The 50,078-nt window shown below is 33.0% G+C and carries 48 protein-coding genes, 6 tRNA genes and 1 pseudogene; 10 read left to right on the forward strand and 45 right to left on the reverse strand.

What is annotated here, in order from left to right:
* From ACHAJD_RS04630 to ACHAJD_RS04660, 7 genes are all read right to left on the reverse strand, one after another.
* Nucleotides 1-302: PadR family transcriptional regulator (locus tag ACHAJD_RS04630; protein ID WP_435584703.1), on the reverse strand; the 302-nt coding region annotated here is incomplete at its 3' end.
* Nucleotides 303-430: 128 nt separating this feature from the next.
* Entirely contained in the window at nt 431-1,858 is a 1,428-nt protein-coding gene (gene pyk / locus ACHAJD_RS04635; RefSeq protein WP_435584704.1) for a pyruvate kinase, read from the reverse strand.
* A gap of 11 nt (nt 1,859-1,869) precedes the next feature.
* Entirely contained in the window at nt 1,870-2,832 is a 963-nt protein-coding gene (gene pfkA, locus ACHAJD_RS04640) for a 6-phosphofructokinase (protein WP_435584750.1), read from the reverse strand.
* Nucleotides 2,833-2,850: 18 nt separating this feature from the next.
* Nucleotides 2,851-5,859 carry a DNA polymerase III subunit alpha gene (locus ACHAJD_RS04645; protein WP_435584705.1) on the reverse strand — a complete coding sequence of 1,003 codons (3,009 nt, stop codon included), beginning with the start codon at nt 5,857-5,859 and terminating at the stop codon, nt 2,851-2,853.
* Between the two features lie 100 nt (nt 5,860-5,959).
* The gene (locus tag ACHAJD_RS04650) at nt 5,960-7,258 is read right to left on the reverse strand and encodes a hypothetical protein (protein WP_435584706.1); all 1,299 of its coding nucleotides are present in this window, start codon (nt 7,256-7,258) and stop codon (nt 5,960-5,962) included.
* A gap of 59 nt (nt 7,259-7,317) precedes the next feature.
* Entirely contained in the window at nt 7,318-8,505 is a 1,188-nt protein-coding gene (locus ACHAJD_RS04655; protein WP_435584707.1) for an acetate kinase, read from the reverse strand.
* Nucleotides 8,502-9,449 (reverse strand): class I SAM-dependent methyltransferase, encoded by a 948-nt coding sequence (locus ACHAJD_RS04660; protein WP_435584708.1) that lies wholly within the window; start codon nt 9,447-9,449, stop codon nt 8,502-8,504. Before ACHAJD_RS04660 ends, ACHAJD_RS04655 begins: the two co-directional genes overlap by 4 nt.
* Nucleotides 9,450-9,675: 226 nt before the next feature.
* Between ACHAJD_RS04660 and yidD the strand changes: the two genes are divergently transcribed.
* The 7 genes from yidD to speB all read left to right on the forward strand — a co-directional run bounded on the left by yidD (nt 9,676) and on the right by speB (nt 15,654).
* Nucleotides 9,676-9,912 carry a membrane protein insertion efficiency factor YidD gene (gene yidD, locus ACHAJD_RS04665; protein ID WP_435584709.1) on the forward strand — a complete coding sequence of 79 codons (237 nt, stop codon included), beginning with the start codon at nt 9,676-9,678 and terminating at the stop codon, nt 9,910-9,912.
* The gene (locus tag ACHAJD_RS04670) at nt 9,912-10,349 is read left to right on the forward strand and encodes a peroxiredoxin (protein ID WP_435584710.1); all 438 of its coding nucleotides are present in this window, start codon (nt 9,912-9,914) and stop codon (nt 10,347-10,349) included. The genes yidD and ACHAJD_RS04670 overlap by 1 nt, the downstream gene beginning before the upstream one ends.
* A 157-nt stretch (nt 10,350-10,506) precedes the next feature.
* Nucleotides 10,507-11,682, forward strand: a complete 1,176-nt coding sequence (metK, locus tag ACHAJD_RS04675; protein ID WP_435584711.1) for a methionine adenosyltransferase — start codon at nt 10,507-10,509, stop codon at nt 11,680-11,682.
* Entirely contained in the window at nt 11,682-12,488 is an 807-nt protein-coding gene (gene speD, locus ACHAJD_RS04680; RefSeq protein WP_435584712.1) for an adenosylmethionine decarboxylase, read from the forward strand. The genes metK and speD overlap by 1 nt, the downstream gene beginning before the upstream one ends.
* Nucleotides 12,478-13,941, forward strand: a complete 1,464-nt coding sequence (locus ACHAJD_RS04685) for an aminotransferase class I/II-fold pyridoxal phosphate-dependent enzyme (RefSeq protein ID WP_435584713.1) — start codon at nt 12,478-12,480, stop codon at nt 13,939-13,941. Before speD ends, ACHAJD_RS04685 begins: the two co-directional genes overlap by 11 nt.
* A gap of 14 nt (nt 13,942-13,955) precedes the next feature.
* The gene (speE, locus tag ACHAJD_RS04690) at nt 13,956-14,816 is read left to right on the forward strand and encodes a polyamine aminopropyltransferase (RefSeq protein WP_435584714.1); all 861 of its coding nucleotides are present in this window, start codon (nt 13,956-13,958) and stop codon (nt 14,814-14,816) included.
* Nucleotides 14,809-15,654: an agmatinase gene (speB, locus tag ACHAJD_RS04695; protein WP_435584715.1), complete on the forward strand. Its 846-nt coding sequence runs from the start codon at nt 14,809-14,811 to the stop codon at nt 15,652-15,654. Before speE ends, speB begins: the two co-directional genes overlap by 8 nt.
* Before the next feature lie 43 nt (nt 15,655-15,697).
* Here speB and ACHAJD_RS04700 read toward each other — a convergent pair whose 3' ends face one another.
* From ACHAJD_RS04700 to ACHAJD_RS04725, 6 genes are all read right to left on the reverse strand, one after another.
* On the reverse strand, nt 15,698-16,537 hold the full coding sequence (locus ACHAJD_RS04700; RefSeq protein ID WP_435584716.1) for a DUF2785 domain-containing protein: 840 nt from the start codon (nt 16,535-16,537) through the stop codon (nt 15,698-15,700).
* A 21-nt stretch (nt 16,538-16,558) separates the two neighbouring features.
* Nucleotides 16,559-17,866, reverse strand: a complete 1,308-nt coding sequence (locus tag ACHAJD_RS04705) for a cation:proton antiporter (RefSeq protein ID WP_435584717.1) — start codon at nt 17,864-17,866, stop codon at nt 16,559-16,561.
* Between the two features lie 127 nt (nt 17,867-17,993).
* Nucleotides 17,994-19,520 (reverse strand): CotH kinase family protein, encoded by a 1,527-nt coding sequence (locus ACHAJD_RS04710; protein ID WP_435584718.1) that lies wholly within the window; start codon nt 19,518-19,520, stop codon nt 17,994-17,996.
* Between the two features lie 136 nt (nt 19,521-19,656).
* A tRNA-Leu gene (locus ACHAJD_RS04715) sits at nt 19,657-19,739 on the reverse strand.
* A 7-nt stretch (nt 19,740-19,746) separates the two neighbouring features.
* Nucleotides 19,747-19,821: transfer RNA gene (locus ACHAJD_RS04720), tRNA-Gln, on the reverse strand.
* A gap of 8 nt (nt 19,822-19,829) precedes the next feature.
* Nucleotides 19,830-19,905, reverse strand: a tRNA-His gene (locus ACHAJD_RS04725).
* Nucleotides 19,906-20,142: 237 nt separating this feature from the next.
* Between ACHAJD_RS04725 and ACHAJD_RS04730 the strand changes: the two genes are divergently transcribed.
* The gene (locus ACHAJD_RS04730) at nt 20,143-22,089 is read left to right on the forward strand and encodes an LTA synthase family protein (protein WP_435584719.1); all 1,947 of its coding nucleotides are present in this window, start codon (nt 20,143-20,145) and stop codon (nt 22,087-22,089) included.
* A gap of 31 nt (nt 22,090-22,120) precedes the next feature.
* On the opposite strand, the gene ACHAJD_RS04735 is transcribed toward ACHAJD_RS04730, so the two are convergent.
* From ACHAJD_RS04735 to ACHAJD_RS04790, 12 genes are all read right to left on the reverse strand, one after another.
* Nucleotides 22,121-22,822, reverse strand: a complete 702-nt coding sequence (locus tag ACHAJD_RS04735; protein WP_435584720.1) for a TMEM164 family acyltransferase — start codon at nt 22,820-22,822, stop codon at nt 22,121-22,123.
* A gap of 61 nt (nt 22,823-22,883) precedes the next feature.
* Entirely contained in the window at nt 22,884-23,738 is an 855-nt protein-coding gene (locus ACHAJD_RS04740; protein ID WP_435584721.1) for a DegV family protein, read from the reverse strand.
* Nucleotides 23,739-23,748: 10 nt separating this feature from the next.
* Complete coding sequence (gene trhA / locus ACHAJD_RS04745; RefSeq protein WP_435584722.1) at nt 23,749-24,369, reverse strand: PAQR family membrane homeostasis protein TrhA; 621 nt, start codon at nt 24,367-24,369, stop codon at nt 23,749-23,751.
* 88 nt (nt 24,370-24,457) lie between these two features.
* Nucleotides 24,458-25,474: a glycosyltransferase family protein gene (locus ACHAJD_RS04750; protein WP_435584723.1), complete on the reverse strand. Its 1,017-nt coding sequence runs from the start codon at nt 25,472-25,474 to the stop codon at nt 24,458-24,460.
* Nucleotides 25,475-25,496: 22 nt separating this feature from the next.
* Nucleotides 25,497-26,147: a cyclodeaminase/cyclohydrolase family protein gene (locus ACHAJD_RS04755; protein ID WP_435584724.1), complete on the reverse strand. Its 651-nt coding sequence runs from the start codon at nt 26,145-26,147 to the stop codon at nt 25,497-25,499.
* Nucleotides 26,144-27,415, reverse strand: a complete 1,272-nt coding sequence (hutI, locus tag ACHAJD_RS04760) for an imidazolonepropionase (protein ID WP_435584725.1) — start codon at nt 27,413-27,415, stop codon at nt 26,144-26,146. Before hutI ends, ACHAJD_RS04755 begins: the two co-directional genes overlap by 4 nt.
* 4 nt (nt 27,416-27,419) lie before the next feature.
* Nucleotides 27,420-28,385, reverse strand: a complete 966-nt coding sequence (gene ftcD, locus ACHAJD_RS04765) for a glutamate formimidoyltransferase (RefSeq protein WP_435584726.1) — start codon at nt 28,383-28,385, stop codon at nt 27,420-27,422.
* Between the two features lies 1 nt (nt 28,386).
* On the reverse strand, nt 28,387-30,423 hold the full coding sequence (gene hutU, locus ACHAJD_RS04770; RefSeq protein ID WP_435584727.1) for a urocanate hydratase: 2,037 nt from the start codon (nt 30,421-30,423) through the stop codon (nt 28,387-28,389).
* The gene (gene hutH / locus ACHAJD_RS04775; protein WP_435584728.1) at nt 30,405-31,925 is read right to left on the reverse strand and encodes a histidine ammonia-lyase; all 1,521 of its coding nucleotides are present in this window, start codon (nt 31,923-31,925) and stop codon (nt 30,405-30,407) included. Before hutH ends, hutU begins: the two co-directional genes overlap by 19 nt.
* A 161-nt stretch (nt 31,926-32,086) precedes the next feature.
* A tRNA-Trp gene (locus ACHAJD_RS04780) sits at nt 32,087-32,161 on the reverse strand.
* Nucleotides 32,162-32,166: 5 nt separating this feature from the next.
* Nucleotides 32,167-32,250, reverse strand: a tRNA-Tyr gene (locus ACHAJD_RS04785).
* A gap of 106 nt (nt 32,251-32,356) precedes the next feature.
* A complete protein-coding gene (locus ACHAJD_RS04790) occupies nt 32,357-32,545 on the reverse strand; it encodes a heavy-metal-associated domain-containing protein (protein ID WP_435584729.1) in 189 nt (62 codons plus the stop codon).
* Between the two features lie 138 nt (nt 32,546-32,683).
* Here ACHAJD_RS04790 and ACHAJD_RS04795 point away from each other — a divergent pair, with 138 nt between their 5' ends.
* Nucleotides 32,684-32,998, forward strand: coding sequence for a thioredoxin family protein (locus tag ACHAJD_RS04795; RefSeq protein WP_435584730.1), 315 nt, complete (start codon nt 32,684-32,686; stop codon nt 32,996-32,998).
* A 17-nt stretch (nt 32,999-33,015) separates the two neighbouring features.
* Here the strand turns inward: ACHAJD_RS04795 and ACHAJD_RS04800 are convergent, their stop codons facing one another.
* Nucleotides 33,016-33,732, reverse strand: a complete 717-nt coding sequence (locus ACHAJD_RS04800; protein ID WP_435584731.1) for an acyl-[acyl-carrier-protein] thioesterase — start codon at nt 33,730-33,732, stop codon at nt 33,016-33,018.
* An 81-nt stretch (nt 33,733-33,813) separates the two neighbouring features.
* Between ACHAJD_RS04800 and mgsA the strand changes: the two genes are divergently transcribed.
* Nucleotides 33,814-34,185: a methylglyoxal synthase gene (gene mgsA, locus ACHAJD_RS04805; protein WP_435584732.1), complete on the forward strand. Its 372-nt coding sequence runs from the start codon at nt 33,814-33,816 to the stop codon at nt 34,183-34,185.
* A gap of 26 nt (nt 34,186-34,211) precedes the next feature.
* Here mgsA and ACHAJD_RS04810 read toward each other — a convergent pair whose 3' ends face one another.
* The 19 genes and pseudogenes from ACHAJD_RS04810 to ACHAJD_RS04900 form a co-directional block, all read right to left on the reverse strand.
* Nucleotides 34,212-34,976: an ABC transporter permease gene (locus tag ACHAJD_RS04810; RefSeq protein WP_435584733.1), complete on the reverse strand. Its 765-nt coding sequence runs from the start codon at nt 34,974-34,976 to the stop codon at nt 34,212-34,214.
* Nucleotides 34,960-35,883: an ABC transporter ATP-binding protein gene (locus ACHAJD_RS04815; protein ID WP_435584734.1), complete on the reverse strand. Its 924-nt coding sequence runs from the start codon at nt 35,881-35,883 to the stop codon at nt 34,960-34,962. Before ACHAJD_RS04815 ends, ACHAJD_RS04810 begins: the two co-directional genes overlap by 17 nt.
* Entirely contained in the window at nt 35,880-36,074 is a 195-nt protein-coding gene (locus tag ACHAJD_RS04820) for a PLDc N-terminal domain-containing protein (protein WP_435584735.1), read from the reverse strand. Before ACHAJD_RS04820 ends, ACHAJD_RS04815 begins: the two co-directional genes overlap by 4 nt.
* Nucleotides 36,075-36,512 carry a hypothetical protein gene (locus tag ACHAJD_RS04825; protein ID WP_435584736.1) on the reverse strand — a complete coding sequence of 146 codons (438 nt, stop codon included), beginning with the start codon at nt 36,510-36,512 and terminating at the stop codon, nt 36,075-36,077.
* A 170-nt stretch (nt 36,513-36,682) separates the two neighbouring features.
* Nucleotides 36,683-37,462, reverse strand: a complete 780-nt coding sequence (gene pflA / locus ACHAJD_RS04830) for a pyruvate formate-lyase-activating protein (protein ID WP_435584737.1) — start codon at nt 37,460-37,462, stop codon at nt 36,683-36,685.
* Nucleotides 37,449-39,707 (reverse strand): annotated as a pseudogene (gene pflB, locus ACHAJD_RS04835) (formate C-acetyltransferase). Before pflB ends, pflA begins: the two are co-directional and overlap by 14 nt.
* A gap of 306 nt (nt 39,708-40,013) precedes the next feature.
* Nucleotides 40,014-40,253 (reverse strand): CDGSH iron-sulfur domain-containing protein, encoded by a 240-nt coding sequence (locus ACHAJD_RS04840; protein WP_435584738.1) that lies wholly within the window; start codon nt 40,251-40,253, stop codon nt 40,014-40,016.
* Between the two features lie 66 nt (nt 40,254-40,319).
* A tRNA-Val gene (locus ACHAJD_RS04845) sits at nt 40,320-40,395 on the reverse strand.
* A gap of 56 nt (nt 40,396-40,451) precedes the next feature.
* Nucleotides 40,452-41,615 carry a PrsW family glutamic-type intramembrane protease gene (locus ACHAJD_RS04850; protein WP_435584739.1) on the reverse strand — a complete coding sequence of 388 codons (1,164 nt, stop codon included), beginning with the start codon at nt 41,613-41,615 and terminating at the stop codon, nt 40,452-40,454.
* 90 nt (nt 41,616-41,705) lie between these two features.
* Nucleotides 41,706-42,518, reverse strand: a complete 813-nt coding sequence (locus ACHAJD_RS04855; RefSeq protein WP_435584740.1) for a histidinol-phosphatase HisJ family protein — start codon at nt 42,516-42,518, stop codon at nt 41,706-41,708.
* Between the two features lies 1 nt (nt 42,519).
* The gene (gene hisIE, locus ACHAJD_RS04860; protein ID WP_435584741.1) at nt 42,520-43,140 is read right to left on the reverse strand and encodes a bifunctional phosphoribosyl-AMP cyclohydrolase/phosphoribosyl-ATP diphosphatase HisIE; all 621 of its coding nucleotides are present in this window, start codon (nt 43,138-43,140) and stop codon (nt 42,520-42,522) included.
* Between the two features lie 12 nt (nt 43,141-43,152).
* Nucleotides 43,153-43,911, reverse strand: a complete 759-nt coding sequence (gene hisF / locus ACHAJD_RS04865) for an imidazole glycerol phosphate synthase subunit HisF (RefSeq protein ID WP_435584742.1) — start codon at nt 43,909-43,911, stop codon at nt 43,153-43,155.
* Complete coding sequence (gene hisA / locus ACHAJD_RS04870; protein ID WP_435584743.1) at nt 43,881-44,612, reverse strand: 1-(5-phosphoribosyl)-5-[(5-phosphoribosylamino)methylideneamino]imidazole-4-carboxamide isomerase; 732 nt, start codon at nt 44,610-44,612, stop codon at nt 43,881-43,883. Before hisA ends, hisF begins: the two co-directional genes overlap by 31 nt.
* A complete protein-coding gene (hisH, locus tag ACHAJD_RS04875; protein ID WP_435584744.1) occupies nt 44,609-45,214 on the reverse strand; it encodes an imidazole glycerol phosphate synthase subunit HisH in 606 nt (201 codons plus the stop codon). The genes hisA and hisH overlap by 4 nt, the downstream gene beginning before the upstream one ends.
* 2 nt (nt 45,215-45,216) lie before the next feature.
* Nucleotides 45,217-45,798 (reverse strand): imidazoleglycerol-phosphate dehydratase HisB, encoded by a 582-nt coding sequence (hisB, locus tag ACHAJD_RS04880; RefSeq protein WP_435584745.1) that lies wholly within the window; start codon nt 45,796-45,798, stop codon nt 45,217-45,219.
* Nucleotides 45,791-46,822 carry a histidinol-phosphate transaminase gene (hisC, locus tag ACHAJD_RS04885; protein ID WP_435584746.1) on the reverse strand — a complete coding sequence of 344 codons (1,032 nt, stop codon included), beginning with the start codon at nt 46,820-46,822 and terminating at the stop codon, nt 45,791-45,793. The genes hisB and hisC overlap by 8 nt, the downstream gene beginning before the upstream one ends.
* A gap of 9 nt (nt 46,823-46,831) precedes the next feature.
* Nucleotides 46,832-48,109, reverse strand: coding sequence for a histidinol dehydrogenase (hisD, locus tag ACHAJD_RS04890; RefSeq protein WP_435584747.1), 1,278 nt, complete (start codon nt 48,107-48,109; stop codon nt 46,832-46,834).
* Nucleotides 48,066-48,749, reverse strand: coding sequence for an ATP phosphoribosyltransferase (gene hisG, locus ACHAJD_RS04895; RefSeq protein ID WP_435584748.1), 684 nt, complete (start codon nt 48,747-48,749; stop codon nt 48,066-48,068). Before hisG ends, hisD begins: the two co-directional genes overlap by 44 nt.
* Nucleotides 48,742-49,698: an ATP phosphoribosyltransferase regulatory subunit gene (locus tag ACHAJD_RS04900; RefSeq protein WP_435584749.1), complete on the reverse strand. Its 957-nt coding sequence runs from the start codon at nt 49,696-49,698 to the stop codon at nt 48,742-48,744. Before ACHAJD_RS04900 ends, hisG begins: the two co-directional genes overlap by 8 nt.
* Nucleotides 49,699-50,078 lie beyond the last annotated feature (380 nt).

Here is a 50,078-nt window from a genome sequence, read left to right on the forward strand (position 1 = left end):
ACTACTAACTGTTCAACACGTCTTACAAAGCCATCCCATTCGTCTGTAAGATCGTCCAGTCTTTTTCTTCCTTTTCTAGTTATACTAAAATATTTTCTTGCTGGTCCATCAGGAGATTCTTTTAAATAAGTATCTAAATATCCCTCGTGAACCATTTTTCTTAATATTGGATATATTGTGCTTTCACTGATTCCTAAGACTTTATCTATAAATTGATAGATGTCATATCCATAGGTATCATTATGTTTTAGTCGACTTAAAACACATAAATCTAATACACCCTTTTTAAGTTGTACACTCATGGCTTCACCTCACTACTCTACATAAGTCAGTACTATATAATGTATAGTAGCATACACTGTATAGTCTTGTAAAGAGAAAAAATAAAAAATGTTGAAATTTTTTTAATTTCAACATTTTATCTTAGTATTTAGTCAATTTCAAGGATTCTAAATGAGTTAGTTTTAGTCCCTATTGGGAACCCACCAGTAATAACCACACGGTCACCAGAGCGGACAAACTTATTCTTGATGGCGTATTCTATACTTAATGCAACAAGGGCTTCGGTATCAGTTGGTAAATCAAACGGAATAGGATGAACACAACTATTTAGTGCTAAACTTCTTGCTTTTTTCTTAGTTGGGACTAGTGCTAATATTTTAGTATTCGGTCTAAATTTAGATAAAATTCTTGCTGTATTGCCACTTACTGTAGGGGCAATAATCAAATCAACATGTCCTTGCAATACTGAATAAGCAACACTCATTGCAATATTAGTTGGAATATCTTTTTGTGAAGTTCTTGAAGCGCGATCTACGATTTTTTTACGATCTATTTCTACTTCTAGACGCTTCGCAATACTTTGCATTACGTTAACACTTTCAACTGGATATTTTCCAATAGCACTTTCACCGCTTAACATTATTGCATCTGTACCGTCTAATATCGCATTAGCAACATCACTCACTTCCGCTCGTGTAGGGCGTGGGTGTTCTTGCATGCTTTCAAGCATTTGTGTTGCAGTAATACTAATTTTATTTTTAGCATGACACATATTTATAATGTGTTTTTGTATAACAGGGACTTCCTCAGGTGGGACTTCAACTCCTAAGTCTCCACGTGCAATCATAACCCCATCGGCTACGTCTGTAATTTCGTTTAGATTGTTAACGCCTTCTTGGTTTTCTATTTTAGCAATAATTTGAATATCGCATTTATCTTGAGATTCCAAGATTTCACGAATTGCTAAAACGTCTTCTTTTCGTCTTACAAAAGACGCAGCAATAAAATCAACATCATGCTTACAACCCCACAAAATATCTTCTTTATCTTTTGCGGAAATATAATCTAGATTAAGTTTCATGCCAGGGACATTGATACCACGACGGTCTTTTATTGTATGGGTATTAAATGACTCGGTGATAATAATGCGGTTTTTAACATCGATATCAATAATCTTTAAGGATAAATATCCATCATCAACAACAATGGTTCCACCGATATTTGTATCTAAATATAGGTTTGGATAAGTTACACTAAACTGTGTTTCATCTCCTAATATTTCTTCCATAAATATCTTTACAGTTGAACCTATTGTAATTGTCGCTACGCCGTCTTTAAATTTATGCGTTCTAATTTCAGGCCCTTTTGTATCTAAAAGTGACGCAACATTTGTGCCTAATTCTTCATTTAATTTTTTCATAATATTTAAACGCTCTTCATGTTCTTCATAAAATGAATGTGAAAAGTTTAAACGCATTGTATCCATACCAGCTAATATAAGTTTTTTCATCATTTCATACGATTCAGTCGCTGGTCCGATGGTACAAATTATTTTTGTTTGATTAAAGGGAATCATTGTTTCATCTCCTATTTAACGAGTTTTCCGACTAACCCGTAACGTTTGTTTGTGTTTGGTTTCACCATTTTTAATGCTTCTTCAATATCGTAATCAACAACTTCAAGACCACGTTGTCCAATTACTTTTGCGCTAATATCTTTACTTAATAATTCAACTGCGTATTCAGCCATTTCTGTAGCCATTACTCTATCAAACGCTGACGGTGTGCCACCACGTTGAACGTGTCCTAAGACGGTCGCTCTTGTTTCATAACCCGTATATGCCTCAATGTCTTTTGCAAGTTCAAACACATTTAGCATTTTTTCTGTAACAACAATGATTGCATGGCGCTTATTTCTTAGGTATGAACTTTTTACAGCATCGAGTGTAATTTGTTTATCAAAGCCTGTTTCTGGGGTGATAATAAACTCACTACCAACAGCGATGCCTGCATATAAGGCTAAATCTCCGCAATGTCTTCCCATAACCTCAACGACACTACAACGTCTGTGTGAAAATGATGTATCACGTAATTTATCAATGGATTCAACCGCTGTATTAAGTGCGGTGAAAAATCCAATGGTGTAATCTGTAGATGGAATATCATTATCAATGGTTCCTGGTAGACCAATCACTTTGATACCAAGTTTATGTAGGGCAAGCCCACCCATAAAAGTTCCGTCACCGCCAATGACGACTAATCCATGAATATTTTTATCAAGTAAATTTTTAACGGCAATTTTTTGGTATTTTTCTTCAATAAATTCCGGAAAACGCGCACTCCCTAATATGGTTCCACCACGATTTAAAATACGCGAGACAGTTTCTCTGGTCATTTTTTTAATTTCACCTTTTACAAGTCCTTTATATCCATTATAAACCCCATAGACATTGAACCCGTAGTGAAAGCCACTGCGTACAACTGCTCTAATAGCAGTATTCATTCCCGGTGCATCGCCTCCAGATGTTAGTACTGCAATGTTTTTCATAATTACACCTTCTTTAAATAATTACTTTTTTTCTAACTCTAATTTTTTTGCTTTTTCGATAGTAAATTGTCTTTCACTATTTTTCAGTTTTACCTTTCCTTCAAATAATAACACATCATACTTATCTAGGAAAGCCTTCACTTCAATGTAAGCGTTTGGGAAACAAACTGCATCAATTTGTGTTAATTGATCTTCTAAAGTTAAAAAAGCCATCATGTCATTTTTTTTCGTTTTAATTTCTTTGATGCGCGCCACACTAGCTAGTAAATAGACTGACTTATCAAGTGGTAAATTTTGTAAATCGGAAGGTCTTTTAACTTTATATTTTTCTACTAAGTACATATAGGCTTTTAACTTATTTTGACTTAAGTTAAACCCTAAAGCATCTTTTTCATAACGTTTGATTAATACATCTTCAAACTCTGGTTTTTCGTTATATTGAAATTCATCAGTGCCAATACTGCCTTGATAGCTAATAAAGTGTTGAATGGCATCTAGATTTTCTATCATGGTTTGCTTGTTGATTCCAAATGAATCACATGCACCTGCATAAATTAAGTATTGATAATTCCTTTTATTTAATACGCTTTGTGTTTTCGCTACAAAATCAACAAATGAAGAAAAAGGTTTATCTCTAGCTTCTAGTATTCCAGATACAACGCTTTTGCCTATGTTTTTGATTCCGATTAGAGGATAATACATGGTTTTTTCATTAAAAACAAAGTGTTCACGACTTAAGTTCACATCTGGTTTTTTCACTTCTATGCCTAAAGCAAGTGCTTCTTGCATATATTCACGCATTAAAGATTCATTTTGTAAGGCACTTTGCATTAAGATTGCAATAAAATGTGCTGGATAATTAGCTTTTAAGTAAGCCATCCAATATGAAATCATCGCATAAGCAACTGAATGCGATTTGTTAAATCCGTAATTCGCAAAAGTTACAATATAGTCATAAATTTTATTAGCTAAAGTTTCATCTTTACCTAATGCCATGGCTTTACTTACAAATCGTTCACGCTCAGCTTGTAAAATGGCATCACTTTTTTTACTAACTGCTCGTCTTAACAAATCCGCCTCATTCATTGAATACCCAGCATACTTTGAGGCAATCGCCATGATTTGTTCTTGGTAAAGTAAAATACCTTCAGTAGATGATAGGATATTTTTTAAATCTTCATCTAAGTAAGTCGTAGGTAGTTTTTTAAAGCGACGTTTTAAATACGTATCAATACTTTGCATGGGACCTGGTCTAAATAGTGCTAAAATGGCCACAATATCTTCGAAAGCATTGATTTTCATGTCTTTAATTAACTTTCGCATACCACCAGATTCTAACTGGAATATACCTGTTGTAGAGCGTTCTTTTAATAAATCAAATGTTGCTTGATCATTTAACGGAATATGATTAACATTAACGGTTTTACCTTCATTGCGTTTAATTGATTCTAAAATGTCTTCTATCATCGTAAGATTTCTTAATCCTAAAAAGTCCATTTTTAAAAGACCCATTGATTCTAAATCTTCTTGAGCATATTGGGTTTGGTACTGCCCGTGTAATCCTTCTTGAATTGCAGTAAATTCTGTTATCGGAGCGTGCGATAATATGATTCCTGCCGCATGAGTTGACACGTGTTTTGGTAAGCCTTCAATGTTTGAAGCGACTACTAACCATTCATTTAAGTGCGGGTAATAGTCCATACGGTTTAAAATGTCATTATCGTTTTCAATCATAGTGTTAATTGATTCATATTTATCTGCTTTACGGACGATTTCATCAATATATTTTTTTTCTACATTAAATATACGTGCTGTATCTCTTAGCGCACTTTTCTTTAAAAACGTTCCAAAGGTACATATATAGCTGACATATTCTTGGCCGTAACGTGTTTTAGTATATTGGATGATATCTTCACGAACTCTGTCTGGAAAATCGATATCAATATCTGGCATGGTCAAACGCGCTTTATTTAAAAAGCGCTCAAATAATAAATCAAACTGTAATGGATCTATATCTGTAATCCCTAAACTATAAGCTACTAAACTTCCTGGTGCACTTCCGCGTCCTGGACCTACTAGTATACCTTTTTGTTTAGCGTATTTAATGACATCCCAAACAATTAAAAAATAATCATCATAACCCATCTCATGAATCGTTGTGAGTTCTTTTTCAAGACGCAACAAATATTGGTCGGTTGAACCGGATTTATCTTTTAAACGTTTTTGTAGGCCTTTATGTGCTAAAGCTTCTAAATAGTCTTTAGAGCTTAAGTTAAACTCATTTTTATATATAGGAAGTTGCGCTTCTTTTGTCTTTAGGGTTAAGGTATGGTTTTTAATAAACTGATCTAGCTTTTTTAATTGTTCTTTTGATAAGTGATCAAAAGCTTTTTTATGTTTAAACGTGCCATCAACGATTTGAGTAAAGTCTTGTTCTGCTGGTTTTTGAAATATCGACTTAAGACTATCAAAAACAGCATGATCATGATGTTCAAAATAGCGTACATAATCAACGTATACACGATTTAAATTCCCTGTATAATTTACATCGAAATGTTCGTTTTCTGCTAAATAAAGATGTTTCGTGAGTTGTTTTAGTTCATGAAACAATGTTTTCAAACTCGCTTCGGATGCTTTTGATTGGTAGATTTCACCGTCATGACAAAGAATGAGCAATGATACTGAATCTAAATATTTTTTTGTTAGTTCAAAAGGTAACACTTTATTAAAACTTTGCAAACTTGAAAGCTTTAGTAAATTCTGGTAGCCTTCTTCATTTTGCGCATAGGCTATCACATGAATCATATCGCCACTTAAAATCGGTTCTAAAAAGAGTTGAACTCCAATGACACAGTTCAACTGCTCCTTTTGTGTCTTTTGATAAAATTGGTAGACTGCATGCATCTTTGTGTCTGTCAAAACAAGCGAAGAATATTCGTACTCTTTCGCTTTTTCTATGAGTTTATTTAGCGTAATATTCGATCCATTAAAACTAAAGGCAGTTTCTAAATATAAGCTCGCAATTTCCATGTAATCACCTTTTCTTTTATGGTATTATTGTACCACGAAAAACATAGAAAACGACTAAACAACTTTTTATTTACTGGAAAAAAAGCTTCTTAGAAATCCTCTAAGAAGCTTTGATTTTTTTATAAATATGTTTTTTAAAAATAAAGATAAACGTCAGGCTTACTGCTAAACTTATTAATGTAATTTCTAAATACATTAAAGATTGTTTAATATTGTTTTGTTGTTGCTGTGATAAATCAAGTTGAAAGTGATGCGCCTCGGTGTAACCATTTTCTCCGTATATGGTTAAAGTATAGTGTCCTGATTCAGTTATTTGATAGCCGCTTTCAATGAATCTATTGTTTAAATACCCAACACCGTTAAACGTAATGGTCTTTTCTTCAAAATATACTTGTTCATTATAGATTCCTTTGAGATTGGATGCTATAGTAAATGGAATAATTTGATGATAACCATTAAAGCCTTCGACAATGAGTTCGTAATGACCGGCTTGTGTAATAAGTGTCCCTGATATATAAACGTCATTGTTTAAATAACTGTGTCCCCTATTTATATCAATAGCAACTGAATCATTTGTGATTTGATTTGCAGAAATACCACTTATAATTGGATGAATGGTAAACGTAACTATTTGATTTTTATAAAGTATTTGATAGTAACCTGGATAATCAAGTGTTTTTTGGTGAGTAATTTTCTCTTGATTAACAATGCCTCCATTTAACAACGTGATGGTTACTTCACCGTAATATACACCATAATTTACAACACCATAAACAATCCCGTCATAAAGAATTTCTAAATTATTATTAAAGCCTGCATGATAATCACCGTGAAATTTATCACTGACATAAATGATTTGATGATCTTTTTGGATTCTTAATATTTCTTCTTTAAACTTAATTGATTCATAACTTTGATATTCTTCATCAAATACTATAAAGTAATCAAAATCATGGTGATAGTAAGCATACTCATCCTCATATAAACTTCTAACATGAAAAATAGGTTTACCCTCAAGTAAAATCATTGTTTTAACTTCTTCTAAATTGCCTAAGTTTAAATGTGTTTCATGGAGGATTTCACCGGTTCTACTAACGATTAAAATATAAGCATCATAATAGTCTGGTCCTTGATATGATGTATCGGCAACATACCCATAAATAATGTAGTTTTCTAAATCGGTATCAATCCCATTTACATTATATTGATAATGCTCATCTCCTAAAATGATATCAAAGGGATTGTCATTTAAAAATGCGATTTGAATTTTCCTATCTGGCAGTTTTACTACCTCTATTTTCGTTTCTAAAACGGTGTACGTATCTTTGCTGCTTGCATGAATGATTTGGCTTTGAATAAACAGTAATGTGATAAAAATAAAAAAAGCAATGCGTTTCATATTATACCTCCTTCTTAACCGTATAATACGTTTGGCATTGCTTTTTACTTTTTTATTTTTTATTTCATTAATCTAACAGTATCACGTGCAATCATAACTTCTTCATTTGTAGGGACTAACAGTAAATGAACTTTAGAATTTTTACTAGATATAATGGTTTCAACCCCACGTGCTTCGTTTGCTTTTAAATCAAGTTCAGCCCCTAGTGCTGTACTGATGCGTTCAACGATCATTTCACGTGTGTTTGGGGCGTTTTCACCAACACCTGCAGTGAAAGCAATCGCATCTACACCACCCATACTAATAAAGTATGAACCAATATAATCAGCAATTTGTTTTGCTTGTTTACGGATTGCTAGCAAACTTTTTTCGTCACCTTTATAAGCAGCATCCCATAGATCACGAGAATCACTGGATACACGGCTTATCCCTAAATATCCTGAAGCTTTATTTAAATCGTTCATAACTTGTTGAACGGTTTTGTTTTCCTTGGTTGTAATAAACTCAATAATAGCAGGGTCAATGTCGCCACTGCGTGTGCCCATTGAAATACCAGCAAGTGGTGTAAAGCCCATTGATGTATCTACACTAATACCGCCATCAACTGCGCATAAACTTGCACCATTACCAATGTGTAAGACGATTGTTTTTAGTTCTTTAACATCTTTATTTAACATCGCTGCAACGCGTTGAGAAACATACTTGTGACTTGTTCCGTGGAATCCATATTTTCTTACTCGGTATTTTTCATACCACTCATAAGGGGTAGAATACATGTATGCATCTTCTTGCATAGTTTGATGGAATGCTGTATCAAATACGGCAACTTGTGGTGCGTTTGGCAATGCTTTTTTAAATGCAATAATCCCCGTTAAATTTGCCGGATTATGTAACGGTGCCAAATCACTAACTTCATCAATAGCATCAAGGACTTCATCGGATATTAGAACAGAATCACTAAATTTTTCTCCGCCATGCACTACTCTATGTCCAACACCTAATATATCTTCATATGATTCAACAATATTAAGTGAAACGAGCTTTTTTAATAACATTTTTACTGCAACAGTGTGATCTTGTATATCGAGTGTTTCTGAAATTTTATCTCCGTTTACTTTAATTGAAAATACGGCATTAGGTAATCCGATTCTTTCTACTACGCCGCTTGTTACTACAGTTTCTGCTGGCATTTCTAAAAGTTGAAATTTTAACGATGAACTTCCTGCATTTACAGCCATTATTTTCATTGTACATCTACCTCTTTCTTTTTGAACCACTGATCCATTTTATTTATTGCTTTATTAAAAGCTTCCAAATCAGAAAAACTTGGTAAATCGACAATTAAGAAATCATTAAGTTTTTCAGACTCTTTTGTTTTTTTCTTTAATATAAGGATACTTTTTGGGTGGGTTTTAAACAACCCTTCATCTAGTTTAATTAATCCATATAAATGTGCTTTTTTATCTAATAATTCTTTAAACAGTGCTTGTTGTTTTTGTTCAAAGAAATCATTTTCTATAATAGCGATTAAATAATGTTCTTCTTTTAAATGTTCTAAGTGATGAATAATTGTATGATAGGGTAAATAAATATCCTTATCATCCTTCTTATGTGGGGGGAAATCCGTTACGATTAAATCATATTTACCCGCTAAATAAGTTAACGTGTCTTGTAAAAATACTTGGTGGTCTATGTGCAAACTATCTAAGATGTTTCTAGCTAAGTCACACATGAGTGGGTCATCATCAATCCCGTGAACTTCAAATGGTGATTCATAATGATTATAAAGCGTTGCAACTAAATTTGAGGTTCCTATTAATGGATCAAAGATTAAATTAATCGTTTGTGATTTATATAATTTTTTGACCAAATAACTTAAAAAAATGCCGATGGTGTCAGGCGTCATCTGGGCATTTGTTATGCGTGCGTGTTTAAAACCTTTAAGTAGAGCTAACTGAATCGCCTTACGAATATTCTCATTTGAAAAACTTATTTCAACTATTTTCGCTTTTTCTTCTTGAAAATATGCGATAATATCATCAGATAGTTCTTTTGTTGTGGTATTATCTAATAAAAAGTTAAGTGCTTCTTTTATGCCTTCTAAATACAGTGATTTATCCACTGCATAAAGTTTCATTGCTATGGCATCAATATAATCATAGAAGATTTCAATATCACTTGTTTTGGACATAGTATCACCAAAGCAATAATAACATAATTCACTTTTTTTGTCTATGGTAAAACGGCAATTTTTAGCCATAAAATAAGTGAATACCCACAAAATATGAATGGTTATTCACCTATTTAGCCGTTTTAATTACTATATTAATAATTGTTATTTTTATTAAATATGACTAAAGGTATCTAAGTTGAAGAAATGTGCGTATTTTGATATGATATCCTTAAGGAGGGACGGCATGAGAAAACTTGTCATTAAATTGATTGAAGGCTACCAAAAGTTAACAAAAAATACAAATCCTACATGTCGATATACTCCTACTTGCAGTTCATATGCTAAAGAGGCTTTTCAAACTAGAAATTTCTTTGTGGCTTTATGGCTAAGCATATGGCGAATATTAAGGTGTAATCCCTTTTCTAAAGGCGGTTTTGATCCTGTTCCTAAAAAGAAAACGCACCATAAGGAGGACCATTAATGCATTATCTTGAAATCACATTACTGGGTAGTGATCATAAAACACATGCTCTAAAAGATTTTTCTGGTAAGAAATTACTTTTGTACTTTTATCCTAAAGATAATACTAGCGGCTGTACTATCCAAGCAAAAGATTTTACTGCTTATAGAAGTGACTTTGAAGCTAAAGGTTATAAAGTCATTGGTGTAAGCAGAGACTCTATTAGGTCTCATGAAAATTTTATTCAGAAACAAGATTTAGATTTACTGCTTTTAAGTGATCCTGATGAGGTATTAATAAAAGCCTTTGATGTCTTAAAAGAAAAACAAATGTATGGTAAAAAGTATCTTGGAATCGAACGCAGTACTTTCCTCATAGATGAACAAGGAAAAATAGTAAAAGCGTACCGTGGTGTTTCTGCAAAAGGACATGCAGAACAATTATTAAGTGAGCTCTAAAAAGGTGTAAAATGCATGTTTTATGCCTTTTTTAATTTTAATAACAAAAGTTTAGTAATACTATACTAAATAAATAGAAAAACTAAAAAAAATACTTGCATTTAGATACGGTTTTGATACAATAGTATCGACTCTAATTTGAAAGGAATGATTTTTAATGAAAAATCGTAAATTATTTACTTCGGAATCGGTGACAGAAGGGCATCCAGACAAGATCTGTGATCAAATTTCAGACGCGATTTTAGACAAAATTCTTGAAGATGACCCAGAAGCGCGTGTGGCGTGTGAAACAGCTGTTACTACAGGGTTAGTCTTAGTTATGGGTGAAATTACCACCACTACATATGTTGATATTCAAAAAATAGTACGTGAAACTGTTCGTGAAATCGGTTATGACCGTGGAAAATATGGTTTCGATGCTGAAACTATGGGTGTATTAGTGGCAATTGACCCACAATCACCTGATATCGCACAAGGTGTTGATGAAGGTAAAGGGGCTTATTTAGAACAAGGCGCTGGTGATCAAGGGCTTATGTTTGGTTACGCAACGAATGAAACACCTGAATACATGCCAATTACAGCGGTACTTGCTCAAAAATTAGCACGCCGTTTATCAGAAGTTCGTAAACAAGGTCCAATGACTTATTTACGTCCAGATGGAAAAACGCAAGTTACCATTGAATTTGATGAAAACAATCAACCAATTCGTATTGATGCAATCGTTGTATCAAGCCAACATGCACCAAATATTAAACAAGAACAAATTCATGCAGATGTAAAAGAATATGTTATTAAACCAATTATCCCTGTTGAATTAATTGATGAAGATACAAAATTCTTCATTAACCCAACTGGCAAATTTGTTATTGGTGGTCCACACGGAGATAGTGGTTTAACCGGTCGTAAAATCATTGTAGATACCTATGGTGGTTATGCACGTCATGGTGGTGGTGCTTTTAGTGGGAAAGATGCATCAAAAGTAGACCGTAGCGCTGCATATGCTGCGCGTTGGGTTGCTAAAAATGTCGTTGCAGCTGGATTAGCAGAACGTGCTGAAATTCAATTATCTTATGCAATTGGTGTTGCTAAACCAACAAGTATCCGTATAGATACTTTCGGTACAAACAGTGTTGATGAAGAAATTATTATTGAAGCGATTCATAAAGTATTCGATTTAAGACCTCGTGCAATCATTGAAACTTTAGGCCTCAAAAGACCTATATTTAAACAAACTGCAGCTTATGGACACTTCGGTAGAAATGATCTTGATTTACCTTGGGAACACTTAAACCGTGTTAACGAGTTAAAAGTTGCTGTGGAGCAATTATCCTAATGGCTGAAAAATTAGCCTTATATGGATTTAATAATCTCACAAAATCGTTATCATTTAATATCTATGATATTTGTGTAACTGAAACAAAAAAGGAACGCGAGGCCTATATTAAGTATATTGATGAAATGTATAACTCAAAACGCTTAACAGAAATACTAGAAGAAGTTACTGCACGAATTGGTGCTAATATCTTAAACATCTCCAAACAAGATTACGAACCCCAAGGTGCTAGTGTTACGATTTTAATTAGTGAAGAAGAAGTTCCTGTGCATGCCCTTGACGATTCATGTAATCTTGGTAAGTTAACACCTACTAATGATACTGTCGTTGCGCATTTAGATAAATCACATATTACTGTGCATTCCTATCCAGAATCTCATCCTGAAAAAGGTGTTTCAACGTTTAGAGTAGATATTGATGTATCTACGTGTGGTGAAATTTCACCTCTTAATGCACTTGATTACTTAATTTCAAGTTTTGATTCTGATATTATTACAGTTGATTATCGTGTGCGTGGGTTTACCCGATTAGCCAATGGTAAAAAAGTATTCATTGATCATGATATCGATACCATTCAAGATTATATTAAAGATGAGACTGTCGATCGATATACACTCATTGATGTTAACATTTATCAAGAAAATATCTTTCATACAAAGATGATGTTAAAAGAACTAGACTTGAATAACTATTTATTCGGTAAAACTAAAGAAGATATTACCGCTTCACGTCAAAGAAACTTATTAGACAGTTTACGTCGTGAAATGAAAGAAATTTTTTACGGGATGAATCTCTATGAAAAATAACCATCAAAAAGCACCGCTTTATGATGCGTTAATTCAGTATGGATTACACACACAAGTAACCCCATTTGATGTTCCAGGACATAAAATGGGGCGTGGAATCCCAAAACGTTTCATCGATGATGTGGGTGAGGCCATCTTCAAAATCGATGTCAATAGTATGAAAGAACTAGACAGTCTTTCAAATCCAATAGGTGTTATTAAAGAAGCAGAAATGTTAGCTGCTGATTTTTTCGGTGCTGATCATGCTTTTTTCTTAGTAAACGGTTCTACAAGTGGTGTACAAAATATGATTATTTCCACTTGTGGGGATAACGATAAAATAATCATGCCAAGAAACATGCATAAATCTGCTTATAACGCACTAATTTTATCTGGTGCAGAGCCTATTTATATTGACCCAACAATTGATGAAGATAGTGGAATCTCAATGGGTGTAACTTTAGAAGAAACTATAAAAACCATCGATAGACATCCGGATGCTAAAGCTATTTTGTTGCTTCATCCAAACTATTTTGGTTATACTTCAAATTTAAAAGAAATTATAGATTATGCTCATAGTAAAAACATGATAGTTTTGGCAGATCAATCTCATGGTTCCCATTTTTCACTTCATGAATCATTTCCTATCTCTGCTACAACTCTTGGAGCAGATTTAACCACAATTAGTATGCATAAAACAGGTGGTTCTTTGACTCAAAGTTCCATTTTATTACATAAAAACGGCTTAGTTCCATATAGTCGCGTGCGTTCTACGATTAATATTGCACAAACATCTAGTGCTAGTTACTTACTTTTAGCTTCATTAGACATCGCTAGACAACATCTTGCTTTAAATCAAGCAACATTGTTTGATGAAATGGTTGAATTATCGTTATATGCTAAGCATGAAATTAATAAAATACCAGGATTCAAAGTACTAAACAGTTCTATTTTAGATGGTGATGGTATTTATAGCCATGATTTAACTAAACTTACAGTAGATGTAAGTGCTTATGGCATGACAGGATTTAAAGTCTACGATTCGTTTAAATCGCTTTATAACATTCAATTAGAATTAGGTGAAACCCATGTGGTTTTAGCTGTGATTAGTGTTGGCGATACGGTGGCCTCAATTCAGACACTTATTGATGCTTTTAAATCTTTTAGCCAAACCTATCCATTAAAAGTTCGTAACGGTATTAGAAGCATTAGATTAAAAATTCCGCGTATGGTTTATACACCAAGACAAGCATTTTTTAAACCAAGTACATTAATGGAGTTGTCCAATAGCTTAGACTGTATAGCGGCTGATTCAATCATGGTATATCCACCAGGTATTCCGTTAGTTGTCCCCGGAGAACTCATTACTCAAGAAATTATCGATACTTATATTTATTTAACTGAACAAAACAACATCGTCATCGGTTCGCATCATAAAAATGATGGCATATATATAAAAGTTTTAATACCATAAAGGAGCGTGGACTTATGTCAACGAAAAAACGTTACACAGAAGCATGGGTTGAAGATACTCATTTTAGCATCGATTATGATGAACATTTATATCATGAAGTCACACCGTTTCAAACGATTGATTTTTATACTTCAAAAACTTTCGGAACGTTCTTTACTCTTGATGGTTTAATGATGGTAAATGAAAAAGATGAATTTATCTACCACGACATGATTTGTCATGTCCCAATGGCGGTAAATCCTTCGATTAAGCGTGTTTTAATCATCGGTGGTGGTGATGGTGGAACTGCAAGAGAAGTTTCAAGATACACGCATTTAGAAACCATTGATATGGTTGAAATTGATGAACGTGTTGTAAGATTAAGTGAAAAATATTTACCCCTAACTGCTAAAAGATTAAGTGAAGATGATCGCATCAACTTGTACTTTGAAGACGGGTTAGCATTTGTAAAGAATGCACCAAGTGGTTCATATGACTTAATTTTAGTGGATTCAACTGATCCTATCGGTCCAGGTGAGGGTTTATTTACTACGGACTTTTATCAAAACTGCTATCGTGCACTAAGTAAAGATGGGATTTTAATTAACCAACATGAATCCCCTTATTTTGAATCTTACCGTCACGAAATGACAAGAGCGCATAAAAAATTAAAATCAACTTTCGAAATTACTGCAGTTTATCAGTTCCATCAACCAACTTACCCATCAGGGCACTGGCTATTCGGATTCGCATCAAAAAAATACCACCCAATTAAAGATCATAAACCTGAAATTTGGGAACAATATAACTTATATACAAAATATTATAATTCTGATTTGCACAAAGGTGCATTTCAACTTCCAACTTATGTGAAAGAGGCTTTAAAAAATGACTAATACTGTTACATTTATTGAATGTGATAAAACGTATGAAGAAGCAAAAACGGTAATCTTTGGTGCCCCATTTGATGGGACAGTCAGTTATAGACCCGGTACTAGATTTGCACCAGATCAAATCCGTATAGACTCAGCAAATATTGAAAGTTACTCCCCTTATTTAGATAAAGACTTAAAAGATTATTCTATTGCTGATATTGGGGATGTCGATGTTTACTTCGGTAATAAATTTAAAACACTCGATTCAATTTATGAGTGCACAAAAAAAATCGTTGATGCTAGTAAAATACCGTTTATGTTTGGTGGAGAACATTTAGTTACTTATCCAGCTGTAAAAGCGGTGTTTGAAAAATACCCTAATTTAAAAATTATTCATATAGATGCCCATACTGATTTACGAGATACATTCTTCGGTGAAGAATTATCGCATGCGACCGTGTTAAAACGTGTCTACGATTTAGTTGGTGATCATAATATTTATCAATTTGGTATTCGTTCCGGGCTGAAAAAAGAGTTTGATTTTGCTAAAGAACACTTTTATATTGAACCCTTCACTGTGAATACTTTACCTGATATAGCAAGTACTTTAAAAAATACCCCGATCTATTTAACTTTAGACTTAGATGTCTTAGACCCTAGTATAATGATGGGAACTGGAACACCTGAGGCTGGGGGGATAACTTACAAAGAATTAATGCATGGACTATACGCCCTTAGCAACCTTAATATTGTTGGCTTAGATGTTGTAGAATTATCTCCACACTATGACCCAAGTGGTGTTTCTACTGCAATTGCCTCAAAAATTATTAGAGAGTTACTACTAATCGTAAATAAATAACCCTTAACTATATAAAAAGTAGGTTTTTTCAAACCTACTTTTTTTAATGATATGGTGTATTAATTAATTTAATGGTGTGCTCAAGTGGTTCTAGTAATGCTAAATGCGCGTTAGAAAACTTAATTCTAAAGTATAGACTTCTCAGTAACCCCTTAGTATTTTCTTTAAAGATGACTTTTTCGTCAATACTTTCAAATATTGGTTCTTGTTTAAACTCATTGATCCAATCAATAATTTCATTTGTTGTTAATAGGTTTGAGTTAATAGCATTTATTATGGCAGAAGTGAATCTTTCTGTTTCCCCATAACAATAGGCAAAATGTTTTAATGCTACTTTTTCTTTGATTAATGCCATTAGTGTTTGCATTTGATTTTTAGTAACGTAAGTACAAAGTGGAATAGTTTTTAATGCATCTGCAGCATGAGCCATACTATGGGCCCAGCCCTTCTCACCTACAAAACCACGGTAATCAAGTTCTTCTTTAATATATATAAAGATTTTATCGACTACTTGATTAAACTCACCTATATTGAGGAGATTATTGTCAACTAATGCAAAATACAGAAGTATTTGCTTAATGATTAACATTGAAAATGAGCGATTAAATACAGAATCATCATTGGTTAGTCCTAACTTATAAAAAAGGTGATCATCGTTTAAGCATAGGGTTAAAATCTTTAACAATTGCTTGTTAGTATACTGTTTTGATGTTATCATTTCCCAAATAAATTCGAGAATTAGATCATCTCTTAAATAAGCATCTACTGTGCCTATATGATGTATAGAAGCCAATGTTAGTTCGAATAAATCTTCTTTATTTAGTTGCCAATCATTACGTTTTATTTCAGTTAGTTTTTGTTTTAGTTCTGATTGATTAATCATAAAATAACTCCTTAGCCCCTATTAATGTTTTTGGGGAATAACACAATTTCCGAACTCATCAGATTCTTTACATTTTCTAAGTGAGAATTTAATACCAAACGGTCCAAATAACTCGTAAACGACTGTGGCAATTAATACAACTGCTAACACTAAGTTTCCATAATATGTATTATCTAAAGATGCTTGTGTATAAAAGGCAAGACCAATGGCTGCTTGTGCTTGAGGTAATAAACAAAGCCCTAAGTACTTTCTAACACTCTCATCTGATTTCATAATTTTAGCACCAAACCATGAACCAATCAATTTACCAAATATTCTAAATACAATGTAAATAATAGCAATCCATGCAACTTTTGAAAGACCTAAAGCGGGTGATTCTTGACCTAATATAACCACTATTTCGGCTCCAACAATTGTGAAAAAGGCAATCATTATAGGTGGTGAGAACTGATCAATGACATGTTCGGTTTCATGCTTAGCAACACGGCTTGACATGTTGGCAAATGTAATGCCTACCCCCATAGGTAATAAGATAGGTGATAAGTGAACGTGATCACCTAAAAAATAAAAGCCACGGTTAGCAATGGCAACCGAGATTAACACAGCCACCAATGCCGTTACAAATACTACTGAATCTTTTTCTGGGTCATCATAATCGAGTTTTTTAATAATGACTTTAAAAATAAATCCTATTGTGAATGCGATAATTACTGAAAATATTAATTCATAAATTGGTCCTACCAATATATCGTTAAATGTAAGAATCTTTCCGTTGTGTTGTGCGACTGCGTAAGATAATACTACACCAAAAACGATTATCGCAAATGCATCTTCTACACCATGTAGTGGGACTAAAGTATCTGTTAAAGGCCCTTTAGAACGATAGCGTTTTGTGAGCATTAATATCGGACCGGGTTCTGTTGCTATAGCAATCGCACCTAAAACAAGCGCTATTGGTAATGGTATTTTAAAGATAAAAAGCCCTATAGCGGTAAATCCGAACGCAGCAAGCGCTTGTATAATGGTGATTACTAATACTTCTGCTCGTCTATTTTTAAGTTTCTTGAAATCAAGTTCCATACCGATACTAAATGCAATGAATCCCAAAGCAATACTCATAATAACTTTAAAATTATCCATAATATATTCATAGTTATATACTAATAAAAGCCCACCAATGATGAGCCCGATGACAATATATCCAGTGATATTTGGAATGTTAAAACGTTCAATAAACCTACCGGCAAACATACCGATAATCACCATTAGTCCTAATAACAATAATGCGTCAAATCCACTTGTGGATTCGGCTGCAAGATAATAAAACATTCACAGCCCTACTTTCAATCATATATTTGTAATACAACATTTAGAGTTTAACATAGCTTTATCAAATTAACAATATCTTTATAACAATCTTAATCTACTTAATTAACAAAATGAAATAACTAAGTGGTTAGTCAAATCTTCCTTGAGCAAAATCCTCTGACTGAACAGCAATAAGCATCCATTCTGAGCGATTTTTAATATAGTGATAAACATAATTAACTTGTGCCTCGTGTGTTTTAGCTTGAACCATTTCTTGTGGATTCGGCCATACATAGTGATCTAGTATTTGCCAACGATTAAAATTTCTTTGTGCTGCAGGGTTAATTGCTTCATGCATAACCCAAATACTATCTAAAAAATCTGACATGTGATTAAAATAAATCTCCATATAACGCAGTTTAAACTGTTCACGAACTTCTGGTATATCCATCATTAACTTAAACCAACGATTTTTATGATCTCTCATACCATACCAGTTTTCCACACCATAATCGATATAATCAGCATTTCCAATTGCTAAATCAAAATCCCAAAGTGGTCCCATTTTGATTGGGCCACCTGGTAATTTGTAAATATTAACACTACTCCAACCTACATCAACGTTTTTGAATAACTCTTGTACAATAAAGAAATCAATCCAGTTATCTATATCAATGTATTCTTCATAACCTTCTTTATTTAATAAAGCTGTTTCCATATCGATAATAAACTGTTTAATAAATGCTGTTTGAGCCGATGTATAATTACTGTTTGATGGGTTAGGACTTACAATTTCATAAGGAATTCCTGCAACGACAATACCATCAACGTTTTCAACCCCACCTTTTTCAAAGAAACGGTGATCAAGTTCTAAAAAGTAGCCTGTATCAACGACACCAGGAACACTTTCAAAGAATAATTTTTCTTCCCTCAACTCAACTTGTTCGGTTAAAGTATAAACACCTTCATAGTTTCCATTCACATAAAGCTCAACAACGCGTGTTTGGATAACATGATCGACAGTATCTAGGTAAGATGAGAACTTATGAACTAAGGTGTTTCTTAGTAAAGACTTATCTGCATATTCAGCTAGTAAAACATAATCTCTTGCTGTGGGCAATCCTAAAATAGATACTTCTTCTAAAAATCTAATTCTGAAAGGTTTTTTCGGCATTCCCCATGTGGAGTTTCCTCTACCTCTAAGTAATGCATTTTCAGTTTGAAATATTTGATATGTTTCACCATTAACATTACCCTCAAATAAAATATTGATACTATTATATTCAGTACGAGATACTTGGTTAATTGGAATGTCCATTGTTATATAAATTTTATGATTATTTTTAGCTGAATCCACCGCAATTAGTTGGATCGGAAAATCATATGTTTTAATCGTTCTTCCGTTTTTAATTGTTGCAGTAATTTGAGTTGATTCATCGGCAAAAGGACTCTCATAAATAAAAATATCTTCTAATTGATTTCCTTTAAATGTCCATGTGATGTCATATTCTCCATAACTTGGCAGTAAAAAATCACTATTTACACTTGATGGTAAACGGCTTTGTAATATGGTTGCAATATCATCATAATCAGTCTCATCAATTCCATTTACTTGACAAGCAGTTAATAAGAACATAAAGAAAACAAAGTGCAATACAATTGATATATTTTTCATAGAGTACTCCTATCAGTCACTTATTTCTAACACATCTATCTTATCATAAAACACAGTAAAAACGATACTTGAGTAACGATTACTGACTACTTCAAATAAAAAAGACATCGCTTAACCAATGTCTTAGGTTTTAAAATGGTGCGGGTGACAGGAATCGAACCTGCACTCCGAAGAACTAGATCCTAAGTCTAGCGCGTCTGCCAGTTCCGCCACACCCGCATTTTAATGGCTGGGCTAGGTGGATTCGAACCACCGATGTCGGAGTCAAAGTCCGATGCCTTAACCTCTTGGCCATAGCCCAAAATAATATGGGGCGACTGATGGGAATCGAACCCACGAATGCTGGAGCCACAATCCAGAGTGTTAACCACTTCACCACAGCCGCCATATTAACTTGATTTTGAGACTATTAACATTGTATGCAATAAGACTATAATTGTCAAGTCATAAATACACATTTTATCTAAGTCAAGTAATACCTTATTGTATTGTTGGAAATAAAGTCTATATATAGTATAATATATATACGTATAAACCTGAAAGGCGGGTGATGATTTTGACAAGCAAATCACGAATAATCAACAACTTTAAATCATCCTCAATTCTTTTAGGAGTCTTTATTATGGTTATTTTGTTTTTAGAAATAACTTTTAAAACTCGTTTATTATATTTTGAGTTTAGAGTTAACCAGATATTTAATATGGACTTCTTACGCAATATATTATTTACAATAACATACGGATTATTTGTTTTAATGTTTCTAAAACTATTCCGACCAAATACTGTTAAATACATGTTTATTGTGTTTACGCTTTTGTTGGTTGTTTTATATTTTTCTCAAGACATCTACTTTTTAATATCTAATAACTTTTACTCCTTTGCCATTTCAGGAGAAATCGCAAAGGGATTTACTTTCTTTTATAGACTTCCTCAAAGTTTAACCTGGAGTCATATTTGGTACTTAGTCCCTATTATAACAATGTATTTAATCTTAAGAGATGAAAAAATAAATAAGCGATCACTGTTTAATATTCGTTACACAAAGATTACTCAACCCTTCGCGATTGCATTTTTAGCCTTCTTAAGTTTATTTATATCGGTTCAAACAATTAGTTCATATAAAAATCCTGACGATATTTACGATTTTTCTGATTACGATTTATATATACAGCCCGTTGTCCCACACACTGCAATGCGTAAATTTGGTGTAATTACTTATGCTCGTATTGATTTACAAAATGCTATTATTAGAGATCGTGAACCCTCTGAAGTTTCAATGGATGAGTTAGTTAAACAATATTTTGCGGAAAAAAACCCTCATGAAATAAATGAAATGACTGGTGTATTTGAGGGTAAAAACTTAATCATGATTATGGCTGAATCATTAGATACTTATGCGATTGACCCTATAATGATGCCTAACTTAAGTGCAATAATTAATGAAGGTTGGACGTTTGATAATTTCTATGCACCACTTTATTACCGAAATACTGCGGATACAGAGTTTATGGTGCAAACAGGTTTTTATCCAAATAAAAGTATTCAATTAAGTATGTTATCTTATTTAGATAATACCTTCCCAAATACTTTCCCACGATTATTTGAACAAGCGGGTCATACACCGATTGCATTCCATAATTTCAGTGATCATTTTTATCCCCGTGCACTATTTCATCCAACCGCTTTAGGTTACCATGCCTATTACAGTGATGAAGGATTGGAATTAATTACCCCACCTAACAGTGAACGTGAGGCACGTGGACATTATTGGCATAGCGATCTTGAAATGATGCAAAACGGTTTACCAATTTTATTAGAAAATGAAAATTTCTTTGGATATTTCTTAACCGTTACTGGTCATTTACCTTATGAAGCTGCACGTCATGATTTTGCTTTAGAACACGCTGATCATGTTCGACTATTGCTTGAACTTGATGGTCGTGAAGAGGTTGATGAAAGTATTGTTTATTATCATGCCGCTCAATGGGAATTCGATTTAGCTATAGGATATCTTATGGATTATTTAGAACAAGAAAATGTACTAGATGATACGGTTATTGTTATATTTGGTGATCATTATGCTTATGGTTTAGACCGTGATGTCATTTGGGACTATGATACTGTTAAAAACCCTGAGACCATGTTAAATATTCATAATGTACCACTCGTTATTTATACACCCGGCTTAGAAGCACAAAGCTTTGATAATTTCTTTGCAACAGTTGATTTGCTCCCTACATTATCTAATATGTTTAACTTAAACTTAAATTACCAACAAATTATGGGTGAGGATGCATTCAATAGCGTACAAAATACAATTTTATTTTCTTCTACTAGTTTCTTAACAGAAACTTACTACTATGAAGTAGAAAGAGATATCTTCAGATACTTTGGTAGTGAAGATGAGCCTACGGTTGATTATAGACCATATATTGGACAAATGTTCCATAGAATCAATGTTAACAACTATGTATTAAACAATGATTATTTTTCAGAATTCTACGGAACTAGGGAGTTCATCATAGAAATTTTTAATTATAAAGATGAGCGCTACTTTTGGCCAGATTAAAAAACCTATCACAAAATGTGACAGGTTTTTTTTATATGATAACCGATTCTTCTTTTTGTCTTAGTTGATATTTCAATGTCATAAAATAATACGCATTAAATACAATATAAACGGCTATGGTGTGAATAATCGCAAACCAAAACGATGTCAATCCTGGTAACAATACATGTAAAACCGCTTGATTAGTTAAGTAAAAGTAGTCTGCTTGTAAATAGTTATTAAACGGGATAAACCCAACCAATACTATTCCAAACGCAACAGTCGCATAATTCACTTGTTTGTAGGTTGGTTTATAACCTTGAATACGTATTAAGAAAAATGGAGTGCCTGCAAGAATATAGTGGTCGATGAAGAATGTTTCATTTAATAAGGCAATGTTTTCAATATTACCATTTGGAAAGAAAACAGCAAATATACCGGTTGATCCCCAGAAAAACAATAATGGGTGAAGTCTTTTGTTTGGGTAAAACATATAATATAACAAAGCAAGTGCTGAAATACGACAGATAAAAAAAGGTAATGATTCTTGCGTTGTGAAAGTCCCCATAATTAGCGGATATATATAGCGGGTAAATTGAGTATATATAAGTATAATTGTAATAAAGATCCAAATGAGTTTCTTGTATCTAACAATAAATGTTTTCTTTTTAAAAACTAAATATATAGTAAATAATGTAATAAAGTTATAGATTAGATAGATTATATAAGGATTCATAAAATTAAAATAAAGCATAACTCGCCTCCTATCTATCATGATTATACCATGATAAAAAAAAATAGGCATTAATTAATGCCTATTCAAAGAACCAAGAAAGTCCAAATCCTTTAGGACCTACATGGATAGAAAATACAGGCCCAAGGTAGTCTTGAACTGTAAGTGCGACGTTTTTAAAGTTTTCTTTAATGAGTGCTTCAACCGCTGTTAAATTCTCAACTGAATCTATTTGAATCAAACGAATGTGAAGTTTTTTCTTTTCTCCAAAATTTGGATCGTTTTTAATTTCATCAATGAAAAATTGATGAAGTTTTTTATGTGTACGCTCTTTATGATAAAGTTTTAGTTTACCCTCAACAATTTTAATAACCGGTTTAACTTTTAATACCGTCCCGATCATAGCTTGTGTTTTTGATAATCTTCCACCTTTTTGAAGTGAGAACAAGTTTTCTACTGTAAACATTAAATAGGTTTTATCAAATAAGCCATCCATACGTTTAATAATCGCTTCGAAGGATTTACCTGCTTTAATCATCGATACAATTTCCATTGCAAGTAACTCATTCCCATAAGCTGCATTATTTGAATCAAATACATAAACATCATCAGGATTTTTCATCATATTCTTAGCTAAAATTGCACTTTGATAGGTCCCGCTAAGTCCTTGGCCAATGGTTAGTACCAATACTTTTGTATTACCTGCTTTAAATGATTCTTCGTACGCTGTTACAAATTCAGATGGCGAAGGTTGAGAAGTAGTTAAGCGCGCTTTTTCATCTTGTCTTTTAAAAACAAAATCATTATCAATTTCTAATTCTTTTAGTGTTTCATCTCCATCAATGACATTGAGTGAGACAACTTGAATTTTGTTATCTTTTAAAAATTTTTGCGGTAAATAACATGTGCTGTCTACTATAAAACCAATTTTTTCCATACAAATCTCCTTATAATAAATTATATATAGCTAAAAAGTGAAATATTGAACCTGAAAGTACAAATAAGTGCCAAATAAAATGTGCGTATTTGAATCTGTTAATGTAGAATACTACACCTGCAGTATAACTTACTCCACCAATAATTAGAAAGTATAATGCACTTTGAGGAATAACTTCATACACATTTGGCCAGATTGCTACTATGCTCCATCCCATTAATAAATACATGATTAAATGTAAAACGTGGTATTTTGTTACCCAAATTGACTTAAGTGTAATTCCGATTAAGGCTATTAGCCATAAAACGGTTAATAGTGTGTAACCTGCTCTTGTAGGTAATAATATAATCACAAATGGTGTATATGTTCCTGCAATTAATATATAGATTGCACTATGGTCTAGTCTTTGAAATACTGCAATCACACGCTTCATACTCGGTGGAAACGAGTGATAAAGTGTGCTTGATAAATACAGTAAAATTAGGCTGATACTAAATATTAATGTCCCAACTAGTGTATTTGTGTCATGAGCATTATAGATTAGTACGATTAAGGCAGATACTGATAGCAAGACACCAATGCCATGACTGATTGCGTTTGCGATTAGCTCACCGAGTGGATGTTTATTCATGAGTTTACTCCTTTAAAATACTTATATATAAACGGTAACAAATATTACTCTATCTGTCAAGGTAATTAAGTAAAAAGAGCTAGTAAAACTAGCTCTTAAACAGGTGTATGAGATTCGGTAAATATTTTTGATGGAAAACATATCGATCATCTTCTAATAAATAATGAATTTCTTTATCTAATTTTTTAAGTTTAGTATTTTTCATTAATTCATCGTATTCTTTCATCATTTGAATGTATACAGCATACCATAACTTATAATCTTCTGTTCTTGCAAAATGCTTAATACTACGATGCTTCATTTGCCATGGTTTTAATCCTGCATAATGAATTCCTCTTAATACATCAAGTAATGGATACCCATTAAACGAAGAGTACTTTAGGTCCATATTATGCCATTTACCACTCATTTTAGCTGTAATATATTGCATTTCTGGCCATGGATAATTACTAATTTCTTTTTGTGTAGTTACTTGATTAACGTCATTTAAAATTTCATCATATAAATCCATAGTTGGCTCAAATAAATATAATGCTGCATTCATGCCCATATTTTGATAATCTGTTTTTACACGATCGGTAATTTCTTTTGGAATGCGTGTTCCCATAGGATATTTTTCATATACACGATGCCAAATCCATGTTCCATCAACATATACTGAATCTGGAATAATATATTTACCATCGTGATATTCCATACAATACTCTTTTTTCTCATTAATAACACCCGCCGGTGCAGGAAGTGTAAATAAAGTATCATAATCTCTAATTGGAAGCAAATCAGCATCCGCAATAATGATTTTTTCGTAAGCTTTTCCTAAGTCGCCATCTTTACCTAATCGTAAAGCATTAAATCTTGTGAATAAGAATGGACGATCTTGTCGTTCGTGACGTTCTTTATGTGGAACAAAAATTTCTGCTAAAGAAATAACATCATCAAATAAAACTTTTAAGGCTTCAATTCCATTTTGTGATACCTGTTCAGAAACTATACATATTATATCGGCAGTTGTTTCTTGTTTTCTTAGTCCATAAGCAAAAACAAGCGCCCCAGGAATAAAAGAATCGTTTCTCATCACAAAGGTCACAAACGCATTTTTACTCATTGTATCAATCCCATCATATAATTTAAATTCCAGCTTTTAAGCTTTGATGAACTTCTGTTAAAACGTCTTCTTTAAGCGATTTCCCTTCTTTAATCAACGCATCTACCTTATGCGTAAAATCTTGTTTCATCGCTTCATCACTTAAGCCTGAAAGGTTTATTAAAATATTTAAACAAGCCCCTTCTAGACCAGCATATAACATTAAAGCACTTACCCCGACATCAGATAATGCATTTTTATTTCCATAAGTACAAATCGCCCCAATTTTACGTAAAGCTTCTAAGGCTATATTAGCGATGGATTCTGGAATTTCAATGGCTTTTAATGTTGCTTGTTCAACTGCTTTAGTACGCTTCTTAATTTCAGAGTCTGTATCTTTTGGTAATCGATAGGCTTCCATAATCGCATTAAATGCATCGGTATCTCTATCAACTAAATCAATAAGTTTTAACTCGAGTGTTTTTACTGATTCATGTGCATCAATAATTTTTTCTTGAATGGCTTCATCTAGTTTTTGAAATTTTTTCTTTGGTATGGTTAAGTGACCCACCATTCTAATTAATCCAACGCCCATTGAAGCAGCCACTGCACTGACACTTCCACCCCCAGGTGCTGGTGAGGCAGAATCCACTTCTGCTACAAATTCTCTAACACTTAAATCTACAAGTTTCATTGGGTTTCCTCCTTGTATAATTGTTTATCTTTTACGACTAGTTTACCGGCTTTAAAAACATGTTGTACATGACTAGTTGCAAAGTGATATAGTACATAAGGCCAGTTCGGCGCATCATAGATAACTAAGTCTGCCGCATAACCTTTTGAGATTATCCCTCTATCTGATTCTCTACCTGCAGCGAAGGCTGCGTTAATTGTTGCTGCTGTGAGAATTTCAAATGGACTCATCTTAAGGTGAATAGCTGCTAAATTTAATGTAAACAAGAAATTTTCACTTGGACTACTACCAGGATTATAATCACTTGCTAAAGCTATGGCAATATTACGGTTAATCATTTCTCTTACTGGTGCATATTGACTATTTAAATAAAACGAAGTACTAGGTAATATTGTAGCGATAGTATGACTGGAAGATAGCGCCACTAAGCCTTCTTCATTAATTGCCATTAGATGATCTGCACTCGTTGCTCCTAAGTCGCAAGCTAGTTTAACACCACCTAAGGCTTTAATTTCATCTGCGTGTATTTTTACTTTAAAGCCTTGTGTAATGGCTTCTTTTAATAGGTTTTCACTTTCTTCTTTTGTAAATGCGCCATCTTCGCAAAAAACATCTACGAACTCTGCTAAGCCTTCTTTTTTAACTTTCGGTAACATATCTTTGACTAACTGTATAAACGCTTCTCGATTATCTTCGTAAAGTTTTGGTATGGCATGGGCACCCATAAATGTTCCAACAATATCTATAGGATGATCTTCATTTAGTTTTTTTTGTACGGTTAATTGTTTTATTTCTGTAGCTTCCTCAAGACCATATCCACTTTTACCTTCAACGGTAGTAACTCCGTTTAGTAACATGATGTTTAGACTTTTATAGGCTTGTTGATATAAGGCTTCTTCACTTGCTTGTTGGGTTGTTTTAACTGTACTGTGTATGCCTCCGCCTTCTTTTAAGATATCTAAATATGGCACACCACGCATTTTCTTTTCAAATTCATATTCTCTACTACCTGCATGGACAATATGCGTGTGCGCATCAATTAAGCCTGGTGTAACGAGTTTTCCGTCAGCATCAAATAATATTGTATCATGATTTTTATACCGATCAAAATCACCAATGCCAACTTCAATAATTTTATCATCTTTAATCGCAATATAGGCGTTTTCAAGTTGAATGACATCATTCATAGATGGCCCTTTTAAGGGGTTTCCCACGTTTTTAGGTGTTAATAAAGTGCCAATGTTATATACGATAAGACTAGCCTTCATAAAATCACTCCATATTGGCTTCAATAATTTTAAGTGTATCAAAGTCTCTAAATTTTAAATACTCTTTTGCAAATGCGGTAATTTGCTCAATAGTAAGCGGTTGTGCATGCTTAATATTATGTACATCAAAATAATATTCTAACGATCTAAGAATTGTATCTTTTGGAATTAGTCCTACGATTTCTGTATTAGGCACTTCAACATGTTCACGTTTCGCTTCCATGATGACTGTTTCAAAGATACGGTAGATAGGGTTTTGTTTATAGTTTAAAATATTCATCGTGACTTGTACATGTTTTCTTTCATTTAAATAAACGGGACCTGCTTGTATATGTTTAAATCCACCACTTGAACCACGAATCGCTTTTGCGATTCTTTTAGCAACTTCAATATCTTCTGTAGCCAAGTCAATATTGTAGGCAATTAACGGCATACGCGCACCAACACCTGTAACGCCCGCTGTTGGATGAATTTCAGGATTTCCATAGTCTGGATGCCAGTTTTCTTCTTTTATTTTATCTTTCATTCCTTCAAACTCGCCTTTGCGAATTGATGGTAAACTTTTTCTATCCGCTTTTTTTGCAGCTTCGGCATACATGAATACAGGAATATTTAGTGTATCACTAATGAGTTTGCCCATTTCGTTAGCAATTTCTGCACATTCTTCCATGGTAATATTTTGAATTGGTATGAAAGGCACCACATCAGTTGCGCCCATACGGGGATGTTCCCCTTTTTGCTTGTTCATGTCTACATGTTTAGTTACTTTAGCCATAAACTTAATCAACGGTTCAATCATTGAAGATGGGTCTCCTAGTAAGGTTACTACTGTGCGATTATAATCTTTATCTGGCTCATAACTGATTAGTTTGAATCCTTCTTGATTCTTAAGTGGTTCTACAATTTTATCAATAAGTTCTAAATCTTTTCCCTCAGAAAAATTAGGGACACATTGAACAATACGTTTCATATTAGTAGCCTCCTTTAATGTAATGTTTTTTAACTAATTTCTTAAGACGATCTTCATCGGTCAGGTAAGGTAAGGTAATATGACCGTCTTTTTTATCATTAAATATAGCACTAGTTTCTATAGCGTGTGGATTTCTAGCCCAAGCTCTTCTTGACACACCGCCCATAACATCCCATAGCATGGCGCTTTTCAATATCTCATCTGTTTGATTACTTCCATCTAATACCATACCATAGCCACCATTAACTGCTTTTGAGATACCAACACCACCGCCATTATGTAGTGCAACTAAACTCATTCCTCTAGCAGCATTTCCAGCAAATATATGGGTAGCCATCTCACTCATAATATTAGAACCATCTTTAATATTTGAGGTTTCTCTAAATGGTGAATCAGTCCCACCTGTATCGTGGTGGTCTCTTCCTAACATAATTGGTCCGACTTCGCCATTTCTCACCATATCATTAAATTTTAAGGCGATATTCATACGACCCCAAGCATCTTGATATAAAATACGCGCTTTTGTACCCACAACGAGGGCATTTTTCTTAGCATCTTTAATCCAATTGTAATTATCTAAATCTTGGAAACGTCTATTGGGGTCTATAGCATCCATTGCGGCTTTATCTGTTTTATCTAAATCTTCATTTTTTCCAGATAAACAGACCCATCTAAACGGCCCATACCCGTAATCAAACAGTACAGGGCCCATAATATCTTCTACGTAACTTGGCCATATAAAGCCATCTAAGTCGTTTTTCTTATTCTTACATATTTCAACAACACCAGCATCAAAAACGGCTTTCATGAAGCTATTACCATAATCAAAGAAATAAGTCCCTTTTTTAGTTAATGCTAAAATTGCATGGTAATGTCTAACAAGACCTTCTTTAACTTTCTCAATAAATTGTGCCTGATCTTCTTTTAACAATTTAGTACGTTCTTCAAATGATAAACCTTGTGGTGTATAACCACCATCATAAACATTGTGACAACTTGTTTGATCACTTAACAATTCGATATGAATATCATGGGAAACGGCGTATTCTAGTAGTTCTACTACATTACCATGATAAGCTAAACTCACACCTTTTTTCTTATTTTTATAGTAAGAGGCGCGTTCAAAAGCTTCTTGGGGTGTCTTTGTAACTTCATCTACCCATCCTTGTTCATAGCGGGTTTTAATACGAGATAAATCAACCTCAGCGACTAATCCAACCCCACCTGCTATTTTTGTGGCTTTTCCTTGTGCGCCACTCATACCACCAAGTCCACTGGATAGAAACAAAACCCCAGCTAAGTTTTGATCGTTCGGTATTTGTAATTTACTTCTTCCAGCATTTAGTAGTGTAGAATATGTTCCATGAACAATGCCTTGTGGTCCAATGTACATCCAACCACCTGCAGTCATTTGACCGTAATTAGCTACACCTAAACTTGCCGCACGGTTAAAGTTATCTAAATCATTATATAGTCCAACCATTAATCCATTAGTTAACATCACTCTTGGTGCATGTTCAAATGATTTAAAAATTCCAAGGGGATGGCCAGATATGATGACTAATGTTTCATCTTTTTTTAGAACCTGCAAATATTTTTTAACAAGTTGATACTGCATCCAGTTTTGAAAGACTTGTCCTGTTTCTCCGTACGTCACTAGCTCATATGGATATAAGGCAATATCAAAATCCAAGTTATTATCAATCATTACTTGGAAGGCTTTCCCTTCTAATGTATTTGCAACATAAGCATCTATAGACTTTCCTTTAATCAGCGACTTTGGTCTAAAACGATAGCCATAAATTCTACCATAGGTTAATAGTTCATCTAAAAATTCTTCCTCTAATCGTTCATGCCAATTTTCCGGAACATATCTTAATGCATTTTGAAGAGCTAAAACGACTTCATCTTCAGTTAAGTTCAAGTTTCTTTTTGGTGCTCTTCTTATACCTTTTTCAAATGCTACTTTATTTGGTAATGTTGGAAAAATATCAGCTAATGTAAACAGTTGATGCGCTTTTATGAATGTATTATCCATGGATTTCCCTCCTTATAGAATTTATTTTCTTTAATTAGGGTTTCGCAGCTAACAATATAAGGGTGCATGATAGTATCTTTTTCTATAAATGGTACAAACGCCCTTACCGTTTTATAAACATCTTTTAGGATTGGGCTAAGTCCATCTTTTCCTCTAAAGTCTAGTGCTTGTAAAGCGGTTAATATTTCCATACCAACAACTTGTCTTGATTGTTCTATAACTTTTAGTGCTTTTCTTGCAGAGATTGTCCCCATTGATACATGATCTTCTTGATTTCCACTTGAAGGAATCGAATCAACACTAGCCGGATGGGATAATACTTTATTTTCACTCACTAAAGAAGCAGCTGTATATTGAATAATCATAAATCCCGAGTTAAGCCCTTTGTCTTTTACTAAGAATGGTGGTAAATCTTGATTAAGTGCGGGATTAACTAAACGCTCTAATCTACGCTCTGAAATGTTTGCAATTTCACTTACAGCAATCGCTAGATAGTCCATTGGTAAAGCAATGACTTGTCCATGAAAATTCCCAGCACTAAGCGCTTTTCCATCATCAAATACAACTGGATTGTCTGTGGCTGCATTCATTTCACGTTCTACTTTGTCTTTAATAAATAAAAGTGTATCTAGTGTTGCCCCATGAACTTGAGGTACACATCTTAAAGAATAGGCATCTTGAACGCGTTTATCACCTTGATGGGTCACGTTTTTACTGCCATCTAGTAAATGCAACATTTGCTTGGCGATTTCAATTTGACCTTCTTGATTTCTTATCAGGTGAATCTTTTCATCAAAGACGTCTATAATCCCTTCTAACGCCTCAAATGTTAAGGCTGCAGAGATATTAGCAGTATGGAGAAGATTGAATGCATCATAAAGTGCATGCGCCCCAACACTCGTCATAGCTTGTGTACCATTAATGAGTGCTAACCCTTCTTTTGCCTTTAATGATTCTAGCGGTTTTATATCTGCTCGTTTCAACGCTTCAACCGCCGATAATCTTTCCCCTTTATAAAATACCTCACCAAGTCCAATAAGTGGTAAAGCCATATGTGCAAGTGGTACTAAATCCCCACTTGCCCCAAGTGAACCTTGTTCATAAACAATTGGTGTAATACCTTCATTTAAAAAAGTCACCATTTTCATGACGGTTTCTAATCTTATGCCGCTATAGCCTTTTATTAATGCATTAACACGTAGCAATAACATCCCACGTATAATTTCTTCACTAAAGATATTGCCAATGCCACAAGCGTGACTCTTTAAAAGGTTCTCTTGTAACTGATCAACATCATCACATGAAATACGAACATCGCTTAACTTACCGAATCCTGTATTTATTCCATAAACTACACTTTTACTGTCTATAATTTTTTCTATTGTTTCACGCGAGGTTGTGACTTTATTTTTAGACGCTTCATCTATTTCTACTAAAGCATATCCTCTGGTCACTTTAATAAAGGCTTCTAATGTTAATTCGTTCCCATTTAGTTTAATCATACTAGTCCTCCAGTGTATTGATATCGGTATAATAATATCATAATAAAGGCAAAAATAAAAGCGTTTACATGAAAGTAAACGCTCTATAATCATAAAAAAAACAGCTTATAAATATGCGGGGTTTAAAAGCTGTTTTTTTTACCTAATTAAAGGATATAAATTGGCAGGGGTGACAGGATTCGAACCCGTACTAACGGTTTTGGAGACCGCTGTGCTACCGTTGACACCACACCCCTAGAAATGGTGGAGGGGGACGGATTTGAACCGCCGAACCCTAAGGAACAGATTTACAGTCTGCCGCGTTTAACCACTTCGCTACCCCTCCGAGAATGCGCACCTATTTTGCGCTATCTTATTATATCAAAGCACCCTTTTAAAATCAACCGGTTTTTAAATAAATTTCTTGGTTAAAAAAATAAGCGATTTCTCGCTTATTTTATATCATAACCTTTAGACATTATTAATGATTTTATCGCTTCATCATCTAATTCATTTGAACTGACAATGAGTGCTTTTTCTTCAAGTAATACTTCAAACTTTGAAACACCTGACTCACTTAAAGTGTCCTCAATTCTTTTTTTACAATGATTACATGTCATATTAGAAACTTCATACTTCATGTTATCGCTCCTTTATTGTTTATAGTCTTATAATACAATATTACACCTTTTTTTTCAATTAAACCACGCTATTATAAAGTAATTGTATTGACAAATATAAAATTAGTTTCTATACTAACTATAAAGAGGATGTGACCTATGAAAACAATAATCAATTATAATGAAGTGCAATCCATTTTAAATAGCCCTTTAGTGATGATAGTGGCCAAAACACATTCGTGTTCAACATGTCAAATGATTAATGACCATTTACTTAACCGTGTTCAGTATTTAGATCAGTTTGAACAGTTCCAAATTTATGTAGATGATATAGATCAATTTAGAGGTGAATACGTTATATTTAGTGTACCTACTGTACTTATCTATTCAGAAGGTAAAGAGTTACTAAGGGAATCCAGATTTATTAATATCGATAAAATTAACCGTTTACTAAAAGCCTATTTGGAACAATAAAAAAGCGCATATCGCGCTTATTTTATAAAATATACTGTACAAAATGTATCTTTTCCATTTGTAATATCTGCAAGTAAGCCATTATTTTCAAGGTAGTAGTTAATGAAGAGATTTTCATTGATTAATGCCTCTTTTTTATAGGCTACTTTAATGCGTTTAATTTGAGATGATTTTAATGTATCCTCATCTAAAAAATTGTACGCTAAATCAACGTAATAAGCGTTATTCATGTGTTCATTTACATCGATATGTGTATGCAACACTTGAGTCTTTTTCTGATATAAAAGATTTGATTTGGTTGCTTCTACTTTGTCAAAAGGTAAAGCAACCGGTTCTTGGTGTGCATCTTTAAACAAACTGAGTAATGCTTTATCAGGTTTTACAAGTTCTTTTGTCTTTATATTAATTAGAACAAATTTGGCTTTACCTTCTATTAATAGGGTTCCATTTAAATCCTTAAAGTGATACACCCTATAGCCAAACATACGTTTAAATGAATAAGGTAATGTCCCTATGATTACTTCTTGATCTGCAACTGGCAATTGATGAATAGTTATATCATATTCAACTAATACCCAAGCTAAATCTCTTTTAATATGGTAATCCTCGCCAGCACCATAGCTATCTGCATTGTATTCCATAATATCGTTTAGAAAATGAAATACTTGTCCTATGAGTAAGTTCTTATGTTTATCGGTATAGAAGCGTTCCATTTTATAGTTTTTTTCATACATTTTTATCACCTGTTATATTATAGCACAATAATTTTGATATAAAGTAATGAAAATGGCTTATAATAGTATAGAGGTGGTTCGATGAAAATTGCTTTAATAGCACATGATAAGAAAAAAGATGATATGGTTCACTTCTGTATGAAGTATGTAGAGGTGTTAAGAGGTTATGAACTTTTCGCAACAGGTACAACAGGATCTATAGTTCAACGATCTACAGGATTAAATGTCCACTGTTTTAAATCCGGTCCACTAGGTGGTGACCAAGAAATTGGTGCCCGTGTTGCTAATGGTGAAATAGACATGATATTTTTCTTTAGAGATCCCCTAACAGCACAACCGCATGAACCAGATGTATCAGCATTATTTAGGTTAAGTGATGTATACCAAATTCCACTAGCCTCTAACTTTAAAACCGCAGAGTTATTTATTAAAGCTTTAAAAGAAAAGAACTAGAAATTATTTATTTCTAGTTCTTATTTTTATACCAACGAGCGCTTACTAAAGCGCTTAATGCTAAGATAAATCAACAACTTTATTATACCTACTGACAAGATAATACTTATCCAAATATCAAGGGGTATGATATTTTCGCTCATAATCTTCATACTATACCCCATTAACTGATATGGCATATACTTAAATAACCCCATATCAAATATTGAAAGTGTAGAAAACAAGAAGAAGACTGCTAAACTAAGGACAAGTGGCGTTAAATAGTTCTTGAATAGTGTAGAAAAATAAAGTGCGAAATGAACAATAAGTAGGATATATACAGTAAATGCAGTTAATGCAAACAAGAATTTTATAAAATCAAATGTTCCAAAGAGTATATAAGTATAGTAGACAAAAAATACACTGGCAAGAACTAAACTAACTACAATTGTTAATGAAAATATTAAACTTTTAGATAGTATATAGTCACGTCGTTTAATAGGTTTACTAAATATTAGCGGATAATGTCCTTTTGTAAGATCGTGTGTAAAATAAGCAACACCAATAAATAGAATTACCATAAAATATATCTGCGTAAAGTTAGTAAAAAATTGAACATATGCTTCATTTACAGTAGAAGGTGGTAAGGTAATTTCTATTCCTTCTTGTCTTAGAGCATATTCCATAATTTGATTAAAGTACTTAGCTGTTATTGTACTAAGTCCTGCTAAAAATATACCGAGTATGCCGATAACTAAAAATTTTGACGTTTTTTTCATATAGTTCATATCATATTTAATGATTGTTTTCATGTAACACCTCAATAAACACGTCTTCTAAAGTTTTCTCATGTTTTTTTAACGTCAAAATTTCTACATTTTTATCAATTAGATACTTTAATAAACTCATGTGATACGCTGGTTTTTTTAATGAATAAACAATCCCAGTCTCATGAAGGCGTTCATCAATTGTAAAAGTCGAAGCTTGAATGAGTTCAAGCAATGCGCTATTAGTAATGTTTGCCTCTAAATAATGCCCAATCGCATGTCGTTTTTTTATAACTGTTTGAATGGATTCTTCTAAGATGATTTTTCCTTTATCAATTAGCCCAATACGGTCACATACTTTTTGTGCATCTTCCAAAATATGTGTTGAATAAAATACCGTCATTTGGCTTTTTAAATTTCTTATAATGTCAATGACTTCTTTTCTTCCTAGCGGATCTAATGCGCTAGTTGGCTCATCCATAATTAACAATATAGGTTTATGAATTAACGCTTGAGCAATAGCTAGTCTTTGTTTCATTCCACGTGAATAACCACTTACTTTTTTCTTAGTGTTTTCTAATCCGACTTCAGCTAAGACTTCTTTGATGCGCGTATCTTTATTAGAAACATCTAAATCATAACAATCATAGGCAAATGATAAAAACTCATAAGCATTTAAATATGAAGGAAAATTAGGTACATCTGGTACATACCCAATTTGATTTTTATATTTCATATCTTTATGATCAATCGTATTATTTAAAAAAATGACGTCTCCATCATCTTTATTTAATAACGATAATATTATGTTAATAGTTGTTGTTTTTCCAGCACCATTTTGCCCAATAAATCCATAAACTTCGTTTTTATTAATCGTTAGGTTTACGTGGTCTAGTGCTAAAAAATCACCATAATACTTCGTTAGATTGTTTACTTTTAATAATACACTCATGATTCTTTACCTGCTAAAAAGTATGCGACCCATCCAAATGTAACGAGTCCAACAATAATTGCCCAAGCTATCTTAGGTATATACAATACGTTGCGTTCTTTTTTATAAATATCAATTATTGCATAGATTCTAATTGCGAGTTCAATTGCCATAATTGGCAATAGTATCGGTAATAGTTCTGCCCACTCCATTTATTTATCCTCACTTACTTTAATTAATAATTTTTGTTTCATTTGTGCTGATACAGCACTGATTAAATAAAGGATTCCAGTAACTGTATTAAATAACAAACTCACACCACCCCAAACAGCTTGATAGATATAGACATATCGTGCTTGTTCAACGGTATATTTTTGGTTAATAAGCTTGGTGAATATGACGACATTAATTAAGAAGACTGTTATTAGTACTACTCCAATAACAATAAAGATAATGCTAAAAACATTTGTAATATTTAAGAATAAATCTGCTTCAATTTCTAACATACCCTCAGCCAATAAATCTTCTTTTGGAATGGACGCCATTTGTCTTAAAATAATCGCACCAATTGCGAAAAACATAATTGCTAAGCCTTCCCAAATTAATCCTATAACAGTTAATATTCTTGAAGTGTCATCTATTTTATACATACAAATGCCTCCCATAATGTCGGTTTTATCGTGTAATTTGATAAATAGCTGGTTTGTTTTCTTCATATCTAAATCTATTATACCATCTTTAATGAAAACTTAAAGTAAAAATATCTTAGAATAGCCATATACGGTTGTTTGTTATATAAAAAGAAAAGGGCATAAGCCCTTTAGCCTTTAATATTGATGTGTTTTTTTAGAGTTATGTTTTGGTTTGCTTTAAATGGTTGTAATATTCTGGTTGCATCTTCTAGTAATTCTTTACTTGGTTCAAGAATGTGTTCTAATGGATACTCTAATCCCATATCCAACCATTTTCTTTTACCATGTGAGTGATAAGGTAAAATTTCAATATCTAAAACATTATCTAGTGTATCAACAAATGTACGTAGTTGTTTAAGCATGATTTCTTCACTATTGATGGTTGGTATTAATACGTGTCTTATAATAGTAGGTACTTGTTTTTTATTTAAATACTGTGCAAAAGCTAAAACATTTTTATTACTAGAACCTACTAAGATTTTATGGGCATCATCATCCATATGTTTAATATCAAGTAAAACTAAATCAGTAACTTCTAGCAATTGATCTATCACTTGTAATTTATTAGGATTAAAACATGCCGCAGATGTGTCAAGGCAGGTATGAATCCCTTTTTCTTTTGCTTTTTTAAATAATGCTAAAACGAAATCTGCTTGAAGTAATGGTTCTCCACCACTCACAGTAATGCCACCTTTTTGATAAAACGATTGGTACTTACTATAATCGTCTAGAATTTCATCTATACTCATTAAAGTATTCACATCTTGGCTCCAAGAATCCCTATTATGACAAAACTGACATTGAAATGGACATCCTTGTAAAAAAAGTACATAACGTATTCCAGGACCATCAAACATCCCGAATGTTTCTACCATATGAACATTAGCTACTTGATTAGATGGTTTCATGGAATGTTCTTTCAATAACCTCACGCTTTTGTTCATTGGTTAAATTTGAAAAGTTAACTGCATAACCCGAAACACGTATGGTTAGGTTAGGATATTTATCGGGATGATTGTATGCATCAATTAATTGTTCGCGGTTTAATATATTAACATTCATATGGTATCCTCCACTACGGAAATAACCATCTAAAATATTCACTAAATTGACTCTTTGCGTTTGACTTGCTACTTGTTCTAGTTTAGTTGAGTATTCATTTTTACCTAAAGCATCTGGAACAATCGTAAATGTGTTTGAAATACCATCTCGGCAACTTTCACATGGAATTTTTGATACAGATAGTAATGATTTTAATGCGCCAGAATGATCTCTTCCATGCATTGGATTTGCACCGGGTGCAAATGCTTCACCTTTTCTTCTACCATCTGGTGTGTTTCCTGTTTTCTTTCCATAAACTACATTAGATGTAATTGTTAAAACACTCATCGTTGGTACTGAGTTTCTATAAGTATATTGATTTCTAAGTTTTTCCATAAATGTATTTACTAATTCAACTACAATTTGATCGACCTTGTCATCATTATTTCCATAGAATGGAAATTCTCCAATTGTTTCAAAGTCTGTAATTAATCCACTGTTTTCATCATAGATGGGTTTTACCTTAGCATATTTAATCGCACTTAAGGAATCTGCAACGACGCTCAGTCCTGCAATACCTGTTGCAAAATTACGGATGACTTCGGCATCATGTAAAGCCATTTGCACTCTTTCATAAGCGTATTTATCATGCATATAATGAATAGCATTTAATGCACTTACGTAAGTTTTAGCTAACCAATCAAGTACTTTATCTAAACGTGACATAACCTCTTCATAATCTAAGTAATTCGCTTGGATGACTGTTTCAATAGGCGATACTTGCTCTTCTGTGATTTCATCTTTACCGCCATTTAATGCATAAAGTAATGCTTTTGCTAAATTAGCACGCGCCCCAAAGAACTGCATTTCTTTTCCGATGCTCATAGGCGATACACAACAGGCTATGCCGTAGTCATCTCCATGGTTTGGACGCATGACATCATCATTTTCGTATTGAATACTACTTGTTTCAATACTAACTTTTGCACAGAAGTTTTTAAACCCTTCTGGTAATTGGTCACTGTACAAAACTGTAAGATTTGGTTCTGCAGAAGTCCCTAAGTTATAAAGAGTTTGTAAGTATCTAAATGAAGTTTTAGTTACTAAGCTACGTCCATCATTACTCAACCCTGCAATGCTTTCAGTAACCCAAGTTGGGTCACCTGTAAAGAGTTCATTATATTCAGGTGTACGGGCAAAACGAACCATGCGTAGTTTCATAATGAAGTGATCAATTAGTTCTTGTGCTTGAACTTCATCAATAACCCCGTTTTGTAAATCACGTTCAATATAAATATCTAGAAACGATGATGTTCGTCCTAAACTCATTGCGGCTCCGTTTTGTTCTTTTACTGCAGCTAAATACCCTAAGTATAACCACTGAATGGCTTCTTGTGCATTTTCAGCTGGACGAGAAAGGTCGAAACCGTATAGCGTCCCTAATGTTTTCAACTCGTTTAAAGCGTTAATTTGTTCTTGTAATTCTTCTCTCATTCTTATATTTTCTTCATTTAACGGATAATTATAACGCGTTTTTTCTTCTTTTTTAGCCTCAATTAAACGGTCTACACCATAAAGCGTAACACGGCGATAATCACCAATAATTCTACCGCGACCATATCCATCAGGTAATCCTGTTACAATTCCTGAGCGCCTTGCTTTTCTTACATCTTGTGTGTAAACATCAAAAACCCCTTGATTATGAGTTTTACGGTACTTTGTGAAGATTTCTTTTAACTCTTCATTAATATGATACCCATAAGCCTCAGCAGCCTTCACAGCGACATTAATGCCTCCATATGGATGAAAAGCACGTTTAAACGGTTTATCTGTTTGAAGTCCATAGATGGTTTCGATAGACTGATCTATATAACCTGCATCGTGAGATACTATAGATGAAACCACGTTTGTATCAAGTTCAATGACGCCACCTTTTTCTTTTTATAATTTCAAGTACTCATAAAATTTTTCATTTAAACTTAAACTAGATTTAGTTGGTCCTTCTAAAAATGACTCATCACCAGTAAATTCGGTGTAATTCTTTTGTATAAAATCACGGACATCTATTACTTCATTCCAATGCCCTTGCTTAAAGTTTTTCCATGCGTTCATGGTCATTCCTCCTATAATACAACTTTTAACTCTCAATCGCGTTAATCATTATAACTAAAAGGAAATATCCTATCAACAAAAACAATCATTTTTCTAAAGAAAGCGTTCACTGACAGTTTTATGGTTATTGTATATTTTGCTTATATATAATTTTTATAATGACTAATTCTAGCGTTTGAGCAATCAAATATGATTACTTTTTAAAGAATAAATCGCTTTCATAATTGAATGCTTATTTGTAAAAATCTATAATACAACTTTAGTCTTATAAAAAAGAAAAGTTCATTGGTCAATGAACTTTTCTACTCATAATTTATGATGCGTACCGTCACAATATGGTACGTTTTTTGTTTGTTTACATCCGCATAAATATACTTTTTTAGTTTCTAGAGCTGTAAATTTTTCAGGTTTTAAAGTAGTTACTTTGTGAGAACCATCGCAAAACGGTTGATTATCACTTCTGCCACAACGACACCAAAAGTATGTTTTTCCCTCTTCGACTTCTACAAAATATGGTCCTTTTTGAGCAATTTTTGATTCATCCATTATAATACCTCCCTTTAAGCTATTATAGCACTAAAATAAAAAAAATCACCTAAGTGATTTATATAGTGGTGGAGGATAGCGGGCTCGAACCACTGACCCCCTGCTTGTAAGGCAGGTGCTCTCCCAACTGAGCTAATCCTCCAAACCACAATTATTTTAGCATGTTTTCAAGTTTATGTCTATGTTAATTTCGGATGTTTAACTAAGGCTATTTTCTTCTTGATCTAAACTAACTTGCTCAGGAACTGGGATTGACTTAATGTTCAATTTAATGACGTGTTCATTAAATCGTTCTTCATAATGTGCTACTTGAAATAGTTTTAAAAACATCCATGTACTTACAATCATGACTATCAACATAATAATATATCCAATGATTGCATCACCTGAGTGATTTAATCCGCTTGAATAATTCCAAAATGCATGTAACGATACGACAATTATAAACATTTGAATAAAAACCGGTTTAAAAAGGAGTTTGAAATGTAGTTTTTCTTCTTTGTTAATATAGACGAGTGTCCCCGCAAGTAGCGCAGTCCAAAAGTGATGGCCAATTCCTAAGACTGCATAGAGATTTCTAACTGTAAGCACCCCATACATCTCTCCATAGTCAAGATTTTCAATAAACACCATAAATCCATAATCAGCAGTTTCAAATAAATCAAAACCAGCACCAACCGCAAAACCAACTAATAGTCCAGATTTAACAGTTATAATTTTAAACTTCTTCAATAATAAGATAACGATTAAGATTTTAGCAAATTCTTCTAAAAACCCTGTTAAATATTCTCCCAACAAACCTTCAGGATATCCAACAATTCCTCTTACACTTATTACAATTAAAATAGATAATAATCCACCATAAACCACGAATTTTAAGATATCCATAACCGAGAATGGTTTTTCAGTGGTTGATAAAAAGACTAAAACAAGTAAAGTGATTGGAATAATCGCACTATAAAGTAGATTTTCTGTCGCGAACTGATCCGTTAAATAAGCTAGACCTAATGTAACTATTAAAAATATAAGCATTGGTTTTGCAATAGGTAAATAGGTCTTAAACACGGTGTGAATAGCACTTCTTAAATCACTTAAGATAAATTTTTTCTTTCCAGTTAATTTTTTTACACTTAAAAGACCGGTAACTGATTTTGGTCTGTAGTGTTTTTCTAAAATATTATCTTGGTAGAAGGGTTGATTTAATATTTGTCCAAGCGTGACTTTATGTTCTTCTGTCATCTCGACTTTTCCTTTACAGTAAAAAAGGATTGTATAAACGTCAATCCCTGATAAATCCGATAATGTTTGTACACTCATCTTATTTCTTTTTAGTTGTTTATTTAACCATTTTACTTCATTCATCCTGTTATCTCCTTGTAATAATAAAATCATTCTATTTAATTATAGAAAAGGTTTTAGCAATTAGCAATAAAAAAAGCCAAATGGCTTTATTTATATTTTTATAAAATAGGGTGTTCTGTTTTTATATTGCGTTAAGTGTGTAAATCCAACTTCTTTTAAAATACTAATGGCTTGATCTAAATCTTTTGTAAGGTCTTTTACTTTATGTGCATCAGATCCAATAGTAATCATAGTCCCACCAAGTTCTTTATATCGGCGAATTAACTCTTTAACTGGATGCATTACACCTAACCCATAACGTAAGCCTGATGTGTTAACTTCAATGGCTTTATTGTTTTTAATAATGGTTAGAAGAATTTGATCAATAATATCTTTATATATACTAAAATCATAACGTTTTTCTTTAAAATCACCATAACGAATAATATAATCTAAATGACCAAAAACATCGTAATTTTGGTAGGATTTAGCCGCGTCTAAACAAATTTCAAAATATCGGCGATATGCCTTATCTTGGGTTTTATTGATAAAGAAGTCTCCATTATAAAAATCTAACCCGTCACCAACATGGATTGAGCTAATTACAAAATCAAAAGGATACGCATTTAAAAAATCATCTAGTCTTTTTTTTAAGTGTGGTTGATAGCCAATTTCTACACCCATATAGATTGGAAAATCTACAGTTTTTCTTAATTTTTGTATGTTTTCATAATATTTATTGTAGTTAATCTCTTCATGAAAAAGTTCTACAGGTGTATCAAAATCAACATGATCTGTGAACATTAACCCCATTAGATTCAACGGTTTTACACGCTTGATATAGGCTTCCATAGTCGCCTCGGGATCTGCATCAGGTGAATAATTTGTGTGAACATGGTGATCAATAATTTTTAGATGGTTCATTTTATCCTCTCCTTTTACTTAACTCGCGTTCTATTAAATCTAGTGTTGTACCTTCATTAACCATGAGTACAAGTATATGATACACTAAATCACTGATTTCGTAGACTAATTCGGCTTGTGAATCATTTTTAGCTGCAATAATGATTTCACTGGTTTCTTCACCAACTTTTTTTAATATCTTATCTAAGCCTTCTTTAAATAAATAATTAGTGTATGAACCTTCTTTAGGATTTTCTTTTCTTTCTTTGATGGTATCGTATAACGATTCTAATAAAGGACGCTCATTTTCTTCGTTATTTAAAACCGTATTAAAAAAGCAGCTTTTTTCTCCCGTATGACAAGCCACACCTACTTGCTTAACTTTAATTAAAATGGTATCAGCATCACAGTCATATGCAAAACTTTTTACATATTGAATATGGCCACTTGTTTCACCTTTTTTCCATAATGTTTTTCTGCTTCGGCTAAAGTAATAGGCTATTTTTTCAGTTAATGTTTTATTTACAGCTTCTATATTCATATAAGCTAACATTAAAACTTCATTAGTATAAGCGTCTTGTGTAATAACGGGAATAAGTCCTGCATCGTTAAATTTTAATTGCTTGATGATTGATTCATTCATAATAATCCACCTTTATATTCGCATTGGAATTCCTGAAGCATTCAATGCGTTTTTTAAATCCTTAATTTTTATTTCTCCAAAATGAAACACTGATGCTGCTAAGATCCCATCAGCACCTCCTATAGTTATCGCTTCTTCAAAATGTTTAATCGTTCCTGCACCACCCGATGCTATGATTGGGACATTTACAACTTCATTAATTCTTTTTAATAGTTCTAAATCATAGCCGTTTTTCATACCATCTTCGTCAATACTATTGAGAACAAGTTCTCCAGCACCAAGTCTTACCCCTTCTTTAGCCCAGGCGATGACATCTAAATCCGTTTGCGTTCTCCCACCATTAATCACTACACGCCACTCATTTTCTTTAACACGCAAAGCATCAATGGATAATACAACACATTGTGCACCAAATTTTAGTGAGGCTTCTTTGATAAGGAGCGGATTTTTTACAGCGCTTGAATTAATACTGACTTTATCTGCACCTTTTCTTAATATTTTTGTGAAGTCTTCAATCGTCGAAACGCCACCACCTACACAAAAAGGAATGTTAATACTTGAGGCCACTTGTTCGACAAATTCTAACGATATTTTTCTTTCTTCACTTGATGCTGTAATGTCATAAAATACAAGTTCGTCTGCACCTTGATCACTATAAAATTTACCTAGTTTAGCTGGGTCTTCTACATCTATAATTTGATCAAATTTTACGCCTTTAACTACTCTTCCTTTACGAACATCTAAACAAGGGATGATTCTTTTTGTAAGCATGCTAGCGCCTCCTCAACAGTAAATCTTTTTTCGTAAATTGCTTTACCTGAGATTACACCATATAGATTGATTTTAGAAAGGTCTTTCAAATCTTCTAGTGAACTCACACCGCCTGAGGCTATAATGTTTAAACTGGTGTTATTTTTTAAAGTAATGTAATCTTCAAAATTAGGGCCAATTAACATACCATCTTTAGCGATATCCGTATAAACGATTGTTTTAACGCCAATCGTTTCTAGTTTTTTACATAATGATAACGTTTTGACTTTTGTAGTTGTTTGCCATCCTTCAGTTGTGATAAATCCATCTTTAGCATCTAATGAAACAACAATTTTTTCCGCGTATTTATCTACTAATCTTTTTAATAAATCAAGATTTTCAATTGCCATAGTCCCAATAATAACACGGGTAACACCGATAGATAAAAGTGTTTCAACACGATTAATTGATCTAATCCCTCCCCCTACTTGGACAGGAATATTTACTTGATTTACAATTTCTTTTATGACATCAATGTTTGAATTTTCTCCACTTTGTGCTCCATCTAAGTCAATTATATGTAAATATTGTGCGCCTAAAGTTTCAAATTTTTTAGCTACAATCACTGGATTACTTTCATAAACAGTGACATCATCAAATTTACCTTGTTTAAGTCTTACACATTGTTTATTTTTTATATCAATGGCTGGAAATAAAATCATTTAACCAACTCCCCATATGCTTTTAATAAGTTCAGTCCAACCTCACCACTTTTTTCAGGGTGAAATTGGGTTGCGATGATATTATCTTTTGCAACAATTGCGGGTACTAAAGTTCCATAGTCCGTATAAGCTATACACTCACTATTATCTGATACAACGTAATATGAATGAACAAAATACACGAAATCATCTTCTTTAATATAATTTAGAATGGGATGATTTGGTTGTTTAAATTTAAGATTATTCCACCCCATATGTGGTACCTTTAACGGTATATCTAAGTACTTAATCGCACCTTTTAATAATCCAAGACCTAAAAATGTCCCGTTTTCATAACTTTCTTTATAAAGTAACTGCATCCCCAAACAAATGCCAAATAGATATTTACCTTTTTTAACATGGTCTTTTATTAAAGGAATTAGTCCACTGTTTATAAGCGCCTGCATCGATTCATCAAATGCACCAACACCTGGCAAAATAAGAGAAGTCGCTTCTTTAATAAGAATAGGATCATTCGAAATGACTGTTTTAATCCCGACACGTTCAAAGCCTCTCATAACTGAATCTAAATTTCCTACATCGTAATCTAGTATGACATGCATGTTTATAACACCCCTTTTGTAGAAGGAACCTCATCACTTACAACTTTACAAGCATCTTTTAAAGCACGTCCAAAGGCTTTGAAAATTGATTCAACCTTGTGGTGATCATTTTCTCCATAAAGATTTTCTATGTGTAAATTAATTCTTGATTCTTGCACAAATGCTTTAAAAAACTCTTTTACATTTTGTGTGTTTAGTTGTCCAAGTTTTTCTCTTTCTAGAAAAACATTATAGACAAGATAAGGACGATTACTAATATCAATTACCACTCTACTTAGTGCTTCATCCATTGGCAGGTATGTTACGCCATATCTGTTAATGCCTAACTTTTCTTCCATGGCTTGGTTAAATGCTTGGCCTAATGAAATTCCAATATCTTCTGTTGTGTGGTGGTCATCAATATATAAATCACCCTCTGCTTTAACCGTTAAATCAAATCCTGCTTGAAACGCAAAAAGTGTTAACATGTGATCTAAAAAGCCAATGCCAGTATCAATTTTTATTTCTTTAGTCCCATCGATGGTTAACTCTACTGTGATATTAGTTTCATTGGTTTTTCTTGTAATTCTTCCTGTTCTATTCATTAATAATCGCCTCCATTGCGTTAATAAATAACGCATTTTCTTCTTCACTACCGACTGTAACACGGTAATAATTAGCAAGTTCTCCGCTAAAACTTCTTATCATTATTCCTTTATTAATTAAATCTTCATATAGATTTTGTTTGCTTTTAAAAAAAATAAAATTTCCTTCTGAAGGATATATTTGGATGCCTAAGTCTGATAAAGACTTAGCCAAATTAATTCGTCTATTTTTAGATGCTTCAGTGTAACGAACCATTTCACTTTCTAAATCAAGTGCGTTTTGTCCAATTATCTGAGAATACGCATTGACACTATAAGGCGCTTTTACTTTTTTCAGTAAAGAAATGAGTCTTTCATTTGCCAGTCCGTATCCTAATCTGAGTGATGCTAACCCATAAGCTTTTGAAAATGTTCTAGTTACGATAAGATTATCAAAGGTATTGATAAGATCGATAACCGAGGTATCCTGTGTTGAAAACTCCATGTAAGCCTCATCTACTACGACAATGGCTTGAGTTTGATCAAGTATTTCAATAATGGCTTCCTTAGGAATTAAGTACCCTGTTGGATTATTTGGTGTACATAAAAAGATAAGTTTAGGGTTATATTCATTAATCGCACTTAATAGTGTACTTACATTTAATGAAAAGTCTTCGTTTGGTAATACAGGAATATAGGTCGCTCCATTAATAGTTGCATAAATTTTATACATACTAAAGCTTGGTTCAAAACTTATGACTACCTCATCTTTATCCACAAATGTTTTAACTAGGAGTTCTAATATTTCACTAGACCCATTGCCAACGATAACTTCGCTTGTTGAGACTTGCCATTTATTTGCAATCGCAATAGATAATGACGTATTATCGTTGTCCGGATACAAATTCATTGGAAACACAGTGTTTTTAACGATTTTATCAGATAAATAATCCTTTTCTTCATTGGCATCAAGTTTCACTAAGTATGGATTAAGGTTCGGTTCATAACCTTTTAAACTTATAATCGCTTTTTTAGGTTTTATCATAACTAATCCCTACTTTCTTATTTGTATGGCATTTGCATGTGCAGTTAAGCCTTCTTCAATAGCTAAACGAATAATCGAATCTTTGGCTTTCATGAACGTTTCTTTAGAGTATTTAATTATTGAAGTTTTTTTATAAAAATCTGTCGTTGATAATGCACTTGAAAATCTTGATGTCGCACTTGTAGGTAAGGTGTGGTTAGGCCCTGCAAAATAATCGCCAACAGGTTCTGGTGTGTATTCTCCTAGAAAAATAGCACCTGCATTTTCAATTAAGTCAACGAGTGACTCTGGGTTCTCGGTAAGAATTTCTAGATGTTCTGGTGCAATAATATTTGCGAATTTTATTGCTTCATCTAAATCTTTTGTGATGATAATCGCACCATAATCTTTAAGTGAAGCTTCGATGATTGTCGAACGATTTAATATTTGTAACTGTTTTACTAAAGCATTTTGAACAGCATTAGCAAGGGTTGATGATGGGGTTAATAAAATCGAACTAGCCAGTTCATCATGTTCTGCTTGACTCATCAAATCTGCGGCAATATATTCAGGATTTGCATATTCATCTGCAATAATTAATATTTCACTTGGTCCTGCAATCATGTCTATTCCAACAACACCTGAAACATTTTTTTTAGCAATCGCTACATAAATATTTCCAGGACCAACAATTTTATCAACTTTAGGAATACTCTCAGTCCCATAAGTAAGTGCTGCAATGCCTTGCGCACCTCCTACTGTGTATATTTCACTAACCCCAGCTATTTTAGCCGCAACAAGCAAGGAATCTTTTATTGAACCATCTTTACTTGGTGGTGTAATCATAATTATTTTTTTAACACCAGCAATCTGTGCTGGAATGGCATTCATTAAAACCGTTGAAGGATAAGCAGCTTTGCCACCAGGTACATAAATACCAACTGTTTCAATCGGTTTTACACGATAGGTAAGTGTTGAGTCGTTCGAAAGATTTAGTGTAAACCCAGTGGTAATTTGTTGTTCATGAAATCGTTTGATATTTGCTGCGGCTAGTGTTAAATCATTAATAATTTCTTTATCTAAATTTTCAAAAGCTCTAGTGATTTGTTCTTCAGTGATTTTAAATGACTCAATATCTACACCATCATATGTTTTTGTATATCGCTTAACGGCTAAATCTTTATCATTTTTAACGTTTTCTATGATTCTTTCTACTTGGTCATTCACCTCTTTAAAATTAAACTGAGAGCGATTTAAGACCGTATTAAGTCGCGATAGGTTTTCGTTGCTCTTTATTATCGGAATCAAGATAAACACACTCCTTTTGGTTTTGTAATAAGTCACACAATTCCATGATTGCTTCATATTTAAATCGGTAACTGACTCGATTTGATATGAGTTTTGCACTCACATCAAACATATCTTCTAATATCTCAAGTCCGTTTGCTTTTAATGTATTCCCGGTTTCTACTATATCTACAATAACGTCGGATAATCCGACAAGCGGTGCCAGTTCTACAGACCCATTAAGTTTTATGATTTCTATACGTTGTTCTTTTTGTTTGAAATATTGCATGGCAATTTTTGGATACTTTGTGGCAATTTTCAATACTTCATCATTTTTATGAAGCTTTTCACCAATTTTACCTGCAATAGAGAATTTACATTTTCCAAATCCTAAATCTAACAGTTCGTAAAGGTCGGCTTGTTCTTCTAATATATTATCTCTACCGATAATACCAATATCTGCAACACCTTGTTCTACGTATGTAATGACATCAATAGGTTTTACTACCATATATCGTATTTTCTTTACTTCATCAATAAAGATTAATTTTCTTGAACTTGTTTTCACGACATCTGCATAACCTACACAACGCAATCTTATAAGTGCATCATCACCTAAACGTCCCTTTGGTAATGCGATGGTTAAATAATTGTTATTCATTAGTTAGCGCCTCCTTTAATAAATCTGAAGTATTTAAACTAAATCCAATCGCTTCAATTTCTAACCCGAACATCTTAGTAAGCGGATTATAACGTCCTCCGCTTAAAATTGGACTTGGGGTATTTGGTAGGTAGCCTTTAAAAGTTATGCCGTTATAATAGTCATATTTTGATAACATTGCTAAATCAAACTTTATAAAACTTTTAATATCACTATCGTTTAATTGATTGCTTAAAGTTTTTAACTCATTAAGTCCTTGTAACATCGTTTTATTTAACGGATACTTGTTAAGCATTTGATCAATACGTTTAAAATCACCTTGAAGTTTAAAAATATCACTTACTAATTCAAAATAGATACTATCTTTTATTGATTTTGTAACGAATTTCTCTAAGTTAAACTGGTTTTTATAATATATAATTTCTTTTAATGTTTGTTCATCTGCTTCACTTAACTCGAGTGCTTCTATTAGACCATTTAAAAACTTGTTATTGCCAAGTTCTATAATGAACTGTTTATTAAAAGCTTTAAGCATTGATAATGCTAATTGCACAATCGCTACATCAGATTCACTAGCACTTGCACCTAAGACTTCAACACCAAATTGTTTTTTTTCTTCAATAATACCGCTTGAGGCTTTATTAAATGTGGTTGAGTCATAGAATACTTTTAAAGTGCTTCCGTTTTCCCATTTAGGCATTAACTCTTTAATAATGCTTGTCGTTGCATCAGGACGTAACACTAGTAAAGAGCCATTATTATTAATCACTTGTACCATGCTTTCTTTATTAATACGTTTATTCATAGTAATGAAACGATCATAATCTTCAAAATAGGCTGGTTCAACCATTATATAACCTTCTTTAGTTACAATTGATTCTAAAAGTTGCTTCATATTATATTTCTTTTGATAATAAATTAAAGTATCTTCCATTTTTAAAAATTCCATCGAATTCTCTCCTTTTATATAAAAAAATTGGCTGGACTTAGTCCACCCAATAACAAATTTATTGTGAACAAGCCCAATCATGACAAATTAGGCTTGAAAAATCGTTAGATTTCAAACCTTTTGATATTATGATGATGTACTTGCATATTTAATAAATTCAACATATTAACACCTCGTATATTTCACTCTACCACGGTAAAGTGTTTGAGTATAATTATACATAGTTTTTTAATCATTGCAAGTATTTTACTTAAATTAATTAACTTTTTTAAAAAAAGGGTATCAACCCCAGTTTTACCCTTTGGTCAAAAGAAATACTTTAACTAAAATAAGTAATCGTTATCACACCACTATTTAAAAAAAGTAAAGGGTTTTCATGC

This window comes from Liberiplasma polymorphum, from assembly GCF_043951795.1.
GTDB classification, from domain to species: domain Bacteria; phylum Bacillota_I; class Bacilli_A; order Izemoplasmatales; family Izemoplasmataceae; genus Liberiplasma; species Liberiplasma polymorphum.

Bases quoted from the DNA above. Each gene is read 5' to 3' on its own strand.
- ACHAJD_RS04660 (WP_435584708.1), bottom strand. From the start codon at position 9,449: ATGTCCAAAACAAGTGATATTGAAATCTTCTATGATTATATTGATGCC.
- ACHAJD_RS04700 (WP_435584716.1), bottom strand. From the start codon at position 16,537: ATGATTAATCAATCAGAACTAAAACAAAAACTAACTGAAATAAAACGT.
- ACHAJD_RS04710 (WP_435584718.1), bottom strand. From the start codon at position 19,520: ATGAAAAATATATCAATTGTATTGCACTTTGTTTTCTTTATGTTCTTA.
- ftcD (WP_435584726.1), bottom strand. From the start codon at position 28,385: ATGAAACGTATTGTTCAATGTGTCCCTAATTTTTCTGAGGGAAAAGAT.
- ACHAJD_RS04900 (WP_435584749.1), bottom strand. From the start codon at position 49,698: ATGGAATTTTTAAAAATGGAAGATACTTTAATTTATTATCAAAAGAAA.
- ACHAJD_RS04730 (WP_435584719.1), top strand. From the start codon at position 20,143: ATGGTTATTTTGTTTTTAGAAATAACTTTTAAAACTCGTTTATTATAT.
- ACHAJD_RS04820 (WP_435584735.1), bottom strand. From the start codon at position 36,074: ATGGAGTGGGCAGAACTATTACCGATACTATTGCCAATTATGGCAATT.
- hisB (WP_435584745.1), bottom strand. From the start codon at position 45,798: ATGAATAGAACAGGAAGAATTACAAGAAAAACCAATGAAACTAATATC.
- ACHAJD_RS04790 (WP_435584729.1), bottom strand. From the start codon at position 32,545: ATGAAGTATGAAGTTTCTAATATGACATGTAATCATTGTAAAAAAAGA.
- trhA (WP_435584722.1), bottom strand. From the start codon at position 24,369: ATGAATAAACATCCACTCGGTGAGCTAATCGCAAACGCAATCAGTCAT.
- hisH (WP_435584744.1), bottom strand. From the start codon at position 45,214: ATGCATGTCATACTAGATTACGATGTAGGAAATTTAGATTCAGTTATG.
- ACHAJD_RS04750 (WP_435584723.1), bottom strand. From the start codon at position 25,474: ATGAGTAAAAATGCGTTTGTGACCTTTGTGATGAGAAACGATTCTTTT.
- ACHAJD_RS04735 (WP_435584720.1), bottom strand. From the start codon at position 22,822: ATGCTTTATTTTAATTTTATGAATCCTTATATAATCTATCTAATCTAT.
- yidD (WP_435584709.1), top strand. From the start codon at position 9,676: ATGAGAAAACTTGTCATTAAATTGATTGAAGGCTACCAAAAGTTAACA.
- speB (WP_435584715.1), top strand. From the start codon at position 14,809: ATGACTAATACTGTTACATTTATTGAATGTGATAAAACGTATGAAGAA.
- hisG (WP_435584748.1), bottom strand. From the start codon at position 48,749: ATGAATAACAATTATTTAACCATCGCATTACCAAAGGGACGTTTAGGT.
- hutH (WP_435584728.1), bottom strand. From the start codon at position 31,925: ATGATTAAACTAAATGGGAACGAATTAACATTAGAAGCCTTTATTAAA.
- ACHAJD_RS04840 (WP_435584738.1), bottom strand. From the start codon at position 40,253: ATGGATGAATCAAAAATTGCTCAAAAAGGACCATATTTTGTAGAAGTC.
- speD (WP_435584712.1), top strand. From the start codon at position 11,682: ATGGCTGAAAAATTAGCCTTATATGGATTTAATAATCTCACAAAATCG.
- hutU (WP_435584727.1), bottom strand. From the start codon at position 30,423: ATGGATAATACATTCATAAAAGCGCATCAACTGTTTACATTAGCTGAT.
- ACHAJD_RS04650 (WP_435584706.1), bottom strand. From the start codon at position 7,258: ATGAAACGCATTGCTTTTTTTATTTTTATCACATTACTGTTTATTCAA.
- ACHAJD_RS04850 (WP_435584739.1), bottom strand. From the start codon at position 41,615: ATGAATGAAGTAAAATGGTTAAATAAACAACTAAAAAGAAATAAGATG.
- ACHAJD_RS04685 (WP_435584713.1), top strand. From the start codon at position 12,478: ATGAAAAATAACCATCAAAAAGCACCGCTTTATGATGCGTTAATTCAG.
- ACHAJD_RS04810 (WP_435584733.1), bottom strand. From the start codon at position 34,976: ATGAAAACAATCATTAAATATGATATGAACTATATGAAAAAAACGTCA.
- ACHAJD_RS04670 (WP_435584710.1), top strand. From the start codon at position 9,912: ATGCATTATCTTGAAATCACATTACTGGGTAGTGATCATAAAACACAT.
- ACHAJD_RS04855 (WP_435584740.1), bottom strand. From the start codon at position 42,518: ATGAACCATCTAAAAATTATTGATCACCATGTTCACACAAATTATTCA.
- ACHAJD_RS04755 (WP_435584724.1), bottom strand. From the start codon at position 26,147: ATGAAACTTGTAGATTTAAGTGTTAGAGAATTTGTAGCAGAAGTGGAT.
- hisA (WP_435584743.1), bottom strand. From the start codon at position 44,612: ATGATTTTATTTCCAGCCATTGATATAAAAAATAAACAATGTGTAAGA.
- hutI (WP_435584725.1), bottom strand. From the start codon at position 27,415: ATGAAGGCTAGTCTTATCGTATATAACATTGGCACTTTATTAACACCT.
- ACHAJD_RS04740 (WP_435584721.1), bottom strand. From the start codon at position 23,738: ATGGAAAAAATTGGTTTTATAGTAGACAGCACATGTTATTTACCGCAA.
- ACHAJD_RS04800 (WP_435584731.1), bottom strand. From the start codon at position 33,732: ATGTATGAAAAAAACTATAAAATGGAACGCTTCTATACCGATAAACAT.
- mgsA (WP_435584732.1), top strand. From the start codon at position 33,814: ATGAAAATTGCTTTAATAGCACATGATAAGAAAAAAGATGATATGGTT.
- ACHAJD_RS04645 (WP_435584705.1), bottom strand. From the start codon at position 5,859: ATGGAAATTGCGAGCTTATATTTAGAAACTGCCTTTAGTTTTAATGGA.
- ACHAJD_RS04795 (WP_435584730.1), top strand. From the start codon at position 32,684: ATGAAAACAATAATCAATTATAATGAAGTGCAATCCATTTTAAATAGC.
- hisF (WP_435584742.1), bottom strand. From the start codon at position 43,911: ATGCTTACAAAAAGAATCATCCCTTGTTTAGATGTTCGTAAAGGAAGA.
- ACHAJD_RS04705 (WP_435584717.1), bottom strand. From the start codon at position 17,866: ATGTTTTATTATCTTGCAGCCGAATCCACAAGTGGATTTGACGCATTA.
- speE (WP_435584714.1), top strand. From the start codon at position 13,956: ATGTCAACGAAAAAACGTTACACAGAAGCATGGGTTGAAGATACTCAT.
- pyk (WP_435584704.1), bottom strand. From the start codon at position 1,858: ATGATTCCCTTTAATCAAACAAAAATAATTTGTACCATCGGACCAGCG.
- ACHAJD_RS04655 (WP_435584707.1), bottom strand. From the start codon at position 8,505: ATGAAAATAATGGCTGTAAATGCAGGAAGTTCATCGTTAAAATTTCAA.
- hisIE (WP_435584741.1), bottom strand. From the start codon at position 43,140: ATGAATGAATCAATCATCAAGCAATTAAAATTTAACGATGCAGGACTT.
- pflA (WP_435584737.1), bottom strand. From the start codon at position 37,462: ATGAAACCATCTAATCAAGTAGCTAATGTTCATATGGTAGAAACATTC.
- ACHAJD_RS04815 (WP_435584734.1), bottom strand. From the start codon at position 35,883: ATGAGTGTATTATTAAAAGTAAACAATCTAACGAAGTATTATGGTGAT.
- hisC (WP_435584746.1), bottom strand. From the start codon at position 46,822: ATGATAAAACCTAAAAAAGCGATTATAAGTTTAAAAGGTTATGAACCG.
- ACHAJD_RS04825 (WP_435584736.1), bottom strand. From the start codon at position 36,512: ATGTATAAAATAGATGACACTTCAAGAATATTAACTGTTATAGGATTA.
- metK (WP_435584711.1), top strand. From the start codon at position 10,507: ATGAAAAATCGTAAATTATTTACTTCGGAATCGGTGACAGAAGGGCAT.